This window comes from Streptomyces sp. NPDC003036, from assembly GCF_040611175.1.
Classification (GTDB): domain Bacteria; phylum Actinomycetota; class Actinomycetes; order Streptomycetales; family Streptomycetaceae; genus Streptomyces.
The window spans coordinates 1-57671 of sequence record NZ_JBEXNO010000041.1 but is presented as its reverse complement, the minus strand read 5'-3'; the positions used below and the strand labels follow the sequence as shown (position 1 = coordinate 57671).

50 protein-coding genes and 1 pseudogene (1 of these 51 running past the window's edge) are annotated in these 57671 nt (G+C 71.5%); 24 read left to right on the top strand and 27 right to left on the bottom strand.

The features are described from left to right. Positions 1–178, top strand: partial view of a DUF6069 family protein gene (locus ABZX67_RS26455; protein ID WP_355364720.1) — the end only. It extends 266 nt beyond the left edge of the window; the window shows 178 of its 444 coding nt (coding positions 267–444); the start codon falls outside the window, past its left edge; it ends in the stop codon at positions 176–178. 88 nt (positions 179–266) lie between these two features. Here the strand turns inward: ABZX67_RS26455 and ABZX67_RS26450 are convergent, their stop codons facing one another. After that, the gene (locus ABZX67_RS26450; RefSeq protein ID WP_355364717.1) at positions 267–1454 is read right to left on the bottom strand and encodes a glutamate--cysteine ligase; all 1188 of its coding nucleotides are present in this window, start codon (positions 1452–1454) and stop codon (positions 267–269) included. Positions 1455–1718: 264 nt separating this feature from the next. Here ABZX67_RS26450 and ABZX67_RS26445 point away from each other — a divergent pair, with 264 nt between their 5' ends. The 3 genes from ABZX67_RS26445 to ABZX67_RS26435 all read left to right on the top strand — a co-directional run bounded on the left by ABZX67_RS26445 (position 1719) and on the right by ABZX67_RS26435 (position 3556). Then, a complete protein-coding gene (locus tag ABZX67_RS26445) occupies positions 1719–2684 on the top strand; it encodes a YihY/virulence factor BrkB family protein (RefSeq protein ID WP_355364714.1) in 966 nt (321 codons plus the stop codon). A gap of 72 nt (positions 2685–2756) precedes the next feature. Next, positions 2757–3266, top strand: a complete 510-nt coding sequence (locus ABZX67_RS26440) for a hemerythrin domain-containing protein (RefSeq protein WP_355364711.1) — start codon at positions 2757–2759, stop codon at positions 3264–3266. Between the two features lie 47 nt (positions 3267–3313). After that, entirely contained in the window at positions 3314–3556 is a 243-nt protein-coding gene (locus tag ABZX67_RS26435; RefSeq protein WP_355364762.1) for a DUF6411 family protein, read from the top strand. Between the two features lie 17 nt (positions 3557–3573). Here ABZX67_RS26435 and ABZX67_RS26430 read toward each other — a convergent pair whose 3' ends face one another. From ABZX67_RS26430 to ABZX67_RS26410, 5 genes are all read right to left on the bottom strand, one after another. Then, the gene (locus ABZX67_RS26430; RefSeq protein ID WP_355364708.1) at positions 3574–4764 is read right to left on the bottom strand and encodes a phospholipase D-like domain-containing protein; all 1191 of its coding nucleotides are present in this window, start codon (positions 4762–4764) and stop codon (positions 3574–3576) included. A gap of 47 nt (positions 4765–4811) precedes the next feature. Further along, on the bottom strand, positions 4812–5663 hold the full coding sequence (locus ABZX67_RS26425; RefSeq protein WP_355364705.1) for an RNA polymerase sigma factor SigF: 852 nt from the start codon (positions 5661–5663) through the stop codon (positions 4812–4814). Positions 5664–5837: 174 nt separating this feature from the next. Further along, entirely contained in the window at positions 5838–7367 is a 1530-nt protein-coding gene (locus ABZX67_RS26420) for a UDP-N-acetylglucosamine 1-carboxyvinyltransferase (protein WP_355364702.1), read from the bottom strand. A 50-nt stretch (positions 7368–7417) separates the two neighbouring features. Continuing rightward, positions 7418–7774 carry a VOC family protein gene (locus tag ABZX67_RS26415; protein WP_355364699.1) on the bottom strand — a complete coding sequence of 119 codons (357 nt, stop codon included), beginning with the start codon at positions 7772–7774 and terminating at the stop codon, positions 7418–7420. Positions 7775–7947: 173 nt separating this feature from the next. Next, entirely contained in the window at positions 7948–8346 is a 399-nt protein-coding gene (locus ABZX67_RS26410) for a MerR family transcriptional regulator (protein ID WP_355364696.1), read from the bottom strand. Positions 8347–8412: 66 nt separating this feature from the next. Here ABZX67_RS26410 and ABZX67_RS26405 point away from each other — a divergent pair, with 66 nt between their 5' ends. Then, positions 8413–9513 carry an alkene reductase gene (locus ABZX67_RS26405; RefSeq protein WP_355364693.1) on the top strand — a complete coding sequence of 367 codons (1101 nt, stop codon included), beginning with the start codon at positions 8413–8415 and terminating at the stop codon, positions 9511–9513. Positions 9514–9631: 118 nt separating this feature from the next. Then, positions 9632–10507, top strand: coding sequence for an AraC family transcriptional regulator (locus tag ABZX67_RS26400; RefSeq protein WP_355364690.1), 876 nt, complete (start codon positions 9632–9634; stop codon positions 10505–10507). A 73-nt stretch (positions 10508–10580) separates the two neighbouring features. Here ABZX67_RS26400 and ABZX67_RS26395 read toward each other — a convergent pair whose 3' ends face one another. Beyond that, on the bottom strand, positions 10581–11282 hold the full coding sequence (locus ABZX67_RS26395) for a 2-phosphosulfolactate phosphatase (RefSeq protein ID WP_355364687.1): 702 nt from the start codon (positions 11280–11282) through the stop codon (positions 10581–10583). A 78-nt stretch (positions 11283–11360) separates the two neighbouring features. On the opposite strand from ABZX67_RS26395, the gene ABZX67_RS26390 reads away from it, so the two are divergent. From ABZX67_RS26390 to ABZX67_RS26380, 3 genes and pseudogenes are all read left to right on the top strand, one after another. Beyond that, positions 11361–11945, top strand: coding sequence for a hypothetical protein (locus ABZX67_RS26390; protein ID WP_355364684.1), 585 nt, complete (start codon positions 11361–11363; stop codon positions 11943–11945). A 54-nt stretch (positions 11946–11999) separates the two neighbouring features. Next, a pseudogene (locus ABZX67_RS26385) lies at positions 12000–12682 on the top strand (class I SAM-dependent methyltransferase). 210 nt (positions 12683–12892) lie between these two features. Continuing rightward, positions 12893–15685 carry an aconitate hydratase gene (locus ABZX67_RS26380; RefSeq protein ID WP_355364681.1) on the top strand — a complete coding sequence of 931 codons (2793 nt, stop codon included), beginning with the start codon at positions 12893–12895 and terminating at the stop codon, positions 15683–15685. Positions 15686–15784: 99 nt separating this feature from the next. Here the strand turns inward: ABZX67_RS26380 and ABZX67_RS26375 are convergent, their stop codons facing one another. From ABZX67_RS26375 to ABZX67_RS26365, 3 genes are all read right to left on the bottom strand, one after another. Then, entirely contained in the window at positions 15785–16711 is a 927-nt protein-coding gene (locus tag ABZX67_RS26375) for a VCBS repeat-containing protein (protein WP_355364678.1), read from the bottom strand. Between the two features lie 234 nt (positions 16712–16945). Then, positions 16946–17959: a hypothetical protein gene (locus ABZX67_RS26370; RefSeq protein ID WP_355364675.1), complete on the bottom strand. Its 1014-nt coding sequence runs from the start codon at positions 17957–17959 to the stop codon at positions 16946–16948. Between the two features lie 152 nt (positions 17960–18111). Continuing rightward, positions 18112–21948 (bottom strand): GH92 family glycosyl hydrolase, encoded by a 3837-nt coding sequence (locus ABZX67_RS26365; protein ID WP_355364672.1) that lies wholly within the window; start codon positions 21946–21948, stop codon positions 18112–18114. 386 nt (positions 21949–22334) lie between these two features. Between ABZX67_RS26365 and ngcE the strand changes: the two genes are divergently transcribed. The 9 genes from ngcE (at position 22335) to ABZX67_RS26320 (ending at position 34504) form a co-directional block, all read left to right on the top strand. Next, positions 22335–23786, top strand: coding sequence for an N-acetylglucosamine/diacetylchitobiose ABC transporter substrate-binding protein (gene ngcE / locus ABZX67_RS26360; RefSeq protein ID WP_355364669.1), 1452 nt, complete (start codon positions 22335–22337; stop codon positions 23784–23786). 49 nt (positions 23787–23835) lie between these two features. Continuing rightward, a complete protein-coding gene (locus ABZX67_RS26355; protein ID WP_355364666.1) occupies positions 23836–24759 on the top strand; it encodes a sugar ABC transporter permease in 924 nt (307 codons plus the stop codon). Between the two features lie 17 nt (positions 24760–24776). Then, on the top strand, positions 24777–25739 hold the full coding sequence (locus ABZX67_RS26350) for a carbohydrate ABC transporter permease (RefSeq protein ID WP_355364663.1): 963 nt from the start codon (positions 24777–24779) through the stop codon (positions 25737–25739). Positions 25740–26010: 271 nt separating this feature from the next. Beyond that, complete coding sequence (locus ABZX67_RS26345) at positions 26011–27210, top strand: ROK family transcriptional regulator (RefSeq protein WP_355364660.1); 1200 nt, start codon at positions 26011–26013, stop codon at positions 27208–27210. Between the two features lie 131 nt (positions 27211–27341). Then, on the top strand, positions 27342–28433 hold the full coding sequence (locus ABZX67_RS26340) for a substrate-binding domain-containing protein (RefSeq protein ID WP_355364759.1): 1092 nt from the start codon (positions 27342–27344) through the stop codon (positions 28431–28433). A gap of 203 nt (positions 28434–28636) precedes the next feature. Beyond that, positions 28637–29440 carry an ATP-binding cassette domain-containing protein gene (locus tag ABZX67_RS26335; protein WP_355364657.1) on the top strand — a complete coding sequence of 268 codons (804 nt, stop codon included), beginning with the start codon at positions 28637–28639 and terminating at the stop codon, positions 29438–29440. Then, positions 29437–30720 (top strand): sugar ABC transporter permease, encoded by a 1284-nt coding sequence (locus ABZX67_RS26330; RefSeq protein WP_355364654.1) that lies wholly within the window; start codon positions 29437–29439, stop codon positions 30718–30720. The genes ABZX67_RS26335 and ABZX67_RS26330 overlap by 4 nt, the downstream gene beginning before the upstream one ends. Before the next feature lie 175 nt (positions 30721–30895). Further along, entirely contained in the window at positions 30896–32809 is a 1914-nt protein-coding gene (gene dxs / locus ABZX67_RS26325; protein ID WP_355364651.1) for a 1-deoxy-D-xylulose-5-phosphate synthase, read from the top strand. Positions 32810–33019: 210 nt separating this feature from the next. Continuing rightward, positions 33020–34504 (top strand): amino acid permease, encoded by a 1485-nt coding sequence (locus tag ABZX67_RS26320; protein ID WP_355364648.1) that lies wholly within the window; start codon positions 33020–33022, stop codon positions 34502–34504. Positions 34505–34510: 6 nt separating this feature from the next. Here the strand turns inward: ABZX67_RS26320 and ABZX67_RS26315 are convergent, their stop codons facing one another. The 6 genes from ABZX67_RS26315 to ABZX67_RS26290 all read right to left on the bottom strand — a co-directional run bounded on the left by ABZX67_RS26315 (position 34511) and on the right by ABZX67_RS26290 (position 41543). Beyond that, complete coding sequence (locus ABZX67_RS26315; protein WP_355364645.1) at positions 34511–34897, bottom strand: NTP pyrophosphohydrolase; 387 nt, start codon at positions 34895–34897, stop codon at positions 34511–34513. An 88-nt stretch (positions 34898–34985) separates the two neighbouring features. Continuing rightward, positions 34986–37115, bottom strand: a complete 2130-nt coding sequence (locus ABZX67_RS26310; RefSeq protein WP_355364642.1) for a 3-hydroxyacyl-CoA dehydrogenase NAD-binding domain-containing protein — start codon at positions 37113–37115, stop codon at positions 34986–34988. After that, positions 37112–38338: an acetyl-CoA C-acyltransferase gene (locus ABZX67_RS26305; RefSeq protein ID WP_355364639.1), complete on the bottom strand. Its 1227-nt coding sequence runs from the start codon at positions 38336–38338 to the stop codon at positions 37112–37114. The genes ABZX67_RS26310 and ABZX67_RS26305 overlap by 4 nt, the downstream gene beginning before the upstream one ends. 205 nt (positions 38339–38543) lie before the next feature. Further along, positions 38544–39839: a ribonuclease D gene (locus ABZX67_RS26300; RefSeq protein WP_355364636.1), complete on the bottom strand. Its 1296-nt coding sequence runs from the start codon at positions 39837–39839 to the stop codon at positions 38544–38546. Positions 39840–39917: 78 nt separating this feature from the next. Then, positions 39918–40577 carry a response regulator transcription factor gene (locus ABZX67_RS26295; protein WP_355364634.1) on the bottom strand — a complete coding sequence of 220 codons (660 nt, stop codon included), beginning with the start codon at positions 40575–40577 and terminating at the stop codon, positions 39918–39920. Positions 40578–40871: 294 nt separating this feature from the next. Then, complete coding sequence (locus ABZX67_RS26290) at positions 40872–41543, bottom strand: DUF3000 domain-containing protein (RefSeq protein ID WP_355364631.1); 672 nt, start codon at positions 41541–41543, stop codon at positions 40872–40874. A gap of 91 nt (positions 41544–41634) precedes the next feature. On the opposite strand from ABZX67_RS26290, the gene hemE reads away from it, so the two are divergent. Further along, positions 41635–42699 (top strand): uroporphyrinogen decarboxylase, encoded by a 1065-nt coding sequence (gene hemE / locus ABZX67_RS26285; protein ID WP_355364628.1) that lies wholly within the window; start codon positions 41635–41637, stop codon positions 42697–42699. Positions 42700–42728: 29 nt separating this feature from the next. Here the strand turns inward: hemE and ABZX67_RS26280 are convergent, their stop codons facing one another. After that, on the bottom strand, positions 42729–44117 hold the full coding sequence (locus ABZX67_RS26280; RefSeq protein ID WP_355364625.1) for an FAD-dependent oxidoreductase: 1389 nt from the start codon (positions 44115–44117) through the stop codon (positions 42729–42731). 9 nt (positions 44118–44126) lie between these two features. Further along, positions 44127–45035, bottom strand: a complete 909-nt coding sequence (locus ABZX67_RS26275; protein ID WP_355364622.1) for a DUF4349 domain-containing protein — start codon at positions 45033–45035, stop codon at positions 44127–44129. A 137-nt stretch (positions 45036–45172) separates the two neighbouring features. Here ABZX67_RS26275 and hemG point away from each other — a divergent pair, with 137 nt between their 5' ends. Further along, the gene (gene hemG / locus ABZX67_RS26270) at positions 45173–46645 is read left to right on the top strand and encodes a protoporphyrinogen oxidase (protein ID WP_355364619.1); all 1473 of its coding nucleotides are present in this window, start codon (positions 45173–45175) and stop codon (positions 46643–46645) included. A gap of 4 nt (positions 46646–46649) precedes the next feature. After that, positions 46650–47363, top strand: coding sequence for a hydrogen peroxide-dependent heme synthase (hemQ, locus tag ABZX67_RS26265; RefSeq protein WP_355364616.1), 714 nt, complete (start codon positions 46650–46652; stop codon positions 47361–47363). Between the two features lie 123 nt (positions 47364–47486). On the opposite strand, the gene ABZX67_RS26260 is transcribed toward hemQ, so the two are convergent. The 4 genes from ABZX67_RS26260 to ABZX67_RS26245 form a co-directional block, all read right to left on the bottom strand. Further along, positions 47487–48455: a TIGR04222 domain-containing membrane protein gene (locus ABZX67_RS26260; RefSeq protein ID WP_355364613.1), complete on the bottom strand. Its 969-nt coding sequence runs from the start codon at positions 48453–48455 to the stop codon at positions 47487–47489. A 5-nt stretch (positions 48456–48460) separates the two neighbouring features. Continuing rightward, complete coding sequence (locus ABZX67_RS26255; protein WP_355364610.1) at positions 48461–49867, bottom strand: DUF692 domain-containing protein; 1407 nt, start codon at positions 49865–49867, stop codon at positions 48461–48463. A gap of 112 nt (positions 49868–49979) precedes the next feature. After that, entirely contained in the window at positions 49980–50741 is a 762-nt protein-coding gene (locus tag ABZX67_RS26250) for a DUF4142 domain-containing protein (RefSeq protein WP_355364756.1), read from the bottom strand. A 66-nt stretch (positions 50742–50807) separates the two neighbouring features. Next, positions 50808–51494 (bottom strand): peptidyl-tRNA hydrolase, encoded by a 687-nt coding sequence (locus ABZX67_RS26245; protein ID WP_355364607.1) that lies wholly within the window; start codon positions 51492–51494, stop codon positions 50808–50810. A 141-nt stretch (positions 51495–51635) separates the two neighbouring features. Between ABZX67_RS26245 and ABZX67_RS26240 the strand changes: the two genes are divergently transcribed. The 3 genes from ABZX67_RS26240 to ABZX67_RS26230 are packed head-to-tail and all read left to right on the top strand — an operon-like array spanning position 51636 to position 53388. Next, positions 51636–52517, top strand: a complete 882-nt coding sequence (locus tag ABZX67_RS26240; protein ID WP_355364604.1) for an ATP-binding cassette domain-containing protein — start codon at positions 51636–51638, stop codon at positions 52515–52517. Then, the gene (locus ABZX67_RS26235; RefSeq protein ID WP_355364601.1) at positions 52514–53182 is read left to right on the top strand and encodes an ABC transporter; all 669 of its coding nucleotides are present in this window, start codon (positions 52514–52516) and stop codon (positions 53180–53182) included. Before ABZX67_RS26240 ends, ABZX67_RS26235 begins: the two co-directional genes overlap by 4 nt. 14 nt (positions 53183–53196) lie before the next feature. Beyond that, positions 53197–53388, top strand: coding sequence for a hypothetical protein (locus ABZX67_RS26230; protein WP_355364598.1), 192 nt, complete (start codon positions 53197–53199; stop codon positions 53386–53388). Between the two features lie 28 nt (positions 53389–53416). Here ABZX67_RS26230 and ABZX67_RS26225 read toward each other — a convergent pair whose 3' ends face one another. The 5 genes from ABZX67_RS26225 to zapE all read right to left on the bottom strand — a co-directional run. Continuing rightward, positions 53417–53686: a DUF2087 domain-containing protein gene (locus ABZX67_RS26225; protein WP_355364595.1), complete on the bottom strand. Its 270-nt coding sequence runs from the start codon at positions 53684–53686 to the stop codon at positions 53417–53419. Between the two features lie 89 nt (positions 53687–53775). Further along, positions 53776–54663: a polysaccharide deacetylase family protein gene (locus tag ABZX67_RS26220; RefSeq protein ID WP_355364753.1), complete on the bottom strand. Its 888-nt coding sequence runs from the start codon at positions 54661–54663 to the stop codon at positions 53776–53778. Between the two features lie 55 nt (positions 54664–54718). Further along, positions 54719–56074 (bottom strand): alkaline phosphatase PhoX, encoded by a 1356-nt coding sequence (locus ABZX67_RS26215; protein WP_355364592.1) that lies wholly within the window; start codon positions 56072–56074, stop codon positions 54719–54721. Positions 56075–56263: 189 nt separating this feature from the next. Next, the gene (locus tag ABZX67_RS26210; protein ID WP_355364589.1) at positions 56264–56689 is read right to left on the bottom strand and encodes an OsmC family protein; all 426 of its coding nucleotides are present in this window, start codon (positions 56687–56689) and stop codon (positions 56264–56266) included. A gap of 103 nt (positions 56690–56792) precedes the next feature. Then, the coding region (gene zapE / locus ABZX67_RS26205) for a cell division protein ZapE (RefSeq protein WP_355364586.1) at positions 56793–57671 on the bottom strand (879 nt) is incomplete at its 5' end.

Below are 57671 nucleotides of genomic sequence, written 5' to 3'. Positions count from 1 at the left end.
CGTGGTCGGCGGCCTGACCCTGCTCTCCTGCGCCGGTCCGCTGACGTCCGGCGCCGGCGGCGGCACGGTCGCCGCGCTCACGGCGATGCACCTGCTGACCGGCGGCCTCATCGGCTACGGCGTGTCCCGCGCCCTGCCCACGGCGGACCAACGAGCGACCCAGACCACCCCCGCCTGACCCCGCACACGCCGACCTTTCACACGACCGCGCCCCCTGCCCGGACCTCGGGCAGGGGGCGTCGGCGTTACTCCAGCGCATGAATCCCCTATGCCGCCAAGGACGTGTCCTCAGGGGCCGGGGCCGGGGCGCCGACCGAGCCTCCGGCGCGGGGGGCCACGTGGGCAGAGCGACGCCGACCGGGCGCGCGTTCGCCGCGCGTTTCGGCGATCATCATGTCGACGCACGCCCGTATGTCGTCGTCCTGGGCCACTCGGCGAAGGCGGTGCGCGGCGCTGCCCTCGGCCAGGGCCGCCTCGGCCAGGTCGTTGACCGTCTCCCAGTCTCCGAGCTCCTCCAGCCAGGGGCGCAGCCGGCACAGCATGGAGCGCACCACGTAAGACGCGGGCGCAGCGAGATGGGTGACCGGATCGACCAGGTCTCCTTCGAGGCCCGATCGTGCCGCGCGCCATCCAGCTGCCCGCAGCCACTCCTGCCTGCCGCCGCACGCGCACTCCTCACGCGTTCCCGCCGGGCGAGCGCAGGCGTCGAGGACGAGTGCGCGGAAGAGCCCGGCGATCAGCACCACCGTCTCGGCCCGCGGGCAGGCATCACTGATGCGCAGCTCCAGGGTCTGCTGGTGGCTGGAGGGGCGTACGTCGTAATAGACCATGCCCGCGTCGCTGATCACCCCGGAGCGCACCAGCTCTTCGACCGTGGCGTCGTAGTCGGCGGCGTCGGCGAAGCAGCCCGCCGGCCCGGCGGTGGGCCAGCGCTGCCACAGCATCGTCCGCCAGCTGGCGTATCCCGTATCGGCACCCAGCCAGAAGGGGGAGCTGGCCGACAGCGCCAGCAGTGTCGGCAGCCAGGGGGCGATGGCGCACATGGCCCGTACGGCCGTGTCGCGGTCGGGGACGTCGACATGGACCTGCGCACCGCAGATGAGCTGCTCGTCGGCGACCAGGCGGTACGCGTCGACCATGCGCTCGTACCGCGCGTCCGCGGTGGTGTCCCCGCGGGTCACCCGGGCCAACGGCACCGTTCCCGCCGCCACGACGGCCAAGCCCTGGGAAGAGGCGGCTTCATCCAGCGCACGGCGGGACCGGGTCAGGTCCGCGTGCAGCGCCTCCAGCGACGCGTGCACGCCACTGTTGGACTCCACGACGGACTGCTTCAGCTCGGTCGTGAAACCCTCTCCCGGCACCTGCCCGAGCAGCGCGTTCGCCCGTGGGACCGACATCCGGCTCTCCACATCCACCACGTGGAACTCCTCCTCGACACCCACACGGACGGTCATGGCCACTCCTCACCGATTCTTCGCGCGCACGCGTCAGCGGTCGCCGGGTTCTCGGTCGGCGGCGCGGCGGCGCGGGGCGTGCTGGGAGGTCCGGTTTCCCCGTGACGCCGTTGATACGCCCGGCACTTCCTGGGGTTCTGGTGCGCGGTGATGACATGCCTGACATGCCCGGCGACCCGCAAGAGCGCGTATACGCTCTCTCGGCCGGGCACACGGCAGACGTCGCGCGTCAGGCAGGACGCGCCGCTGGCCGGGAAGGACGTCATGGGCACGGTGGTGCACGTTCCGCAGACGCGGGACATGGTCGGCGAGGAACTCTCCGGTGACGAGGCGTTCACCGCGCTGCGGCGCTACGGCGGTCGCACGCTGCTCGTCGACTCCTTCGCCCGCTTCCGGTACGCGGACGGATTCAGCTTCGCCCGGTCGCTCGGCTACCAAGTGGTGCTCGGCATCGTCCCCTTCACCATCGCCCTGGTCGGCGTGACGACGACCATGCACACCGAGGGTCTGGGACAGGCCATCGAGCTGTCCCTGGCGCGCATCGTGCCGGGCGCCAGCGCGGACCTGGTGCGGCAGGCGCTCGCCGACACCCGGCAGAGCGCGGGCGCGGACAGGGCCGGGGCCGTGGCCATGTGGCTGGGCCTCGCCTTCGCGGTCCTGAACCTCGCCTCCGCCATGGGCCAGATCGAGCGGGGCTGCAACCGCATCTACGGCATCGAGCGGGACCGGCCCTTCGCCGCCAAGTACGGCAGGGGCGTCCTGCTCGCCGTCGGCGCGGGACTTCCCCTGGGGATCGGCTTCCTCGTCATCGTCGCCGGTCCCGAGATCGGCGAGTCGGTGACGCGGGCACTGCACTGGCCGCCGCACCTGCTCACCTGGTGGCGGCCGTTCCACCTGCCGCTCGGGACGCTGCTCGCGGCACTCGCCTCCGCCGTGATCTTCCGCTGGGCTCCCCGCCGGGACCAGCCCGGCTACACCTGGCTCGTGTTCGGGTCCGGCATCCATCTCCTCTTGTGGGTCGTCGCCACCTGGCTCCTGGGCCTCTACATCGGCGGCAGCGGATCCTTCGGAGCGGTGTACGGCCCCTTGACCGCGTTCGTCGCGCTGCTGCTGTGGGCGAATGTGACGGGCATCGCCCTCTTCCTCGGCGTCGCCTTCGCCGCCCAGCTCGAAGCGGCACGGGCGGGGATCACGGAACCGGTCCACCCGGACCCCGGCCCGGGCGCCTGACGCCGGTGTCTGACCTGTGGGAACCGGGGTATCCGCAGGACCTGACCATCGCCTCCGGATTGAGGAGTGAGTATGCAGACCGGTGACGTGCAGACCGGTGACGTCGTCGAGCTCATCCTGCGGGACCACCGCCGCATGGAGGAGCTCTTCCGCACGCTGCGCAACGTCGAAGCCGACCGTGCCGCCGCCCTGGAGGAGTTCGCCCACCTTCTCATCGCCCATGCCTCTGCGGAGGAGGACAAGGTCTACCCCGCGCTGCGGCGGTACAAGAACGTGGACGACGACGACGTCGAGCACAGCGTGCACGAACACACGGAGGCCAACGAGGCCTTGCTCGCCCTGCTCGAAGTGAAGGACGTCACGTCCCAGGAATGGGAGGACAAGCTCGAACAGCTCGTCACGGCGGTCAACCACCACGCGGACGAGGAGGAGCGGACGCTCCTCAACGACGCGCGCGAGAACGTCGGCGACGATCGCCGTGCGGAGCTCGGCACGGCCTTCAGCGAAGCGCGTGCGCAGTATCTGGAGGCCGCCTGCGGCAGCGTCGAGAACGTACGCAAACTGGTGGATTCGCGCAGTTGACCCTCTATGTCGACCGTCCGACCGACCGGCCGAACGAAGGAAGAATCATGGTCATAGCAGTAGTTGTCGTGGTGTGCGCACTGCTTCTCGTTCTGGGGTTCCTGGTGCCGAAGCTGTCCCATGGCCCGCAGAAAGGGACGCAGAAGTCCCTCGGCCTGGGAGCGCGAGGCGCCAACAAGGCGCCCGGGTTTCTCGGCCGCTGGCTGAGCAAGCCCTTCCACAGCAGTAACCGCGCGGTCGGGCGCAGCGCTCGCGCCGGCCGCAAGGGACGTTCCCGCCTGCCGTTCTGACCCCTGGTGGACCCGAGCTACAGGAAGCGGCGCATCGGCAGTACGGCCGCTTCCCTGGCTCGCTGTACGAGGGAGCGCTTCTTCCAGCGGCCGCCGCTGATCCTTTCACTTGCCTTGAGGTCCTGGTCGAAGTGCTCGTCCAGGGTGGCGGTGAAGGCCTCGTCCAGGACGGCGAGCATGACCTCTTCGTCGTGGTCGAGGGAGCGCCGGTTGAAGTTCGTCGAGCCGATCAGTGCGGCGGTCCGGTCCACAGTGATGATCTTGGCGTGCATCATCGTCGGCTGGTACTGGTAGATCCGCACGCCGCATGCCGTCAGGTCTTCGTAGTACCGCTGCCCGGCCAGCCGGCAGACCCGCTTGTCGGTGTGCGGACCCGGCAGCAGGATCTCCACCTCGACCCCGCGCCGGGCTGTCGCGCACAGCAACTCGACGAAGTGGGCGTCAGGGGCGAAATAGGCGGTCGCCAGGCGAACCCGCTCCTCGGCGGATTCGAGCACCACCCGGATCAGCGTCTGCATGTCCTGCCAGCCGATGCTGGCCGACCCGCGCACCACCTGCACCACCGCATCACCCTGCGGCTCGTGCTCGATGAAGCGGTCGCGCTCGTCGAAGAGTTCGTCGTGGCACTCGGCCCAGTTCTGCGCGAACGCCGCGGCGATGCCGTCCACGGCCGGACCGCGTACTTCGACGTGGGTGTCCCGCCATTCGTTCTCGTTGCGGGCGTCGCCGCACCACTCCTGGGCGATCCCGACGCCGCCGGTGAAGGCCACGTGCTCGTCCACGACGAGGACCTTGCGGTGGCAGCGGTGGTTCTGCTTGAACGGCGAGAGGTAGAGCGGCTTGCGGAACCAGGACACCTGGACGCCGGCCCGCTCCATCGCCGCCAGTTGGTCCTTCTCGATCAGCCGGCTGCCGAACCCGTCCAGCAGCAGACGTACCCGTACGCCCGCGCGGGCACGGTCGGCCAGGGCCCGGGCGAACGCGCGGGCTATGTCGCCGCGCCAGTAGACGAAGGTCATCATGTCCACCGTGTGCTCGGCGGAGCGGATGGACGCCAGCATGGCCTCGAAGATCTCGTCCCCGTTGCGCAGGGCCACCAGTGCGTTGCCCTCCGTGGCGGCGATGCCGATGAGGCGCTCCAGGCGTCGCCGAAGGCGGTGCTTCCGTTCGCTGGAGAAAGGTTCCGGCATCGTGTGCGTGCTCGTCATCTGTTCGGCGTCTACGGCGTGGGCGGGACAAGCCGGCGCGGTCCTGCCTACTGAGTGGTGAGCATGCCTTCGCGAAGCCGCTTCAACGTACGGGACAGCAGGCGGGAGACGTGCATCTGCGAGCAGCCGAGGCGTTCGCCGATCTGCGACTGGGTGAGTTCCTCGACGAAGCGCATGTGGAGGATCTGCCGGTCGCGGTCGTCGAGCTCGGCGATGAGAGGCGCGAGGGCGTTGAAGTCCTCGACGAGTTCCATGGCGGGGTCTTCGGCGCCGATGAAGTTGGCGAGGGCGGCTTCCCCTTCCTCGTTGTCGCCGGTGATCGCGGCGTCGAGGGAGCTGGAGTTGTACCCGTTGGAGGCCAGACGGGCTTCGATGACCTCTTCCTCCGTCAGGCTCATCAGCTCGGCCAGCTCCTTGACCGTGGGGGTGCGGCCGAGCCGGGTGCGCAGCTCCTCGGTGGCGCGGGCCAGCTCGACCCGGGCCTCCTGGAGGCGGCGCGGGACGTGGACGGCCCAGGAGGTGTCGCGGAAGAAGCGCTTGATCTCACCGACGATGTAGGGGACGGCGAAGGTGGTGAACTCCACCTCACGGGACAGCTCGAAGCGGTCGATCGCCTTGATCAGACCGATCATGCCGACCTGGACGATGTCCTCCATCTCGTCGGCGCCGCGGCTGCGGAAGCGGCCGGCCGCGTAGCGGACGAGGGACATGTTCATCTCGATGAGGGTGTTGCGCGCGTCCTGGTACTCGTGCGTGCCCTCCTCCAGTGCCGCCAACCGCTCGAAGAACAGCTTCGACAGGGTGCGGGCATCCTTCGGAGCCACCTTGAGCGGGTCGTCAACCGTCGGCAGGCCCGTCGCACCGTTGTCCACCAGCGTCTTCGTAGCCGTCGTCAGCATTCTCGGGCCCTCCCTCATCCACCAGCACTCGTCTCGACCCCCGTAAGGCCGCGCCTACCCGAAGCGGAGCCGGGTATGCGGGCCAAATTTCCCAGTGCCGCGCCACGCCTGCCGCCGCACCCCTTCCGGCCCGCTGCACCACAGGCGGGGGAGGGGTGCGACGGCATGCGCACATCAGATGTCGCGGAAGATCTCGATCTGCGCGCCCACCGAGTTGAGCCGCTCCGCCAGGTCCTCGTAACCGCGGTTGATGACGTAGACGTTGCGCAGGACCGACGTGCCCTCCGCCGCCATCATCGCCAGCAGCACCACCACCGCGGGGCGCAGGGCGGGCGGGCACATCATCTCGGCCGCGCGCCAGCGGGTGGGGCCCTCGACGAGGACGCGGTGCGGGTCGAGGAGCTGGAGGCGGCCGCCGAGGCGGTTCAGGTCCGTGAGGTAGATGGCGCGGTTGTCGTAGACCCAGTCGTGGATGAGGGTCTGGCCCTGGGCCGTCGCCGCGATGGCCGCGAAGAACGGCACGTTGTCGATGTTCAGGCCCGGGAACGGCATCGGGTGGATCTTGTCGATCGGCGCCTCCAGCTTGGAGGGCCGTACGGTCAGGTCCACCAGCCGCGTGCGGCCGTTGTCCGCGGTGTACTCCGCCGAGCGGTCGTGGTCGAGGCCCATCTCCTCCAGCACCGCGAGCTCGATCTCCAGGAACTCGATCGGTACGCGACGGATCGTCAGCTCCGACTCGGTGACGACCGCGGCGGCCAGCAGGCTCATCGCCTCGACCGGGTCCTCGGAGGGGGAGTAGTCGACGTCCACGTCGATGGCCGGCACGCCGTGCACGGTCAGGGTGGTCGTGCCGATGCCGTCGACCCGTACGCCCAGTGCCTCCAGGAAGAAGCACAGGTCCTGGACCATGTAGTTGGAGGAGGCGTTGCGGATGACGGTCACGCCGTCGTGGCGGGCGGCGGCCAGCAGCGCGTTCTCGGTCACCGTGTCGCCGCGCTCGGTCAGCACGATCGGACGGTCCGGCGCGATGGAGCGGTCCACCTGCGCGTGGTAGAGGCCCTCGGTGGCGGTGATGTCCAGGCCGAAGCGGCGCAGCGCGATCATGTGCGGCTCGATGGTGCGCGTACCGAGGTCGCAGCCGCCGGCGTACGGGAGCTTGAACTGCCGCAGCCGGTGCAGCAGCGGGCCCAGGAACATGATGATGGAGCGGGTGCGGCGCGCGGCGTCCGCGTCGATGGCCTCCATGTCGAGGTGCGCGGGCGGGGCGATCTCCAGGTCCATCCCGTCATTGATCCACCGGGTGCGTACGCCGATGGAGTTCAGCACCTCCAGGAGGCGGTACACCTCCTCGATGCGGGCGACGCGCCGCAGCACCGTGCGGCCCTTGTTGAGGAGGGAGGCGCACAGCAGCGCCACGCAGGCGTTTTTGGAGGTCTTGACGTCGATGGAACCGGACAGCCGGCGCCCGCCGACCACCCTCAGGTGCATGGGCCCGGAGTAACCGAGCGACACGATCTCGCTGTCGAGTGCCTCGCCGATGCGGGCAATCATCTCAAGGCTGATGTTCTGGTTGCCGCGCTCGATCCGATTGACCGCGCTCTGGCTGGTGGCCAGGGCCTCGGCGAGCTGTGTCTGCGTCCAGCCACGGTGCTGACGGGCGTCACGGATGAGCTTGCCGATGCGTACGAGGTAGTCGTCTGCCATGACCGCAGGCTATCTCAGATATGAGATGGTGCTCGCGGTGGGGTACGCCATTAGGGTGACACGCTGTGAGCTGTCGGGTGGCGCGGCTCGTACAGCGGCAGTTCGGCCCCGCTCGGCAGCCGCACCGCCGAGAGCAGCCCCCATCCCTGGTCGCTGACCGGCCGTGCGAGCTCCGCCCCACGTTCCGTCAGCTTGCGCAGCAGGCTCTCGATGTCGTCGCACATCAAGTAGAACTCCTGCCGGGGCTCGCCCGACGACGGGTGTACGGCGACCTCGGCGGGCGGCAGCTTGAAGATGAGCCACCCGCGCCCCGCGTCGACATGCGGAAACCCCAGCACGTCGCGGACGAAGGCCCGGTCCGCGTCGGCGTCGTGGGTGTACATGATGACGTGCGCGCCGCTGAACATACTTCGATGCTCGATACGGTACGAAACCGCCGCAAGCGGGGCGCGGCTATGCGGGTGAATGGCCGGAAAAGCCGGGCATGTCGGATAGGCCGGTGGTGGAGCGCCGTTACGCCGACCGGGCCGCCTCCGCGCGCCTACCGCCCCCCGCGTGTGTACCGCCCTCCGCGCGTCGCCTACCGCTCTCCGCCGGCCGGCCGGCTTCCGCTGCAGACGGCGGCCGCCGACGCCGCGTCGATCACCTCGTCCAGCACCTCCCGCGAGCGCAGCAGATCGCCGATCATCCGGTCGATGCGCTCCCGCTCCTCCGTGAGCTCGGCGACCAGCCGCGCGGTGGCGACCTCGGACGGGCCGCCGTCCGCGTCCCGCATGCACGGCAGCAGGCGTGCGATCTTCGTGCTGTGCAGGCCAGCGGCGTAGAGCGCCTGGATGCGGATGACCCGGTCGACCGCCCAGTCGCCGTACTCGCGGTGGCCGCCGGGCGTGCGCGCGGACGTCAGGAGGCCCTGCTTCTCGTAGTAGCGCAGCGACCGCTCGCTCACTCCCGTGCGCCGGGCCAGTTCACCGATCCGCATGCCTCACCCCGTCCGCGTACCAAGCGACTTGAATCTGACACCGGTGTCAACTTCTACCGTACCGGCATGACGCAGACACCCGCGGCCTCGCCGCTCCTCGAACCCGCCCGCCTCGGCCCCCTCCACCTGCCGAACCGGCTGGTCATGGCCCCGCTGACGCGCAACCGCGCGGGCGCCGACGGCGTCCCCGGGCCGATGATGGCCACGTACTACGCGCAGCGCGCCTCCGCCGGGCTGATCATCGCCGAGGCGACCACACCCAACCCCGTCGGGCAGACCTACCCCCACATCCCCGCGATCCACAACGAGGCCCAAGTCGCCGGATGGCGACGCGTCACCGACGCGGTCGGGGCCCGGGGCGGCCGGATGTTCCTCCAGCTCCAGCACGGCGGCCGGGTCGGCCACCCCGACACCAGCGGACTGGTGCCGGTCGCCCCCTCGCCGATCCCGCTCCCGGAGACCATCCACACCCCCGGCGGACGGAAGGACGCCGTCGTGCCGCGCGAGATGACCCACGACGACATCCGCTCCACGGTGGCCGACTTCGCCACCGCCGCCCGCAACGCCGTCGACGCCGGCTTCGCCGGAGTCGAGGTGCACGCCGCCAACGGCCACCTCCTGCACCAGTTCATGGCGCGGAACACCAACCACCGCACCGACGCCTACGGAGGCCCGGCCACCGCCCGGGTCCGGTTCGCCGCCGAGGTGGTCCGGGCCGTCGCCGCCGCCGTCGGCCCGGAGCGCGTGGGCGTCCGCATCTCCCCGGGTGTCACGGTCAACGGCATCGACGAGGGCGACACCGAGGCCCTCTACCCCGCACTCATCGAAGCCCTGGCCCCCATGGACCTGGCCTATCTGCACGTGGTCTTCGCCGACCCCGACCAGCCCCTCTTCCGCACCCTCCGCGGCGCCTGGCCGGGCACGCTGATCGCCAACCCCGCCCTGCCGTACCCGGGCCCCCTCCCCGCCGACGGCGGCCGCCACGAGGGCGAGCGCCTGCTCGCCGCCGGAGCGGACCTGATCTCCCTCGGCCGGGCCTTCCTGGCCAACCCCGACCTCGTGGCACGCCTGCGCCTCGGCGCCCCGCTCAACCCGGTCCGCGACGACGGCCTGATGTACGTGGGTGGGGAGGAGGGCTACACCGACTACCCGGTGCTCGCCGCGTGAGGACCGGCGTCACGCCGCGTTTCGCGACGCAGGACCCGACTCGATCGGGCACAGGATGTCGGGTCCGGCAGGGGCGGCGCTGCCTAGCGTGGTGATCGTCAAGAGGAAGGAACCGGGCATGCTGGAGCGGCTGAACCAGGCCATGGAGCACATCGAGCGCCGTCTCGACCAGGACATCGAGGTGGAGGAGCTGGCACGCGTCGCGGCCACCTCGGAGTACCACCTGCGCCGGATGTTCTCCGCGCTCGCCGGCATACCGCTGTCGGAGTACATCCGGCGCAGGCGGCTCACGCTCGCGGGCGCCGAGGTGCTCGCGGGGCGGGAGACGCTGCTGGAGATCGCGGTGCGCTACGGCTACGGCTCCGGCGAGGCGTTCGCGCGGGCGTTCCGTGCCATGCACGGCGTCGGACCGCGCGAGGCCCGGCGCACCGGCGCCGCGCTCAGCTCCCAGCCCCGGATGGCCTTCCGCCTCACCATCGAGGGGAGAAGCAGCATGCGATACCGCGTTGTGGACAAGGCGGACTTCACCGTCGTCGGGCTCAAGGCCCGGGTACCGCTGGTGCACGCGGGGCCGAACCAAGCGATCGTGGACTTCGTCCGCGGGATCGACCCGCGGATGACGGAGCGCCTGGAGAAGCTGTCGGACCAGGAGCCGCACGGCATCGTCTCGGTCTGCGACGACCTGGACCCCAGCCGCGCCGAGGGCACCGAACTGGACTACTACCACGGCGTGATCACCTCCGCGGCCGCACCCGAGGGCACGGCCACGTTGGCCGTCCCGGCCGGAACCTGGGCGGTCTTCACCACCTCCGGGCCGGCGCCGCAAGCCATCCAGGAGCTGTGGCGGGACGTCTTCACCGAGTGGTTCCCGTCGAACCCGTACCGCAGCCGCACCGGCCCCGAGATCCTGCGCACCCGGCTGTCACCGGGCACGACGGAGGCCGACGCGGAGCTGTGGCTCCCCGTGGAACCCGAGCGCGACCGGCGCGGCTGACAGGGCGGCGAGCCACCGCGTTCCCGCCCGGATGCCGGCTCCCGGAGGGCGAGGGCCGGCATCCGGCGGCGTGTCAGACCGAAGCCGCGCCGGGCGGTGACGGCACGGCGTGCGGACGGAGGACCATGAGCGAGTCCTCCGCGGTCGCCACCATGGCGAAGGGGAACCGGTCGAGCTCCAGACAGAGCGCGACGTCATCGGGGTGGACTCCTTGGCGCACACCCTGCGCCAGCTCGGCGGCGGCACGCGACGCGGCGGCGCGGCGGAGGAACTCGGCCGCGTCCGTCCCGGCCCCGGTGGCCCTCCGGGCGATGTACTGCGCGCACGCCAGGTCTTCGTCGGCCTGCCCGTCCTCGCCCGTGACCACGAACGTGACCTCGTCGCACCCGCGGGTCCGCAGGAGCCGAGCCGTCGCCTCCGCCACCACGAAGCTCGCGCACAGCACGAGCGACGCCTCCTTGACCGCGAGGGCGCCGACCGTCCCCGCCGTGGTCTTCTGCACCACGGTCCGTCCGCCGAGGTCGAGGGAGCGCAGCAGGCCCGGCGAGTTGACGGTGTCGAAGCCCGGCGCGGCCGGGCCGTCCTTGAGCGCCACCCACTCCGGGTGGCGCGCCTTGAGCGCCAGGGCCTCGTCCAGCGAACCGGCGAGGACGATCCTCTCCGCTCCCCGGGCGAAGGCCCAGGCGGCCACCGTGAAAGCACGCATGACGTCGACGACGACCGCCACGGGCGGGGTTTCGGCCAGCTCGGCGATGCCGAGGAAACGAGCGTCCATCCGGTCATGATCGCGCAGGGCCGCCCCCGAAGTCCCGGGCTTTTCCGAGACCTGCGCGGCGGCGGATAGCGTGCGGCCATGACGATGACGAGCAAGCGGCGGGTCCTTTACCGGCAGGGCACCGGGTTCTGGCGGATGACGGCGAAGTGGGTTCTTTTCTTCGGAGCCGTGTACCTGGTGGACGGCGGGCTGATCCGATCGTGGGGCGACGCCGTGTCCTGGCCGTTCATCGGGCTCGTGCTGTACGTGCCGTTCGGGATCGGCATCGTCTGGTACGAGAAGAAGGACCACAAGGTCACGCTGACGACACATGAACTGCGGATACGGCGCAGGCGGCTGCCGATGGAACAGGTGAATCTGCTGCACGTGGCGCGGCTGTGGCTGGAGGGGCGGTCGACCGCGGACGACCAGCCCGTGCTGGAGTGGCCACGGCGGAACCGGACGGTGTGGGTGCCGCTGCTGGACGGCCGGGCGTACGGCGTGGAGTTCCGCGACCCGGCCGCGTTCGCCAAGGTGTTCGGCGCCTTCGCCGTCGCGGCGTGCGGCGGGCCGGACGTCGTCCGCGCGAGGGCCGCAACGGCGACCTACCCGGAGCCGCGCCCGATGGTGGCCCGCCCCGCCCGCGGCACCTCCGGGGCGGACTTCCTGGACATCTTCGGCTGAGAGCCGGACTGAATCGCTCGGCATACCCCTCGGGAGGATCTAGCGTCTGCCCCCATGACATCTTCCGAGCTTCCCCCGCGCCTCGGTAGCCTGACCTTCCACGGCCCGCTGTCCGAAGACCGCGCCAGGCGCATCGTCGCGCGGCTCGCCGCCGTCTCGCCCGCCACCGTCCTCGACATCGGGTGCGGCTGGGGCGAACTGCTGCTGCGGGTGGTGGAGTCCGTCCCCGGGGCGACGGGCGTGGGCCTCGACATCAACGCCGAGGACCTCGCCAGGGGCAGGCACCTCGCGAAGGAGCGCGGCCTCTCCGAGCGGGTCGAGTTCGCGGAGGAGTCGGCCCTCGGCACGTCGCGCGGACCCGTGGACGCGGTGCTCTGCCTGGGGTCCGGCCAGGCGCTGTGCGACCCCGGGCAGCCGTACGATGCCGGTGTCGTTTTGCGCGAGCTGCGCCGCTTGGTGCGCCCGGGTGGCACCTGCGGCTCGGACCGCTGGCCGACCTCGCCGTCGAGGCGGGCTTCCGACCGGCCTGGATCGAATCGGCGAGCCGAGAGGAGTGGGAGGAGTTCGCGTCGGGCTACCGCCATGACACGGAGCTCTGGCTCGCGAGCCACCCGGACCACCCCCTCGCCGCCGAGACCCACGAACGGGTCGACCGCCAGCGGTCGTCCTGGGTCGACGGCTACCGCGACATCCTCGGCATCGCGTATCCGACGCTCGTGCCGGTCGGCGGAGTCTGAGCACTGCGCGACAGGTCACCGCGGTGCGCGCATGACCCGGCAGCCCTCATGTACTAGAGTTATCTCGACATCGAGATATCTGCCGAAAAGACGCACCGCAGCCGCGCCAGCCGGTAAGGGTTACCTAACTAAGTCTTACCTTAACGGATCGGCGAGGAGCCATCACGGCAGGATGCGGTTAGAACGCGCACATTGATGAAGGAGACTGTCGTGTCGGCGAACAGCTTCGACGCCCGCAGCACGCTGCGCGTGGGCGACGAGTCGTACGAGATCTTCAGGCTGGACAAGGTCGAGGGCTCCGCGCGCCTCCCCTACAGCCTCAAGGTGCTCCTGGAGAACCTCCTCCGCACCGAGGACGGCGCGAACATCACCGCCGACCACATCCGAGCCCTCGGCGGCTGGGACTCCCAGGCGCAGCCCAGCCAGGAGATCCAGTTCACGCCGGCCCGCGTGATCATGCAGGACTTCACCGGTGTGCCGTGCGTCGTCGACCTCGCCACCATGCGCGAGGCCGTCAAGGAGCTCGGCGGCGACCCGGCGAAGATCAACCCGCTCGCGCCGGCCGAGCTGGTCATCGACCACTCCGTCATCGCCGACAAGTTCGGCACCAAAGACGCCTTCAAGCAGAACGTCGAGCTGGAGTACGGCCGCAACAAGGAGCGCTACCAGTTCCTGCGCTGGGGCCAGACCGCCTTCGACGAGTTCAAGGTCGTCCCGCCCGGCACCGGCATCGTCCACCAGGTCAACATCGAGCACCTGGCCCGCACCGTCATGGTCCGCGACGGCCAGGCGTACCCCGACACCCTCGTCGGCACCGACTCGCACACCACCATGGTCAACGGCCTCGGCGTGCTCGGCTGGGGCGTCGGCGGCATCGAGGCCGAGGCCGCCATGCTCGGCCAGCCGGTCTCCATGCTGATCCCGCGCGTCGTCGGCTTCAAGCTCACCGGCGAGCTGCCCACCGGCACCACCGCCACCGACCTGGTCCTCACCATCACCGAGATGCTGCGCAAGCACGGCGTCGTCGGCAAGTTCGTCGAGTTCTACGGCGAGGGCGTCGCGGCGACGAGCCTCGCGAACCGCGCCACCATCGGCAACATGTCGCCGGAGTTCGGCTCCACCGCCGCGATCTTCCCGATCGACGACGAGACCATCAAGTACCTGAAGCTCACCGGCCGCTCCGAGCAGCAGCTCGCGCTCGTCGAGGCGTACGCCAAGGAGCAGGGCCTCTGGCTGGACCCGGCCGCCGAGCCGGACTTCTCCGAGAAGCTGGAGCTCGACCTCTCCACGGTCGTCCCCTCCATCGCCGGCCCGAAGCGCCCGCAGGACCGCATCGTCCTCGCCCAGGCCGCCCAGCAGTTCAACAGCGACGTCCTCACCTACGTCCCGGCCGGCCAGGGCGGGCAGGACCTGACCTCCCCGGTCGACGAGGCGAGCGACGAGTCCTTCCCGGCCTCCGACGCCCCGGCCTACGGCCACGAGGACAACGGCGCCGGCGCCCCGCAGCACTCCGCCGTCGTGCCCGGCCCCGGCCCGTCCAACCCGGTCACCGTCACCGGCGCCGACGGCGTCTCGTACGAGCTGGACCACGGCGCCGTCACCGTCGCCGCCATCACCTCCTGCACCAACACCTCGAACCCGTACGTCATGGTCGCCGCCGCGCTGGTGGCCAAGAAGGCGGTCGAGAAGGGCCTCACCCGCAAGCCGTGGGTGAAGACCACCCTCGCCCCGGGCTCCAAGGTCGTCACCGACTACTTCGACAAGGCGGGCCTGACCCCGTACCTCGACAAGGTCGGCTTCAACCTCGTCGGCTACGGCTGCACCACCTGCATCGGCAACTCCGGCCCGCTGCCGGAGGAGGTCTCCAAGGCCGTCAACGACAACGACCTCGCCGTCGTCTCGGTGCTCTCCGGCAACCGCAACTTCGAGGGCCGGATCAACCCCGACGTCAAGATGAACTACCTGGCGTCCCCGCCGCTGGTCGTCGCGTACGCCCTCGCCGGCTCCATGAAGGTGGACATCACCAAGGACGCCCTGGGCACCGACCAGGACGGCAACCCGGTCTTCCTGAAGGACATCTGGCCGTCGGAGGCCGAGGTCAACGACGTCGTCGCCAACGCCATCGGCGAGGACATGTTCTCCAAGTCCTACAGCGACGTCTTCGCGGGCGACGCCCAGTGGCAGGCGCTGCCGATCCCGACCGGCAACACCTTCGAGTGGGACCCGCAGTCCACCTACGTCCGCAAGCCCCCGTACTTCGAGGGCATGACGATGGAGACGACGCCGGTCACCGACATCACCGGTGCCCGCGTCCTCGCCAAGCTGGGCGACTCGGTCACCACCGACCACATCTCCCCGGCCGGCGCCATCAAGGCCGACACCCCGGCCGGCAAGTACCTCACGGAGCACGGCGTCGACCGCCGCGACTTCAACAGCTACGGCTCGCGCCGCGGCAACCACGAGGTCATGATCCGCGGTACGTTCGCCAACATCCGCCTGCGCAACCAGATCGCGCCGGGCACCGAGGGCGGCTACACCCGCGACTTCACCCAGCCCGACGCGCCGGTGTCGTTCATCTACGACGCCTCCCGCAACTACATCGAGCAGGGCATCCCGCTGGTCGTCCTCGCGGGCAAGGAGTACGGCTCCGGCTCGTCCCGCGACTGGGCCGCCAAGGGCACCGCGCTGCTCGGCGTCAAGGCCGTCATCGCCGAGTCGTACGAGCGCATCCACCGCTCGAACCTCATCGGCATGGGCGTCCTGCCGCTGCAGTTCCCGGAGGGCCAGTCGGCCGAGTCCCTCGGCCTGACCGGTGAGGAGACCTTCTCCATCGCCGGCGTGACCGAGCTCAACGAGGGCCGTACGCCGCGCACGGTCAAGGTCACCACCGACACGGGCGTCGAGTTCGACGCGGTCGTCCGCATCGACACCCCCGGTGAGGCCGACTACTACCGCAACGGCGGCATCATGCAGTACGTGCTGCGCTCGCTGATCCGCAAGTAAGCGGATCCCGGCCCGCGCGGCCGGTACGCGGACGTACGCGAAAGGGCCGCACCCCTCGGGGTGCGGCCCTCTTCGTGCACCGGTCAGAACAAGCACCGGTCAGAACATCAGCGTGTAGCCGTTCCAGCCGGAGGTCCCGATCTTGGTCGGCTTCGCGAACGGGGCGGCGGCGTTGCCCGTCCCGTTGTAGCGCCACAGCGCGCCCGCGGAGTCGCGTGCGATCAGGTCGGTACGGCCGTCCATGGTGAGGTCGCCCGTCGACACCAGGTAGTTGAAGGCGCCCCAGCCTCCGCCGACCTTGGTGCCCTTCGCGAACGGGGCGGCGGCGTTGCCGGTGCCCTTGTAGAGCCACAGGACACCGGACTTGTCGCGGGTCACGACGTCGGCCCGGCCGTCGCCGGACAGGTCGCCCTGGCCCAGGATCTGGTTGAAGGCCTGCCAGCCCGAGCCGACCTTCGTCCGCGCGGACAGGGTGCCGTCGGCCTTGCCCTTGTAGAACCAGAGCACGCCGGCCTTGTCGCGGGCCAGCACGTCGGCCGGAGTGGTCCCGCCCAGGTTGCCCGCGACGACGATCTTGTCGTAGGCGTCCCAGCCGCGGCCCAGAGTGAGGGTCTCCCCTTCGCCGGTGTAGTACAGGTAGCCCTGCTTGTCCCAGGTGTACAGGCCGTCGGCGGTGCCGTCACCGTCGTGGTCGGCCTGGGCGGAGCCCCGGAAGACGTCCCAGCCGCTCGTGACGTACTCGCGGGCGGTGAGCCCGCCCCGGCCGTTGGGCCCGTACGCGTAGAGGTCGCCGTACTTGTCCATCGCGAACAGCGCGTTGACCGGGGCCGACGCGCTGGCGGCGAGCGTGCCGTTCTGCGGAACCGCCTGGGAGAAGCCGTCCTGGTCGACGCTCTTGAGCGGTGCGGGGGCCGGGGTGTCCGCCACCGCGGAACCGGCGGTGGCGCCGACCAGGGCGGCGGCTATGGCCGCTACGGCGAGACGCGACAGCGCGCGTCCGCGCTTGGGGCCGGAGGATTTGGCCACGTATGTTCTCCATGAGGAAGGGAATGCGACGGCCACGGACGGTCGTCGCGGGATCATGGAGATCCTTGCACAACACCTTTACGAGGCAACTGGTTTAAGCCTGAGGTGCGGCCCCGCGAATCAGCTCCTTTCGGGGCGAAACGAACGGCGCGCCAGGCCGTGTGCGCCAGCGCGCCGGTCATCTGTGACAAACCGGTGACGATTCCGCGGCCGCCACCGGAGCAAGGGCCCGACTCACGCCCACGGGGCCATCGGATACCAGATCAGGTCCCGCCGGGCCAGGATCCGTACGTCCCAGTACAGGATCATGAACACACCCGCGGCGATGAACGCCGCCGCCGTCACGGCGGACGCCCGCCGGGGATCGGCGGCGAACCACGTGCCCAGCCGCTCCCCGGCCACCAGGGCCATCACGACGAACAGCACCGCCATGATCAGCACGTTCCCGAGGGCCTGGAGGCTGAACGCCACCGCCCCGTACAGGACGTTGTGGCTCTCGGCCGCGTCCCGGAACAGCTGCCGGAACAGCGGGAAGGGCCGCCCTATGAGGAACGCGCCGATGAGCGCGCCCATCACGAACATCGGAGCTCCGGGAAAGCGTGCCGACACCCGCGCCAGCGGGTCGCGGACCAGCCCCAGCGCGGCCAGCCCGAACACCACCATGACCAGCCCGATGAGGCCGAACACCACCATGGCCTGGATCGTCCGGGGCGACAGGCCGGCCGACACCCCGCCCGGCGCGCTCTCCTGGAACTGCGGCATCCCGGTGCCGACCAGCGCGACCACCACGCCGTAGGCCGCCGACACCACGACCGCACCGGCGGCCAGCGGCCCCAGCGGCCGCAGCACCCGAGCCATCCGGCCGCGCCTCGTGGGTACGGTCCCCGCGCCCGCCAGCGGCGCGATGGCGCTGAACGCGGCGACGTTGCACGCGGTGAAGGTGCCCGCCACCCCGGTCGCGAGCGCGAAGGCGACACCGGCCAGGGCGCCGCCGATCGGCGCGTCGTGCGCCTCGTGGCCGAGGAGGGCGGCGGCGACGTTCCCGCCGATGGTCCGGTCGACGAACTCCGCCGACCACACCACGGTCAGGGCGAAGCCGAACAGGGCGCTGACGAGGATGACGAGGGCCCTGCGCCGCGGGAAGTGGCCGTTGACGAAGAGGGAGGCCGTCGGCGTGGAGGTCGTGGTCGTCTCGGTGGAGGAGGTGGAGGAGGTGGAGGAGGTGGAGGTCTTCGAGGTGTACGTCATGAGGCGTCCTTTCGTGAGGGCGTCCCGTGCCGGTCCGTCAACGTACCCGCGCGGCTCCACCCCGGATATCCGGCGCGTAGGGGCGCGCAGCCGCACGCGAAAGGCCGGTCCGGAGCGCGGACCGGCCTCCGTGCGCCGCTCGTTCCTCCTGCTCAGCCCAGCAGTTCCACCTCCGCCAACACGCCACCGGAACCGGAACCGGCCGACGGGACCAGCCGGTAGTGCCGGTACGAGCCCGGCCGGGCCACCGTGAACACCCGCGTCTGCCGGTCCCAGGCGAAGCTCTCGCCCGTACGCCGGTCCAGCTCCGTCCACGTCGCCCCGTCCGCCGACCCCTGGAGCACCCAGTCCGCCGGGGCCGAGGCCCGGTCCGACGACGTCAGCGTGTACTGCACCGCCCGCGCCGGGCCCGGAACGCGCAGCTCCAGCGGCGCCGTGAGCCCCGCCGCCGTGGCCGACGTGTCGTCGAGGAGCGCGCCCTCACCGCTGGCCAGGTCGCGGCGCGGCGACGGCACCTTGTCGTCCCGGGTGATCGAGACCGGCGCCGCGCCCGGCCCGGTGCCCCACGCCGACGGCTTCGGCCCCATGGCGAACTCCAGCGTGCCGCCCCGCGCGAGGAGCTCGTGCGGCAGCGCCGTCGACGTCCAGGACCGGCCGTTGACCCGCACCCCCTGCACGTAGACGTTCCGGGCGCTGTTCTCCGGGGCCTTGACCACCAGCGTGCGGCCGTTGTCCATCCGTACCGTCGCCTTCTCGAACAGCGGCGAACCGATCGTGTACTCCCCGCTGCCCATCACCAGCGGATAGAAGCCGAGCGCCGAGAACAGCCACCAGGCGGACTGCTCGCCGTTGTCCTCGTCGCCGTGGTAGCCCTGGCCGATCTCGCTGCCCGTGTAGAGCCGCGACAGCACCTCGCGCACCTTCTCCTGCGTCTTCCAGGGCTGCCCGGCCGCGTTGTACATGTACGTGACGTGGTGCGCGACCTGGTTGGAGTGCCCGTACATGCCCATCCGCACATCGCGCGCCTCCGTCATCTCGTGGATGACGGAGCCGTACGAGCCGGTGAACTCCGGCGACGCCGTCTCGGGCGTCGAGAAGTAGGTGTCGAGCTTCTTCGCCAGGCCCGCCCGCCCGCCGTACAGGTTCGCCAGGCCCCGGCTGTCCTGGGGCGCGGTGAAGGCGTAACCCCAGCCGTTCGTCTCGGTGTAGTCGTAGCCCCAGACCCTCGGGTCGTACGCCTCCGACGGCACGCGCCACTCGCCCTTGAGATTCCGGCCCTGGAAGAAACCGGCCCGGGAGTCGAAGAGCGTGACGTAATTGCGGGCCCGGCCCAGGAAGTACGCAGCCTCGTCCTTGTACCGCGCCTTGCCGGTCTTCTCGAAGAGGGCCTCCGCCATCCTCGCCAGACCGTAGTCGTTGAGGTAGCCCTCCAAGGACCAGGACAGGCCCTCGTGGGTCTCGGTCGAGGCGTAACCGAGGAAGGGCGACGTCTCCATGCCCTTGCGGCCCACGCCCTTGCCGGGCGGCACGACGGTCGCGTTCTTCAGCGCCGCCTCGTACGCCGCCTCCGCGTCGAAGTCCACGCCCTTGACATAGGCGTCGGCGAAGGCGACGTCCGACGACGTGCCGGTCATCAGGTCGGCGTAGCCGGGGGACGACCAGCGGGAGATCCAGCCGCCGTCCTTGTACTGCTGCACGAAGCCGTCCACCAGCTCGCCCGCCTTGCGCGGGGTGAGGAAGGAGTACGCGGGCCAGGTGGTGCGGTAGGTGTCCCAGAAGCCGTTGTTGACGTAGACCCTGCCGTCGACGATCTTGGCGCCGGTGTGGGTCGGGGTGTCGGGGCCGGTCTGCGGCGAGAAGGGGCTGGCGTAGCGGTCCTTGCCGTCGACCCGCTCGAAGCCCGAGTTGGGGTAGAGGTACAGCCGGTAGAGATTGGAGTACAGCGTGACCAGCTGGTCGTGGGTCGCGCCCTCCACGCGGACGCGCCCGAGGATCCGGTCCCAGGCGGCCTGCGCCCGCTCCCGGACCCGCTCGAAGCCCGTGCCCGCCGGGATCTCGGCGGCGAGGTTCCGCTTCGCCTGCTCCACGCTGATGAGGGAGGTCGCCATGCGCAGCGTCACCGTGCGGTCCGCGCCCGCGTCGAAGCGCAGGTGGCCCGTGACCCCCGCCGACGCGGAGTCCGTGACCGGCGCGTCGAAGACGCCGTACACGAACATGCGCGTGGCACCGGTCGACAGGCCGCTCTTGACGTCGGAGAAACCGGTGAAGGAGCCGCTCGCCGGGTCCAGTGTCAGCCCGCCCTCGTCCGTCACGTTGTCGAAGACGACGGACGCGTCCGCACCCGGATAGGTGAACCGCATCATCGCGGCGTGGTCGGCCGGGGCGATCTCGGCCCTCAGGCCGTTCTCGAACGTCACGGCGTAGTGGTGCGGCCTGGCCGTCTCCCGCTCGTGGCGGAAGGGGAGGGCCCGTGCGGTACGGGCGGTGGGCGGCGCGCCGGGCGCGGCCGACGGCATCAGCTGGAAGGTCTGCCGGTCGCCCATCCAGGGGCTCGGCTCATGGCTGGCGCTGAACGCCTGCACGGTGGGCAGGTTGTCGGCGTTGTTGCCGCGCGCGTACTCGTACAGCCAGCTCTTGGAGGCGGCGTTGGTCACCGGCGTCCAGAAGTTGAAGCCGTGCGGGACGGCCGTCGCCGGGAAGGTGTTGCCGCGCGAGAAGGAGGAGCTGGAGTTGGTGCCGCGTACGGTCGAGGCGTAGTCGGACACGCGGGGGAGCGGCTTCACGGGCGCCGCGCGCCCGAGGGTGATGTCGTCGATCCAGCCCTGGAACTTCGCCGGGCCCTTCGGCGCGTCGTACGCCACCAGGATCCGGTCCACCGTCTTGCCCGCGGCCACCGTGCCGACGGACGCCCGCACCTGGTTCCACTGGTTGACGTAGAGCCGCTTGGCCGCGCCCTGGCCCTGCGGGCTGAGGCGCCCGCCGTGGCCGTCGACCGCGCCGAGCTCGCTCAGGTGGGTGCCGTCGGTGAAGGCGAGGTCGACGGAGACGTTCGTCGCCGGGTAGCTCAGGTCCGTCTCCGGCATGGAGGGGAAGATCCGGTACGACAGCTCGGTGTCGCGGACCACGCGCGTGTCGACGTCGAAGACCTTGTTGTACGCGTACGCGCGCCCGGCCGGATGGTGCGTACCGGCGTAGCGCAGCGCCCGCTTGCCGGTGAACCCGGCGTTCGCCTTGGCCGTGGGGGAGCCGCCCGGGCCCCGGTCGACATGGCTGCGCATGTCGGGCGGGACGGGCGCGGAGGTGTCGCCGTTCGAGAACTGGACGTCGGCGAGCTGGGTGATGCCGGTGGCGCCGTTGTTCCGGCCGATCTCCAGCCGGTAGTGCGCGTACGGCGCCGCGCGGCTCGCGTCGACGTCGTACGTCCGCGTCTCGAAGCGCCGGGCGAACGTCTCGCCCTCGCGGGTGTCCAGGACCGTCCACTCCCTGCCGTCCGCCGAGCCCTTGAGCGTCCAGTCCCGGGGGTCGCGCGGTGCGGCGTCGTTGGCGGACGTCAGGGCGTACGTCACGACCTTGACCGGTTCGTCGAGGTCGAACTCGACCCAGGCGGTGGGGGCGAAGGTGAGCCACTTGGTGCCGGGCTGGAGGTCGACCAAATTCTCCTTGGTCTCCCCGGCTCCGGTGTTCTCGCCGCTGGCGCGCAGCTCCGTCACCTTCTCGGTGACATTGCCCGGTATCCCGGCGGAGAAGCCCCCGTCGACGCCGGCCGACCGCTTGCGGCCCTCGGCGTCCAGGTCGACGGTGTCGCGCCAGGTGGGCGGCGGTTCATCAGCCTCGAAAGACGTGCCGAACTCCGTGGCGGCGGCCGGTGCTTGGCGCGGAAGCGCCGAGGCGGCCGACGGACCGGCCGTCACGGCCAGGGAAGCGGTCACGGTGGCGGCCGCCACGAGGGCGGCCGTACGTCGCTTGAGAGATCCTGGTCTGGGCTGCATCCCGCGTCGTGCCTCCTGCTCCCGCCGAAGCGCGTCGAACGTCGGACAGTAGAACGTCGGACAACGTTGTCAGATGAGCTGCGCAGCAACCAGTAGGAAGTAAGTGGCGTGTGGTGTCAAGGCTGTTGACGCGGCCAGAAGGCTGAAATCCCGCCGTGTGCCGCCCTCTTCACACCAGGTCTCAACTCGGGAAAGACTGCGACCCAAAGTGCGCTTCGATCTTGCTCAGTCGACGAGAAGTGGACTATACCTGTCGGCAACCCAGCACTGTAACACCGACCCACCTGCACAAGACCGCGCGGTGGCGGGGGCCCTTCGCCTGAGGCGAGAGCGGTTCGGGGCGACCGGTACACCGCCTGAGTCCTGGAGAAGGCGAGTACTTGAGCATGGGATCCACCTCCGCCCGACACGACCACGAGGGCCCCGGCCGCCGCGAGCTGATCAAGCGGTCCGCCGCACTCGGGCTGATCAGCGTGCCGACGATGAGCTTCCTGTCCGCCTGCGCCACCGCTGGCGGTGGCGGCAGTGAGAAGGAGACGAAGGCGCCCGCCGGCGAGAAGTCCGCCAAGAACCCGCTCGGCGTCGCCCAGGGCGCTCCGCTGGAGGCGTTCATCTTCAAGGGCGGCCTGGGCGACCAGTACGCCAAGGACGCGGAGGCCGACTACAAGGCGACCTACGGCGCCGAGGTCAAGCACACCGGCACCCAGCAGGTGGGGCCCAAGCTCACCCCGCGCTTCGCGGGCGGCAACCCGCCGGACGTCATCGACAACTCCGGCGCCGACCACCTCGACATGAACAAGCTGTCCACCCAGGGCCAGCTCCAGGACCTGGCCCCGCTGCTGGACGCGCCCTCGCTGGACGACCCGGCCAAGAAGGTCCGCGACACCCTCCACCCCAGCACCCTGGAGAAGGGCAAGCACGGCGACAAGGTCGACGTGCTGTACTACGCCTTCACCATCTACGGCACCTGGTACTCCGAGAAGCTCCTCGCCGACCGCGGCTGGACGTACCCCAAGACCCTCTCCGAGATGGTCGGCCTCTGCGGCGAGATCAAGAAGGCGGGCATCGCCCCCTGGACGTACGCCGGGAAGTATCCGTACTACGTCCACTTCAACCTCTTCGCCCAGATCGCCAAGATCGGCGGCATGGAGAAGTGGATCGCGATCGACAATCTGGAGCCCAACGCCTGGACCTCGAACGACGCGGTCAAGGAGGTCGTCGAGCACTACGAGGAGCTCGCCGCCAAGAAGTACTTCCTCGAAGGCAGCCAGGGCCTCACCCACATCCAGTCCCAGACCGCCTGGAACCGGGGCAAGGCCGTCTTCATCCCCAACGGCTCCTGGGTCGAGAACGAAGCCGCCCCCACCACGCCGAAGGACTTCGGCATGGCGGTCGGCGCCCTCTTCGACGGCACCGGCGACAAGATGCCGCACGGCACCCTGCGCGGCGAGCCCAGCGAGCCGTACATCGTCGCGAGCAAGGGGAAGAACCCGGCGGGCGGCATGGAGCTGCTGCGCATCATGCTCTCCAAGAAGCACGCCCAGAACTTCGCCACGAAGGTGAAGTCGCTGACCTGCGTCATGGACGCCACCGAGGGCATGACCCTCTCGCCCGGTCTCGCCTCCGCCAGCAAGGTCTTCAAGGAGGCGGGCGAGAACCTGATCAGCCTTCAGCTGCAGGAGTGGTACCCGGCCCTCACCGACGAGAAGATCGGCGGCCTGACCGGTCAACTGCTCACGGGCGAGCTGAAAGCAGCCGAATGGATCAAGAAGACCCAGCAGGAGTGCGACCGGGTCGCGAAGGACGACTCCGTGACCAAGTTCAAGCGCACCGCCTGACGCTTCGGCAGCCGATTCGACCGCAAGAGGGGAAGGGCCGGGGAGCACCATGCAACACGGCAAATACCGATTCATCGTGGGCTTCCTGGCCCTGCCTCTGCTCATTTACGGCGTCTTCGTGATCTCGCCCTTCGTCCAGGCCTTCCAGATCTCGATGACGGACTGGTCCGGCCTCGTCGGCTCCGCGAAGTTCGTCGGACTCGACAATTTCCAGAAGCTCTGGGCAAACGACGACTTCTGGAACGCCCTGCGCCACAACGTCTACATGCTGGCCCTGGTCCCGGTCGTCACGCTCGCTCTCGGGCTGTTCTTCGCCTTCATGCTCAACGTGGGCGGCCGCCGCCGGAAGAACGAGGTCGTCGCCGGGGTCGCCGGGTCCCGCTTCTACAAGTTCGTCTTCTTCTTCCCGCAGGTCATCTCGGTCACCATCGTCGCGGTCATCTGGTTCAACATCTACAACCCCGACCCGGACGACGGCATGCTCAACTCCCTCCTCGGCGCGGTCGGCCTGGACGCGCTGCAGAACTCCTGGCTGGGGGAGAAAAGCCTCGCCCTGTGGTGCATCAGCGCGGTCATGGTGTGGAGCCACGTCGGTTTCTACGTGGTGCTGTTCTCCGCCGCCATGGCCTCCATCCCCCGGGACATCTACGAGGCGGCGCTGCTCGACGGGGCCGGCCGTTTCCACACCTTCTTCAGGATCACCCTCCCGCTGCTGTGGGACACCGTCCAGACGGGCTGGGTGTACATGGGCATCATCGCCCTGGACGCCTTCGCGCTCGTCCAGATCATGTCGGTGAACATGGGCGGCCCGGACGGCGCCACGGACGTCATGCCGCTGAGGCTGTACCTGACGGCCTTCCGCGACAGCCAGTTCGGCTACGCCGCCGCCATGGGCGTCGCGATGCTCATCGTCACCATGACGTTCGCCGTGCTCACGATGCGCTTCGCGCGCCGTGAGCGGATCGAGTACTAGGGGGAGGGCTACGCCGGATGACGACCGACGAGATCCAGGACGAGCCGGCAGCGGTGACCAAGCAGGGGTCGCCGACGCCCGCCGAAACCACCCGGCGGCCCGGCGCGGCGGCCGGCCGCACGGGCGGCCGGTCCGGCCGCGCTGCCGAGGGCGGCGTACTGAACGTCTTCTCGCACGGCATCCTCGTCGTGTGGGCCCTGATGGTCGGTGTGCCGCTGCTGTGGGTGCTGTGGAGCGCCTTCAAGGACAGCAACGGCATCCTCACCGACCCGTGGGGCCTGCCGACCGTGCTGCACTGGGAGAACTGGTCCAACGCGTGGGACGACGCGAACATGGGGCAGTACTTCGTCAACACCGCGATCGTGGTGGGCGGCTCGGTCGTGGGCACGATGGTGCTCGGCTCGATGGCGGCGTACGTCCTGGCCCGCTTCACCTTCCCCGGCAACCGGTTCATCTACTACCTCTTCGTGGCCGGCATGTCCTTCCCGGTCTTCATGCTGGTCATCCCGCTCTTCTTCGTCCTGCGGGACTTCCCGGGCAGCTCGCTGCTGGCCACGTACCACGGGCTGATCCTGGTCTACATCGCCTACTCGCTGCCCTTCACCGTCTTCTTCATGACGGCGTTCTTCCGTACGCTGCCGGCTTCGGTGGCGGAGGCGGCGATGATCGACGGGGCCTCGCACACCCGGACCTTCTTCCAGGTCATGCTGCCGATGGCGAAGCCGGGCCTGATCAGCATCGGGATCTTCAACTTCCTGGGGCAGTGGAACCAGTACCTGCTGCCGATGGTGCTCAACCAGCAGGAGGACAAGTACGTCCTCACCCAGGGCCTGGCGATGATCGCGCTCCAGCAGGGGTACGAGAACGACTGGGGCGCCCTGATGGCCGGCATGATGATCGCGATGCTGCCCGTGCTGGTCGTCTACTCGATCTTCCAGCGGCAGGTCCAGTCCGGCCTCACGGCGGGCGCGCTGAAGTAGCGGCCTGAAGGAGCCGCCTGAAGGAGTGGCCTGAAGCAGTCGCAACCGCAGCCGGGGCCCGTCCCTCCGCTTCATTCCACCGAACCGCCCGTCCGCAGCTCACCCGCTGCCGACGGGCGGTTTTCGCGCCGCCTGAGGCTTTCCGCCCGCTTTCTCCGCATCTCATTCGCTCATCAGAGGCCCTGAACGCTCAAGGTCTTGACGGGGAGCAACCCAAAAGGCTCAGCTTAGAGTTCACATGTTGGAGAAAACGGCAGGAGTGAGAGAGTCGATGGAGACTCCGGGGTCGCAGACATCTCTGCATCGGGCCAATCTCGAGCGCGTGGTACGCGCCGTCCGCATGGCCGGGTCGCTGACCCAGGCGGAGATCGCCAGGACCACCGGCCTCTCCGCCGCCACGGTCTCCAACATCGTCCGGGAGCTCAAGGAAGGCGGCACCGTCGAGGTCACCCCCACCTCGGCGGGCGGCCGGCGGGCCCGCAGCGTCTCGCTCAGCGGGGACGCCGGCATCGTCATCGGCGTCGACTTCGGCCACACCCACCTGCGGGTCGCCGTGGGCAACCTCGCCCACCAGGTGCTCGCCGAGGAGTCCGAGCCGCTGGACGTCGACGCCTCCTCGGCCGAGGGCTTCGACCGGGCGGAACGGCTGGTCAAGCGGCTGATCGCGGCGACCGGCATCGGTCAGGACAAGGTGATCGGCGTCGGCCTCGGCGTCCCGGGACCCATCGACGTCTCCTCCGGAACCCTCGGCTCCACGTCGATCCTGCCGGGCTGGACCGGCATCAACCCCAGCCAGGAGCTCTCCGGCCGCCTCGGCGTCCCGGTGTACGTCGACAACGACGCCAACCTCGGCGCCCTCGGCGAGCTCGTCTGGGGCGGCGGCCGCGGGGTCAAGGACCTCGCGTACATCAAGGTCGCCAGCGGGGTGGGCGCGGGACTTGTGATCGACGGCCAGATCTACCGGGGCCCCGGCGGCACTGCCGGCGAGATCGGCCACATCACGCTCGACGAGTCGGGTCCGGTCTGCCGCTGCGGCAACCGCGGCTGCCTGGAGACCTTCACCGCCGCGCGCTACGTCCTGCCGCTGCTCCAGCCCAGCCACGGCGCGGACCTGACCATGGAGCGGGTCGTGCAGCTGGCGCGCGAGGGCGACCCCGGCTGCCGCCGGGTCATCGGGGACGTCGGGCGCCACATCGGCAGCGGTGTCGCCAACCTCTGCAACCTGCTCAACCCCAGCCGCGTGGTGCTGGGCGGCGACCTCGCGGAGGCCGGCGAGCTGGTCCTCGGCCCCATCCGGGAGTCGGTCTCGCGGTACGCGATCCCCAGCGCCGCGCGGCACTTGTCGGTCGCTCCGGGAGCCCTGGGGGGCCGCGCGGAGGTGCTCGGCGCCCTCGCCCTCGTACTGAGTGAGATGGGTGATTCGACCCTTCTGCAGAGCGCGTTGCCCGGGTCCGCGCCTGCGTTCACTTAGATAACGAATGGCACCGTTGTCATCTCGTTGTCAATTTACTCCTTGACGACGGCGTGGCGGCCGAGTTGACTTCCAGCCACCTCGGCCGCAACGTCGCGGCCTCGTCAGGGAGGCAACCCCACATGAACGCAATGACGCGACGCCTTGTCATAGGCACCGCCGCGGTGTCCATGGCCGCGACCCTCGCCGCCTGTGGCAAGGCCGGCGACGGTGACGCCGCGGGTGGAAGCGGCGGCGACGGCAAGACCATCGGTCTGCTGCTGCCCGAGAACAAGACGACCCGGTACGAGACGTTCGACCGCCCGATCATCGAGGCGAAGATCAAGCAGCTGTGCGACGACTGCACGGTCAAGTACAACAACGCCGCGCAGGACACCGAGACGCAGAAGAAGCAGTTCGACGCGCTCGTCACGCAGGGCGTCAAGGTGATCATCCTGGACGCGGTCGACTACAAGGCCACCAAGTCCTGGGTGACGAGCGCCGAGAAGCAGGGCGTCAAGGTCGTCGCGTACGACCGCCTCGCCGAGGGCCCGATCTCCGCCTACGTCAGCTACGACAACGAGAAGATCGGCCGCCTCCAGGGCGAGGCCCTGGTCAAGGCGCTCGGCGCCAAGGCCAAGGACGCCAACGTCGTCATGATCAACGGCTCGCCGACCGACCCGAACGCCCCGCTCTTCAAGAAGGGCGCCCACAGCGTCCTCGACAAGCAGGTCAAGAAGGTCGTCTACGAGCAGGACATCCCGGACTGGTCGCCGGACGAGGCCAACAAGAAGATGGGCGCCGCCATCGACTCCCTGGGCAAGGACGGTTTCCAGGGCGTCTACTCCGCCAACGACGGCATGGCCGGCGGCATCATCACCGCGCTCGGCAAGCAGGGCATCAAGGTCCCGGTCGGCGGCCAGGACGCCGAGCTCGCCGGTCTGCAGCGCATCCTGAAGGGCGACCAGGCCTTCACGATCTACAAGCAGATCAAGCCGGAGGCCGAGACCACCGCCGCGATCGCGGTCCGCCTGCTCAAGGGCGACAAGATCGACGACCTGGTGAGCGCCAAGGTCACCAGCCTGACCGGTGAGTTCAAGGACATCCCGGCCAAGCTGTACGACGCCGAGATCGTCACCAAGGAGAACATCGCCTCCACGATCCTCGCCGACAAGGTCTACACCGCCGCGGACATCTGCACCGCCGAGTACAAGGCGGCCTGCGAGGCGGCCGGCATCAAGTAACCGCCGGCACCCCCCACACGCGAAGCACCCCACCCCCCACGCGCGAAGGCCGCGCACGACACGCGGCCTCCCCACGCCGGTCCGGCGCCCCGCCCCGTCCATGCCCCGCAAGCACCACGGGCGGGCGCCGGACCCGCTCTCGCACCCCTCGCAACCTCCTTGCTCCAAGCACCACCATCCCCGCCGGACAGGCGGCGAAGGAGATGATTCACGTGTTCGCTACGCCAGTGCTGGCGTTGCGCGGAGTCTCCAAGCGGTTCGGCGCCGTCCAGGCGCTCACCGACGTAGACCTGGAGATCCACGCCGGTGAAGTGGTCGCCCTGGTCGGCGACAACGGCGCCGGAAAGTCGACGCTCGTCAAGACGATCTCGGGCGTCCACCCCATCGATGAAGGCGCCATCGAGTGGGAGGGCCGGCCGGTCCGCATCACCAAGCCGAACGAGGCCTCCGACCTCGGAGTCGCCACCGTCTACCAGGACCTGGCGCTCTGCGACAACCTCGACGTCGTCGCCAACCTCTTCCTCGGCAACGAGCTGCGCCGCGGCTCCGTCCTCGACGAGATCGCGATGGAGAAGCGCGCCAAGGAGCTGCTGGACACCCTGTCCATCCGCATCCCCAGCGTCCGCATCCCCGTCGCCGCCCTCTCCGGCGGCCAGCGCCAGGTCGTGGCCATCGCCCGCGCCCTGATCGGCGACCCCAAGATCGTCATCCTGGACGAGCCGACCGCCGCCCTCGGCGTCGAGCAGACCGCCCAGGTCCTCGACCTCGTCGAGCGGCTGCGCGAGCGCGGCCACGGCGTCATCCTCATCAGCCACAACATGGCCGACGTCCGCGCCGTCGCCGACAAGGTCGCCGTCCTGCGCCTGGGCCGCAACAACGGTGTCTTCAACGTCAAGGACACCACGCACGAAGAGATCATCGCCGCCATCACCGGCGCCACGGACAACGCCGTGACCCGCCGCCAGGCGCGTACGGCCACGAAGGCCACGAAGGAGGACGCGAAGTGAGCGACCTCACCAAGACCCCCGCCGGCGAGAACGCGGAGTCCGCCGCCCCCGTCCCCGCCGTCGACCCGCGGCTGCTCGTCCGTGAAGAGGGCCTCAAGGGCTACTGGACCGAGTTCACCCGCAAGGTGCGCGGCGGTGAGCTGGGCTCCCTCCCGGTCTTCATCGGCCTGATCGTCATCGCGATCGTCTTCCAGTCGCAGAACGCCAACTTCCTCTCCGCGAGCTCCGTCGCCAACATCGCGGTCTACACCTCCGGCCTCGGCATCATGGCCGTCGGGATCGTCTTCGTCCTGATCCTGGGCGAGATCGACCTGTCGGTCGGCTCGGTCGCGGGCGTCGGCGCCGCCGTGTGGGCCGTGCTCAACGTGAGCAACGGCATGAACGACTGGCTCGCCGTCGGCATCGCCGTCCTGTGCGGCCTCGCGCTCGGCCTGCTGCACGGCTTCTTCTTCGCCAAAATCGGCGTCCCGGCCTTCGTCGTCACCCTCGCCGGCTTCCTCGGCTGGAGCGGCCTGCAGATCTGGCTGATGGGCAAGGAAGGCTCCATCAACGCGCCGAGCGGCTCCGTCGTCGAGCACCTGACCGGCTACTACTTCGAGGACAAGGCCGCCGCGTACGGCCTCGCCCTGGTCGCCGTCCTCGCGTACGCCGCCTCGCTCCTCCTGGACCGGCAGCGCCGCAAGGCCGCCGGCCTGCTCGCCCGCCCCACCAGCGAGGTCGTCCTGCGCACGGCCGTCGTCGCGGTCCTGTGCTTCGTCGTCGCGTACGTGCTCAACGAGCCCGCCGGCGCCCGCGGCCTGCCGCTCGCGCTGGTGCTGTTCCTGGTCGTCCTGGTCGTCGCCGACTTCGTCGCCCGCCGCACCACCTTCGGCCGCCAGGTCTTCGCGGTCGGCGGCAACGCCGAGGCCGCGCGCCGCGCCGGCATCAACGTCGACCGGATCCGGATCACCGTCTTCGGCCTCTCCGGCCTGCTCGCCGCCTTCGGCGGCCTCTTCGTGGCCAGCCTCTCCGGCGGCGCCACCAAGAGCCTCGGCGGCGGCAACACGCTGATGCTCGTCATCGCGGCGGCCGTCATCGGCGGCACCAGCCTCTTCGGCGGCCGCGGCAAGGTCTGGTCCGCGCTGCTCGGCATGATCGTCATCCAGGCGATCCAGCAGGGCCTGAACATGCTCGGCATGGCCTCCGAGATCCAGTACATGATCACCGGCGCGGTGCTCCTCGCCGCCGTCGTGATCGACTCGGTCTCCCGCCGTACGCAGAAGACCGCGGGCCGCGCGTAACCCCGTACGTGAGCAATACCGCAGTGCCCGGCACCACTGAACCGGTGCCGGGCACCGCTGCGTCTGCGCCAATGTGATGACCTAGGGGGACCCGCCCGATGATGATGATCAGGAGCGGAACATTAGACTCGACAAAATCGGCAGCTCGACCAGCTCAACACGCAAGGAGGCACGGGTGGCTCTGCTGACCCGTATCACGGGCCCGCGCGATCTCGACCGGCTCTCCCCGGAGCAGCTGGAGCAGCTGGCCGCGGAGATCCGGTCCTTCCTCGTGGACGCCGTGTCCAAGACAGGCGGCCACCTCGGTCCCAACCTCGGTGTGGTCGAGCTGACCATCGCCCTGCACCGGGTCTTCGAGTCCCCCAAGGACAAGATCCTGTGGGACACCGGCCACCAGTCCTACGTCCACAAGCTGCTCACCGGCCGGCAGGACTTCTCGCGGCTGAAGATGAAGGGCGGCCTGTCCGGCTACCCGGCCCGGGCCGAGTCCGAGCACGACGTCATCGAGAACAGCCACGCCTCCACGGTCCTCGGCTGGGCCGACGGCCTCGCCAAGGCCAACGAGGTGCTGAAGAAGGACGACCACGTCGTCGCCGTCATCGGCGACGGCGCGCTCACCGGCGGCATGGCCTGGGAGGCCCTGAACAACATCGCCGAGGCCAAGGACCGCCCGCTCGTCATCGTCGTCAACGACAACGAGCGCTCCTACGCCCCGACCATCGGCGGCCTCGCCAACCACCTCGCCACGCTGCGCACCACGGACGGCTACGAGCGCTTCCTCGCCCGTACGAAGGAGATCCTCGACCGCACGCCGGTCGTGGGCAAGCCGCTGTACGAGACGCTGCACGGCGCCAAGAAGGGCCTGAAGGACTTCATCGCCCCGCAGGGCATGTTCGAGGACCTCGGCCTGAAGTACGTCGGCCCCATCGACGGCCACGACATCGAGGCGCTGGAGTCCGCCCTCTCCCGCGCCAAGCGGTTCGGCGGCCCGGTCATCGTGCACTGCCTCACCGAGAAGGGCCGCGGCTACCAGCCCGCCCTGGCGGACGAGGCCGACCGCTTCCACGCCGTCGGCAAGATCCACCCGGACACCGGCCTGCCGATCTCCTCCTCCGGCGCCGACTGGACCGGCGTCTTCGCCGACGAGATGGTCAAGCTCGGCCACGAGCGCGAGGACATCGTCGCCATCACCGCCGCCATGCTCCAGCCGGTCGGCCTCGACAAGTTCGCCAAGGCCTTCCCGGACCGGGTGTACGACGTCGGCATCGCCGAGCAGCACGCCGCCGTCTCCGCGGCCGGCCTCGCCACCGGCGGCCTCCACCCGGTCGTCGCCGTGTACGCGACCTTCCTCAACCGCGCCTTCGACCAGGTCCTGATGGACGTCGCCCTGCACAACTGCGGCGTGACCTTCGTCCTGGACCGGGCGGGCGTCACCGGCACCGACGGCGCCTCCCACAACGGCATGTGGGACATGTCGATCCTCCAGGTCGTCCCGGGCCTGAGGATCGCCGCCCCGCGCGACGCCGACCAGGTCCGCGCCCAGCTGCGCGAGGCCGTCGAGGTCAAGGACGCGGCGACCGTCGTGCGCTACTCCAAGGGCGCGGTCGGCCCGGCCGTGCAGGCCGTGGGCCGCGTCGGCGGCATGGACGTGCTGCGCGAGGCCGGCACCGACACCCCGGACGTGCTGCTGGTGTCGGTCGGCGCGCTGGCGCCGATGTGCCTGGAGATCGCGGGTCTGCTCGACCGGCAGGGCATCTCCACGACCGTCGTCGACCCCCGCTGGGTCAAGCCGGTCGACGAGGCCATGGCGCCGCTCGCCGCCCGGCACCGCGTCGTCGTCACCGTCGAGGACAACGGCCGGGTCGGCGGCGTCGGCTGCGCGGTCGCCCAGGCGCTGCGCGACGCGGGCGTCGACGTACCGCTGCGCGACTTCGGCATCCCGCCGCGCTTCCTGGACCACGCCTCGCGCGCGGAGATCCTGGCCGAGATCGGCCTGACGGCGCCGGACATCGCCCGCCAGGTCACCGGCCTGGTCTCCACGCTGGACGGCCGGTACGACGAGGCCGAGATCGAGGCCGCGCGCGACTGACACCGCCGCCGCGCGGTCCAGGCGGCTGAGTGGCCACCGCGTCCCGCATTGGACCGGTCGGAGTACCCGAGGGGTTTCCGGCCGGTCCATTGGTGTGAAACGCCCCCTCACGGCGGGCGCCGCCCGGTACCCCTCCCAATCATGGCCTTAGGGGCCGATGGGTACGGAGGTACGCCGGTGAGCACAGGCCAGCAGTCACGCGATACCGGGATGTTCCGGACGAAAAGCGTCGAGCAGTCGATCCGGGACACCGAGGAGCCGGAGCACGCGCTCAAGAAGTCCCTCTCCGCCTGGGACCTGACCGTCTTCGGCGTCGGCGTCATCATCGGCACCGGCATCTTCGTCCTCACCGGCAAGGTGGCCAAGGAGACCGCCGGACCCGCCACCGCGCTGGCGTTCGTCACCGCGGGCATCGTCTGCGCCCTCGCCGCCCTCTGCTACGCCGAGTTCGCCTCCACGGTCCCCGTGGCGGGATCGGCGTACACCTTCGCGTACGCCTCCCTCGGCGAGCTGCCCGCGTGGATCATCGGCTGGGACCTGGTCCTCGAGTTCGCGCTCGGCACGGCCGTGGTCGCCGTCGGCTGGTCCGGTTACGTGCGCTCGCTGATGGACAACGTGGACTGGCACCTGCCCGCCGCGCTGCAAGGGCCCGACGTGGCGGGCGGCACCTTCGACCTCCTCGCCTTCCTGCTGGTCCTGGTCCTGACCGTGATCCTCGTCCTCGGCATGAAGCTGTCCGCCAACATCACGGCCCTCGTCGTGGCCATCAAGGTGACGGTGGTCATGATCGTGATCATCGCGGGCCTGTTCTTCATCGTCGGCGACAACTACTCGCCGTTCATCCCCGACGCGGTGACCCCGCCCGCCTCCTCCGGCTGGGACGCGCCGCTCGTCCAGACGATCTTCGGCTACGAACCGACGAACTTCGGCGTCATGGGCATCTTCACCGCCGCGTCCGTCGTCTTCTTCGCCTTCATCGGCTTCGACGTGGTGGCGACCGCCGCCGAGGAGACCAAGCTCCCGCAGCGCGACATGCCGCGCGGCATCCTCGGCTCGCTCCTCATCTGCACCGTGCTGTACGTCGCCGTCTCGCTCGTCGTGACCGGCATGCAGCACTACAGCGAGCTGTCCGTGAGCGCCCCGCTGGCCGACGCCTTCAAGGCGACCGGCCACCCCTTCTACGCCGGTGTGATCAGCTTCGGCGCCGCCGTCGGCCTCACCACCGTGTGCCTGATCCTGCTCCTCGGCCAGACCCGGGTCTTCTTCGCGATGAGCCGCGACGGACTGCTGCCGCGCTTCTTCTCCGTCACGCACCCCAAGTTCCGCACCCCGTACCGCCCGACCATCCTCCTCGGCGTGCTCATCGCGATCATCGCCGGTTTCACCAGCATCAACGAGCTGGCGACCCTGGTGAACATCGGCACGCTCTTCGCCTTCGTCATCGTCGCGCTCGGCGTGATCATCCTGCGCCGCACCCGGCCCGACCTGCACCGCGCGTTCCGCACGCCGCTGGTCCCGCTCGTCCCGATCCTGTCGGTGGCCGCGTCGGTGTGGCTGATGCTCAACCTGCCGGGCGAGACGTGGTTCCGGTTCGCCGTGTGGATGGCGGTCGGCATCGTCGTGTACTTCCTCTACGGGCGCTCCCACAGCCGGCTCGGCGGCCGCCGGGTCCCGCTGGGCACCCGCGACACGTAGGGCCGCTCAGGAGGGCGGGCCGTGCACCGCCCGCGGCCCGGCGCACTCGGCGCCGTACTCCTCCACCCGCCGCCGCAGCTCCCGGTCGGCCGTGACCACCAGGCACGGCCGACCGGCCGCGTCCCGCGCCTCGCGCGCCAGCTCGGCGATCAGGTCGTCCCCGCTGCCGGGCGCCGACTCCACCCGCACCCCCGGTACGGACTCCACGCCGCGCGCCCGGCCCTCCACGACCAGCACGACCTCGACGGGCCCCGGACGCCCGGCCACGCCCTCCGCCGCGTACGACACGAGCCGGTCCCGCAGCCGCTCGGCGGCGCCGCGCCGGTCGCGCCACCAGCCGTCCGGGACGGACCCGACCACATTGGCCGCGTCGACGACCACCAAGACGCTCATGCTTCAGCCTCCCACCCGCCGCCGACAACGCACTGCCCCGGTACCGCTTCCGCGGTACCGGGGCAGGTCATGTGCGTACGCCGGAGCGTTACGCCGGGACGCTCGCCACGCCCTGCGGCAGGAACCGCTTGCCGTTGACGCGCTCCGAGACGCCCTCACGGTCCAGGTACGGCGTGATGCCGCCCAGGTGGAAGGGCCAGCCGGCGCCGGTGATCAGGCACAGGTCGATGTCCTGCGCCTCGGCGACGACACCCTCCTCCAGCATCAGGCCGATCTCCTGCGCCACCGCGTCCAGGACGCGGGCGCGGACCTGCTCCTCGGTCAGGACGACATCGCCCTGCTTGAGGAGCGCGGCGACCTCGGGGTCCAGCTCCGGCTTGCCGGAGTCGTAGACGTAGAAGCCGCGCTTGCCGGCCTCGACGACCGCCTTGAGGTTCGGGGAGACCTTGAAGCGGTCCGGGAAGGCGCGGTTGAGCGTCTCCGAGACGTGCAGACCGATCGCGGGGCCGACCAGCTCCAGCAGCACCAGCGGGGACATCGGCAGACCGAGCGGCTCGATGGCCTTCTCGGCGGTGGCGACCGGGGTGCCCTCGTCGATGACGTTCTGGATCTCGCCCATGAAGCGGGTCAGGATGCGGTTGACGACGAACGCCGGGGCGTCCTTCGTCAGCACGGCCGTCTTCTTCAGCTTCTTCGCGACGCCGAAGGCGGTGGCCAGCGACGCGTCGTCCGTCTTCTCGCCGCGCACGATCTCCAGCAGCGGGAGGATCGCGACCGGGTTGAAGAAGTGGAAGCCGACGACGCGCTCCGGGTGCTGGAGCTTCGACGCCATCTCCGAGACGGAGAGCGAGGAGGTGTTGGTGGCGAGGATCGCGTGCGCCGGGGCGACCGCCTCGACCTCCGCGAACACCTTCTGCTTGACCGACATCTCCTCGAACACGGCCTCGATGATGAAGTCCGCGTCCGCGAAGCCCTCGGCCTTGTCCAGCACGCCCGAGACCAGGCCCTTGAGGCGGTTGGCCTTGTCCTGGTTGATGCGGCCCTTGCCGAGCAGCTTGTCGATCTCGCCGTGGACGTAGCCCACGCCCTTGTCGACGCGCTCCTGGTCGATGTCGGTCAGCACGACCGGCACCTCCAGGCGGCGCAGGAAGAGCAGGGCCAGCTGCGAGGCCATCAGACCGGCGCCGACGACGCCGACCTTGGTGACCGGGCGGGCCAGGCTCTTGTCCGGCGCGCCGGCCGGGCGCTTGGCGCGCTTCTGCACCAGGTTGAAGGCGTAGATGCCGGAGCGCAGCTCGCCGCCCATGATGAGGTCGGCCAGCGCCGTGTCCTCGGCGTCGAAGCCCTTCTGGAGGTCGCCGTCCTTGGCCGCCTCGATGATGTCCAGGGCGCGGTACGCGGCCGGGGCCGCGCCGTGCACCTTGGAGTCGGCGATGAACCGGCCGCGGGCGACGGCCTGGTCCCAGCCCTCGCCGCGGTCGACGTCCGCGCGCTCGACGACGATCTCGCCCTTGAGGACGGAGGCCGTCCACAGCAGGGACTGCTCCAGGAAGTCGGCGCCCTCGAAGATCGCGTCGGCGATGCCGAGCTCGTAGACCTGCGCGCCCTTGAGCTGCTTGTTCTGGTTGAGCGAGTTCTCGATGATGACCGAGACCGCGCGGTCCGCGCCGATCAGGTTCGGCAGGATGGTGCAGCCGCCCCAGCCCGGGACCAGGCCCAGGAAGACCTCGGGCAGCGAGAAGGCCGGGACGGCCTTCGACACGGTCCGGTAGGTGCAGTGCAGACCGACCTCGACACCGCCGCCCATCGCCGCGCCGTTGTAGTACGCGAACGTCGGCACAGCCAGGCCGGACAGCCGCTTGAAGACGTCGTGGCCGCCCTTGCCGATGGCGAGCGCGTCCTCGTGGCGCTTCAGCAGCTCCACGCCCTTGAGGTCGGCGCCGACGGCGAAGATGAAGGGCTTGCCGGTGATGCCGACGCCGACGATGGCGCCCTCGGACGCCTCCTTCTCGACCTGGTCGATCGCGGTGTTGAGGTGGGCGAGCGACTGCGGGCCGAAGGTGGTCGGCTTGGTGTGGTCGAACCCGTTGTCCAGCGTGATCAGCGCGAACTTGCCCGCGCCGAACGGCAGGTCGAAGTGGCGTACGTGCGCCTGCGTGACGACCTCGTCCGGGAACAGCTCGGCCGCACCCTTCAAAAGCTCAGCGGTGGTGCTCACTTGCTGCCTCCGGCGTCCTTGTGGTTCGGGTTCTCCCAGATGACCGTGGCGCCCATGCCGAAGCCGACGCACATGGTGGTGAGGCCGTAACGGACCTCCGGCTGCTCCTCGAACTGCCGCGCCAGCTGCGTCATCAGGCGTACGCCGGAGGAGGCGAGCGGGTGGCCGAACGCGATGGCGCCGCCGTACTGGTTGACGCGGGCGTCGTCGTCGGCGATGCCGTAGTGGTCGAGGAAGGCCAGGACCTGGACGGCGAAGGCCTCGTTGATCTCGAACAGGCCGATGTCACCGATGGTTAGACCGGCCTTGGCCAGCGCCTTCTCGGTGGCCGGGATCGGGCCGTAGCCCATGACCTCCGGCTCCACGCCGGCGAAGGCGTACGAGACGAGGCGCATCTTGACCGGCAGGCCGTTCTCGCGGGCGAAGTCCTCGGACGCGATGATCGACGCGGTGGCGCCGTCGTTGAGCCCCGCGGCGTTCCCGGCGGTGACGCGGCCGTGCGTACGGAACGGCGTCTTCAGACCGGCGAGGTTCTCCAGCGTGGTGCCCGGGCGCATCGGCTCGTCGGCGGTGACCAGGCCCCAGCCGGTCTCGCCGGCCTCGGCGTTGGTGCGGCGCACCGAGATCGGCACCAGGTCGGCCTGGATCTTGCCGTTGGCGTACGCCTTGGCGGCCTTCTCCTGCGAGCGCACGGCGTACTCGTCGGCGCGCAGCTTGGTGATGTGCGGGTACCGGTCGTGCAGGTTCTCCGCGGTCATGCCCATGAAGAGGGCCGACTCGTCGACCAGCTTCTCGCTGACGAACCGCGGGTTCGGGTCGACGCCCTCGCCCATCGGGTGGCGGCCCATGTGCTCGACGCCACCGGCGATGGCGACGTCGTACGCGCCGAAGGCCACGCTGCCCGCGACCGAGGTCACGGCGGTCAGGGCGCCCGCGCACATGCGGTCGATGGAGTAGCCGGGCACCGACTGCGGCAGACCCGCCAGGATGCCGGCCGTGCGGCCGATGGTCAGGCCCTGGTCACCGATCTGGGTGGTCGCGGCGATGGCGACCTCGTCGATCTTCGCGGGGTCGAGGTCCGGGTTGCGGCGCAGCAGCTCCCGGATCGCCTTCACGACGAGATCGTCGGCACGGGTCTCGTGGTAGATGCCCTTCGGGCCCGCCTTGCCGAACGGGGTGCGGACGCCGTCGACGAAGACGACGTCCCTGACGGTACGAGGCACGATGGCTCTCCTCCAGGGTGCGGGGTGGCACTGCACTGCTGCGGGCACGCGGCTAAGCGTGCGCTTGCAGGCCCCATGCTACTTACGAGTAACCAGGCTGCACAGTCCCCCCGCCCGGAGCGGTGAACGTCACACTGCGTGGTCACAACGAAAGGGTGCCCCCTCCGCCGGAGGGGGCACCCTTTTCCGCTCTTTTCCGCTGTTCCTACGCCTTCGCGCCCGACAGCGCCGCGACGAGGACCGGCGTCACCTGTTCGATCTGCCAGGCCCGCGCGCCGTACGCGGCGAGCGCGTCCGCGACCGCCTCCGGGGTGGGCTCCTGCGGCGGCTCCCAGCAGACCCGGCGGACCGTGTCCGGGGTGATCAGGTTCTCCGGGGGCAGGTTCAGCTCCTCCGCGAGCGCCGAGACCGCCGCGCGGGCGGCCGAGAGGCGGGCCGCGGCCGCGGGGTCCTTCTCCGCCCAGGCGCGCGGGGGAGGCGGCCCCGTCACCGGCTGGCCGGGCTGCGGGAGCTCGGCGTCCGGCAGGGCCTTGGCCCGGTCGACGGCCGCCTGCCACTGCTCCAGCTGGCGGCGGCCCATGCGGTGGCCGAAGCCGCTCAGCGCCGTGAGTGCCTGCACGTTCGGCGGCAGGGCGAGGGCGGCCTCCACGATCGCGGCGTCGCTGAGCACCTTGCCCGGCGACACGTCACGCCGCTGGGCGATCCGGTCGCGGGCCGTCCACAGCTCCCGTACGACCGCCATCTGGCGGCGCCGGCGCACCTTGTGCATCCCGGACGTACGCCGCCAGGGGTCCTTGCGCGGCGGGGGCGGCGGGGCCGAGGCGATCGCGTGGAACTCCTGGTGCGCCCAGTCCAGCTTGCCCTGCCGGTCCAGCTCCTTCTCCAGTGCGTCACGCAGGTCGACGAGGAGCTCGACGTCCAGCGCGGCGTACCGGAGCCAGGGGTCGGGCAGCGGGCGGGTGGACCAGTCCACCGCCGAGTGCCCCTTCTCCAGGGCGTAGCCCAGCACCGACTCGACCATCGCGCCGAGGCCGACGCGCGGGAAGCCCGCGAGCCGCCCGGCCAGCTCGGTGTCGAAGAGCCGGGTCGGGACCATGCCTATTTCCCGCAGGCACGGCAGGTCCTGCGTGGCGGCGTGCAGGATCCACTCGGCGTCGGCGAGCGCCTCGCCCAGCGCGGACAGGTCCGGGCAGCCGACCGGGTCGATCAGCGCGGTGCCCGCGCCCTCGCGACGCAGCTGCACCAGATAGGCGCGCTGCCCGTAGCGGTAGCCGGAGGCGCGCTCCGCGTCCACGGCCACGGGTCCGGTGCCCTCGGCGAAGGCGGCGATCACCTGCGCGAGGGCATGCTCGTCGGCCACCACGGGGGGCACCCCTTCGCGGGGCACCAGCAAGGGGATCGGCGTCCCGTCGACTGCGCCGTCCGCGACGCCGTCGACCGGAGGGCCGCCCCCGGTGGTGCGCAGTACGGTCTCTGCTGCGGTCTCTTGGGCGTCGGTCACCTGTCAAGGGTATCTGTGAACGGCAAGCGCCCGCCGACGGAACGTTCCGTCGACGGGCGTGGATGTGGTGCGAACCGGTCAGTGGATGATTCCCGTACGAAGTGCCACGGCGACCATCCCGGCCCGGTCGCCGGTGCCGAGCTTGCGGGCGATGCGGGCGAGGTGACTCTTGACGGTCAGTGCGGACAGGCCCATCGAGACGCCGATGGCCTTGTTGGACTGCCCCTCCGCCACGAGGCGGAGCACCTCCACCTCACGGCCGGAGAGCTCGCGGTAGCCGCCCGGATGGCTCGGGGCGCCGGGGGGACGGCGGTGCATCCGGGCGGCGGCGCCGATGGGGGCGGCGCCGGGTCGGGTGGGGTGGCCGATGTTGGTGCGCGTACCGGTGACGACGTAGCCCTTGACGCCGCCCGCGAGGGCGTTGCGCACGGCGCCGATGTCGTCCGCCGCCGAGAGGGCCAGGCCGTTGGGCCAGCCGGCGGCGCGGGTCTCGGACAGCAGGGTCAGCCCGGAACCGTCGGGCAGGTGGACGTCGGCAACGCAGATGTCACGCGGGTTGCCGATACGGGGACGGGCCTCCGCGATGGACGACGCCTCGATGACGTCTCGCACTCCGAGTGCCCACAAGTGGCGGGTCACGGTGGAGCGGACGCGCGGGTCGGCCACGACGACCATGGCCGTCGGCTTGTTCGGGCGGTAGGCGACCAGGCTTGCGGGCTGCTCGAGGAGAACGGACACCAGGCCTCCTGGGAAGGTGCGGGACACAGCCGGCTCGGGGAAAAGCCGGGGCGAACCGTGTTTGAAGGGTCACAGACCTCTTCGGCAGCCCACCCGTCCGCCTTTAGGGGAAGATCACGATTTGGTGAGTAACAATTGGGGCAATTCGGACGGGCGATCGATCATCCTACGAGCGCCCCCCTGCGATCGGGGTCACGCGCCCCCGCACTCCGGCGCCGCCGGACCGGCACGCGGCCGTCGGATCGTACGGCGCCCACGAAGGCTCTCAGGTACGGCTGCGGACGCCCCGGACGGCTACGGGTGCTGCGGACCGCGCCGCTGCGGCAGCGACACCACACCCGCCGACTGCGAGCCCGCGCCCCCGTCCAGCGGTCCCGGAACCGACGGCGGCAGCCCCGCGATCTGGCACAGCAGGTCGCACCAGGCCGCCAGGTGCCCCGCCGCGTCCGGCGCGCCCCCAGGCCCCTCGCGCGGCGTCCAGGAGGCGCGGATCTCGATCTGCGTCGCCGGGCGGCGGTCCGCGAGTCCACCGAAGTAGTGAGACCCCGCACGGGTGACGGTGCCGCTCGGCTCCCCGTACGCGAGCCCCCGCGCCTCCAGCGCACCCGTCAGCCACGACCAGCACACCTCCGGCAGCAGCGGATCGGCGGCCATCTCCGGCTCCAGCTCGGCGCGCACCAGCGTCACCAGCCGGAAGGCGCCCTGCCAGGCGTCGTGCCCCGCCGGGTCGTGCAGTAGCACCAGCCGCCCGTCCGCCAGGTCCTCCTCGCCCTCGACGACGGCCGCCTCCAGGGCGTACGCGTACGGGGCCAGCCGCTGCGGCGGGCGCGTCGGCTCGGCCTCGACCTCCGGCCGGACGCGCGCCGTGCGCAGGGCGTCGACCGCCAGCGCGAAGGCGGGCGGCACGCCCTCGGGGCCCTCGGAGTGAGCGGGGTGATCGGAGAACTGTCCCTGAGCCGCAGCCATGCGGGGAAGAGTAGGCGGAAGGAGCCCTTCGCGCAGGGAGGGACACCCTCACCGGCGAAGCGGCTTGCGCGCGCGTGCGAAGATTCTGGGCGTGAGTGCCATCGACAGCCCCTCGGGCCAGCAGCCGCAGACCTACGATTCCGCCTTCCTCAAGGCGTGCAGGCGCGAACCCGTGCCGCACACGCCGGTGTGGTTCATGCGCCAGGCGGGTCGCTCGCTGCCCGAGTACCTGAAGGTGCGCGAGGGCATCCCGATGCTCGAGTCCTGCATGCGGCCCGAGCTCGTCACCGAGATCACCCTCCAGCCGGTCCGCCGCCACAAGGTCGACGCCGCGATCTACTTCAGCGACATCGTCGTCCCCCTCAAGGCCATCGGCATCGACCTCGACATCAAGCCCGGCGTCGGCCCGGTCGTCGCAGAACCGATCCGCCGCCGCGAGGACCTCGCCCGGCTGCGCGACCTCACCCCGGACGACGTCGCGTACGTCACCGAGGCCATCTCCATGCTCACCGGCGAGCTCGGCGCCACCCCGCTGATCGGCTTCGCGGGCGCGCCCTTCACCCTCGCGAGCTACCTCGTCGAGGGCGGCCCCTCGCGCAACCACGAGCACACCAAGGCGCTCATGTACGGCGACCCCGAGCTGTGGGCCGACCTGCTGGACCGGCTCGCCGACATCACCGCAGCCTTCCTCAAGGTCCAGATCGAGGCCGGTGCCTCCGCCGTCCAGCTCTTCGACTCCTGGGTCGGCGCCCTCGCCCCCGCCGACTACCGCCGCTCGGTCATGCCGGCCTCCACCAAGGTCTTCGACGCCGTCGCGTCGTACGGCGTGCCGCGCATCCACTTCGGCGTCGGCACCGGCGAGCTCCTCGGCCTCATGGGCGAGGCGGGCGCCGACGTCGTCGGCGTCGACTGGCGCGTCCCGCTGGACGAGGCGGCCCGCCGCGTCGGCCCGGGCAAGGCGCTCCAGGGCAACCTCGACCCGGCGGTCCTCTTCTCCACTCCCGAGGCGGTGGAGGCGAAGACCCGCGAGGTGCTGGACGCCGCCGCCGGCCTGGAGGGCCACGTCTTCAACCTCGGCCACGGCGTCCTGCCCACCACCGACCCGGACGCCCTGACGCGCCTGGTCGACTACGTCCACACGCAGACCGCGCGCTGACTCCAGCCCGCCGACTCGGGCCCGCTGACTCAGCCCGCCGCCCGCACCGCCGCCACGGCCTTGCGGGCGGCGACCTGGACCGGGTCCCACACCGGGGAGAACGGCGGGGCGTACCCCAGGTCCAGGGCGGCGACCTGCTCCACCGTCATGCGGGCGGTCAGCGCCACCGCCGCGATGTCCACGCGCTTCGCGGCGCCCTCGCGGCCGACGATCTGGACGCCGAGGAGCCGGCCCGTGCGGCGCTCGGCGAGCATCTTCACCGTCATCGGGGCCGCGCCGGGGTAGTACCCCGCGCGGCTCGTCGACTCGACCGTCACCGTGACGAACCGCAGCCCCACCGCCTCCGCGTCCCGCTCGCGCAGGCCCGTGCGGGCGATCTCCAGCGAGCACACCTTGCTCACCGCCGTACCGACGACCCCGGGGAAGGTGCCGTAGCCGCCCGCCACGTTCGCGCCGATGACCTGGCCGTGCTTGTTGGCGTGGGTGCCGAGCGCGATGTGCCGCTCGCGGCCGGAGACCAGGTCCAGCACCTCCACGCAGTCGCCGCCCGCCCAGATGTTCCCCCGGCCACGCACCCGCATCGACAGGTCGGTCAGCAGCCCGCCGTACGCGCCGAGCGGCAGGCCCGCCGCCCGCGCGAGGGCCGTCTCCGGCTCCACGCCCATGCCGAGCACGACGACGTCCGCCGGGTACTCGGCGTCCTCGGTCGCCACCGCCCGGACCCTCCCGTCATCGCCGGTGAGGATCTTGGTGACCTCCGCGCCGCCGACGGTGGTGATGCCGAGGCCGTCCATCGCCTCGTGCACCAGCCGCCCCATGTCGGGGTCGAGCGTCGACATCGGCTGCTCGCCCCGGTTGAGCACCGTCACCTCGTAGCCCCGGTTGAGCAGCGCCTCCGCCATCTCCACGCCGATGTACCCGGCGCCGACGACGACGGCCCGCCGCCCCGGCGTGCCGTTCAGCGCCGTCAGCGTGTCGAGGAGCGCCTGCCCGTCGTCGAGGGTCTGCACGCCGTGCACGCCCGGAGCGTCGACACCCGGCAGCGGGGGCCGCACCGGGCGGGCGCCGGTCGCGATCACCAGCTTGTCGTACCCCTCCCACGCCTCGGTGCCCGACTCCAGGTCCCGCACCCGTACGCGCCCGCCGTCGACGTCCAGCTCGGTCACCTCGCGGCGCAGCCGCACGTCGATGCCGCGCGCCCGGTGCTCCTCGGGGCCGCGCGCGATGAGCCGGTCGCGGTCGTCGACGTCGCCGCCGACCCAGTACGGAATGCCGCACGCCGAGTACGAGGTGAAGTGGCCGCGTTCGAAGGCGACGATCTCCAGCTCGTCCGGGTCCTTGAGCCTGCGGGCCTGCGACGCGGCGGACATGCCCGCCGCGTCGCCGCCGATGATGACCAGTCGCTCGCGTCGTCCCATGCGGACACGCTACGACGCCGAGGTGTCCGGCTCCTCGCGCTTCGGCACCTTCCGCAGCCTCGGCCGCACCAGCCACCGCCACACCGCGTACGCCACCAGGAGCAGCGCGAGCCACGGCGCCACCGCCGCCAGCACGATCACCGCCCACGTCAGCGCCGTCACCAACGCGTTCCAGCCCCCGCTCAGCGCGTCCAGGAAACCGGGGCCGCCGTCGTCCTTCTCCCGCGCCGGGGCCTCGCGCTCGGTGAGCTCCAGCGTGATCGTGGCCATGGTCGTCCGGTCCTTCAGCGACGCCTGCTGGGACAGCAGCGACTCCAGGTCCGCCTGACGGCGGCTCAACTCGCTCTCCAGCGTGACGACGTCCGCCAGCTCGGTCGCCTCGTCCATGAGCGCGCGCACCCGCGCGACGCTCGCCCGCTGCGTGGCGATCCGGCTCTCCACGTCGACCACCTGCTCGGTGACGTCCTTGGCCTCGGCCTTGCGGGACAGCAGCTTTCCGCCGCCCGCCAGCTCCGCGAGGACGGAGTCGTACGCGGCCTGCGGGACGCGCAGCACGATCCTGGAGGTCACGTGGTCGTCGTCGACGCGCTCGGTCGTCTCGTTCGCCACGTGCCCGCCCGCCTCGGACGCGGCGGTACGGGTCTTGGCCAGCGCCTTGCCCGCGTCCGCGACCTCCACGGTCAGCTCGGCGGTGCGGATGACGTGCTGCTGCGGGGCCGGCCGGGTGCCCGGCTTCTGTGGGGCCTTGGCGCCCGACTCCGCGGGCTTGTCGGCCGTATAACCCTGGCCCCCCTCGTCGCGGGCCACGCCCTTGGGCGCGGCGCCCCCACTGTCTTCGCCTCCGGCGCCGCAGCCGGCCAGCGCGAGCGAGGCGCAGATCAGCACCGCGACCGCGACGGAGTGTCGTCGTGTACGCAAGGTCCCCCCAGGGTTGCGTGATGAGTGGTGTCCCTTCGACGTACGGGACGCCTGCGCCGGTTGCCTCCACGGCGCACGAAACGGCTTACGAACCGGTCACGGTCGGGACTCGGAACGGCGTTTGACATAGTTGAACCATGAACGCGGACACACTTCACGGTGGCTCCGGCGGCCCTGGCGGCGCCCACGTGGTCGTCATCGGCGGTGGCATCGCCGGTCTCGCCGCCGCCCACCGGCTGGCCCGCGCCGGCCGGCGCGTGACCCTGCTGGAGGCCACCGGCCGGCTCGGCGGCAAGCTCCACGCGGGCGAGGTCGCGGGCGCCCCCGTCGACCTGGGCGCCGAGTCGATGCTGGCCCGCCGTCCCGAGGCGATCGACCTCGCCCGCGCCGTCGGCCTCGGCGACCGGCTCCAGCCGCCCGCCACCGCCACCGCCGCCGTGTGGACCCGCGACGCCCTGCGCCCCATGCCCAAGGGCCACGTCATGGGCGTCCCCGGCGACGCCGCCGCCCTCGCCGGGCTGCTGTCCCCCGAGGGCCTCGCCCGCATCGAGCACGAGCGCGACCTGCCGCCCGCCGACCCCGACACGCTCGGCGACGACGTCGCCGTCGGCGCGTACGTCGCCGAACGCCTCGGCCGCGAGGTCGTCGACCGGCTCGTCGAACCGCTCCTCGGCGGGGTGTACGCGGGCGACGCGTACCGCATCTCCCTGCGCGCCGCCGTCCCGAAGCTCTTCGAGGCCGCGCGCGCCCACCGCACCCTCACCGAGGCCGTACGCGCCGTCCAGAGCGCCGCACAGCAGCAGACAGGCCCCGCGTTCATGGGCATCGCGGGCGGCATCGGCACGCTCCCCGGCGCCGTGGCCGCCGCGATCACCGCCCACGGCGGCGAGATCCTCACCGACACCCCGGTGCACGCCCTGACCCGCGCGGCCGCCGGGGGCTGGCGCGTCCGCACCGACCGGCGCGTCCTCGACGCCGACGCCGTCGTCCTGGCCACCCCCGCCTGGTCCGCCTCCGCGCTGCTCGCCGCCGAGTCGCCGGCCGCCGCGGCCGAGCTCGCCACCGTCGAGTACGCGTCGATGGCCCTGGTCACCCTCGCCTTCCGGCGTACCGAAGCGGAAGCCGCCCTGCCCGCCGGCTCCGGCTTCCTCGTACCGCCCGTCGACGGGCGCACCATCAAGGCGTCCACCTTCTCCACCCGGAAGTGGAAGTGGACCGACGAGGGCGCCGGCGACCTGGTCGTGCTGCGCACCTCCGTCGGCCGCTACGGCGAGGAGGAGCACCTGGAGCGCGACGACGCCGACCTCGTCTCCGCGTCGCTGAGCGACCTCGCCGCCGCCACCGGGCTGGCCGCGAAACCCGTCGCCACCGAGGTCACCCGCTGGATCGGCGGCCTGCCGCAGTACCCCGTCGGCCACCTCGCCCGGGTCGCGCGCATCCGCGACGCCGTCGCCAAGCTGCCCGCCCTGCGCGTCTGCGGAGCGGTGTACGACGGCGTCGGCATCCCCGCGACCATCGCGAGCGCGCACCGCGCGGCGGACGAGATCCTCGCCGCGACCCCCGCCACGCCGACCCTGGCGCAGGGCACCCTGAGTGACGAGCGAGAATAGCCGTATGAGTGCGCCCGAAAAGATCCCGAACGCCGGTAAGAAGGCGAAGGACCTCAACGAGGTCATCCGCTACACCCTGTGGTCCGTCTTCAAGCTGCGCGATGTGCTGCCCGAGAACAGGGCCGGCTACGCCGACGAGGTCCAGGAGCTGTTCGACCAGCTCGCCGCCAAGGACGTCACCGTGCGCGGCACGTACGACGTCTCCGGTCTGCGCGCCGACGCCGACCTGATGATCTGGTGGCACGCCGAGACCTCGGACGCGCTCCAGGAGGCGTACAACCTCTTCCGCCGCACCAGGCTGGGCCGCGCCCTGGAGCCGGTCTGGTCCAACATGGCGCTGCACCGCCCCGCCGAGTTCAACCGCTCGCACATCCCGGCGTTCCTCGCCGACGAGACCCCGCGCGACTACGTCTCGGTGTACCCCTTCGTCCGCTCGTACGACTGGTACCTGCTGCCCGACGAGGACCGGCGGCGCATGCTCGCCGACCACGGCAAGATGGCCCGCGGCTTCCCCGACGTGCGCGCCAACACCGTCGCCTCCTTCTCGCTCGGCGACTACGAGTGGATCCTGGCCTTCGAGGCCGACGAGCTGTACCGCATCGTCGACCTGATGCGCCACCTGCGCGGCTCCGAGGCGCGGATGCACGTCCGCGAGGAGGTCCCGTTCTACACCGGCCGCCGCAAGTCGGTGGCGGACCTGGTGGCGGGGCTCGCATAAGCCCCGCGCCCCACAGACCCGGAAGATCAGACGGCGGGCGGTCGCGCCCGACGCTCCAGCGACACCGGGTCCGGCTCCCGGTGCGGCGCGCATGACGCGCGCCGCACCGGTGTCCTTTCACCCCTAGGAACTCGACCCGCCACCGCAGCTCGACCCGCCGCTGCTTCCGCAGCTGGCACCGCCGCTGCTTCCGCAGCTGGAGCTGCTGCCGCCGCCGCAGCTCGATCCGGTGGAGGAGCCACAGCTCGAACGCCCGGGGTCGGAGCCTCCGCACCAGACTCCGCCCGGCGTACCGTCGGCGACCAGTGCGGCCGAGGACGAGCCGCCGCCCGAGCCACCGCTCCCGTACATCCGGCCCGCAGCGGCCAACTGCCCCCGGAAGCCCGGGTCCGGGATCGCCCGCGCCCCGCGCAGCGCCACCAGATGCGCCGGATCGCCGAGGTGGGCGTGCGCCCTGCCGTACGCGGTGAGGGCCGCGCGGCCTTCACGCGTGCCCCGCGCGGCGGCGAGGCGCCCGCACCAGAGGGCGACGACACCGCCGACGGCGAGGGCCGGGCCCACCGTGACGATGAGCGGCAACGGCGGGTCGTCGTCCACCAGGCGCCACATCAGCTGCACCAGGGTCACGGGAATGCCCGCGAGGAGCAGCAGCAGACAGACCATCCCCTGGGCGACGCTCCAACTGCGCCACAGGCGCCCGCTGCCCGGCGGCATGAGCAGGCCCCGGGCGGCCAGATCGTCCCCCACCTCCTGCACCACCGGGTGGCGCATGGCGGCCGACCGCACGAGGTACAGCGCGCCGCTGGGCGCCGCCTGGTAGGCGTCGATCACGGCGCGCTCGATCGCGTCGCGCGGCACCGGACGCGGTACGGCGACGACGCCGGGCCCGGCGACGACGAGGCGCCCGTCCGCGTGGAGCGCGGCGATCGCGGCGTCCACGACACGCGCGGGCCCGCCGCCCAGGAAGGCGGCCTCCACCCAGTCGTGGACGTCTCCCGTGGAGCCGCGCGGCCGGGAGGCGAGGGTGCCCCACAGAAGCACCGCGGAGGAGACCAGGACGCTCGCGACGATCACGAGGGCGAGTGTGTCCACGGCGCTCACCGCCGGGCCAGCAGGGACCGGACGAGACGGGTGACGCGCCCCGGTGGCCGCGCCCCGGCGCGCTCCTTCCACCACAGGGTCAGCCGCCGCCGCTCGACGGGGTCGGCGGGCTCGCCGGCCGCGAGCAGGTGCTCGACGAAGTCGAGCGCGTCGCGCCGGTAGCCCCCGCGCATCGGCCGGGCCAGGGCGTACGCGACGAAGGAGGCGCGGTAGCCGTCACCGAGGATCTCCGGCACCTCCGGCGCGATCTTGGCCACCACCCGGGCCCGCTTGGCCGCCAGCGCCCGGCTCTGCACCCGCACCCGCGCCCGGTCGAACCCCTCGGGCACGGGCGTCCCGGCGACGAGCGCGGACAGCAGGGCGGTCTGCGCGACCCACAGCCGCTCGCGCGCGCCGGCCGTGGAACCGCCCGCGCGGGGGCGGGGCACGGCGGCGGCGGGGACGCCGAGCCCCCGATCCGGGCCCGCGCCGGCGCCCGCGCCCACGCCCGCACCGGCGCCTGCGCCGACGTGCGCACCCGGGCCCGCACCCGCGCCGGCGCCCGCGCCCACGGGTATCGCCGCCCGCCGCGGCACCGCGCTCGCCGCGAGGCTCACCGTCTCCCGTATCGCCGTCAGTTCCGCGGCCAGCTCCGCCGCCGGTGGGAAGTCGTCGTCGCGTTCCAGCAGCACGCCCGGTGGCGAGACCCGGGAGGACAGGTCCGCGAGGATGTCGAGGACCGGGCGGGGTACCGGGTGGGCGTGGGTGTCGTGCCAGACGCCGTCCTGTTCGACGCCGCCCGCGACGTGGACGTACGCGATCGCCTCGACCGGGAGCTCGTCCAGCGCCTTCGCGGGGTCCTCGCCGCGGTTGACGTGGTTCGTGTGGAGGTTGGCCACGTCGATCAGGAGCCGCACCCCCGTGCGGGCGACCAGCTCCGCGAGGAACTGGCCCTCCGTCAGCTCCTCGCCGGGCCAGGAGACGAGCGCCGCGATGTTCTCCAGCGCCAGCGGCACCGGCAGCGCGTCCTGCGCGATGCGGACGTTCTCGCACAGCACGTCCAGCGCGTCCCAGGTGCGGGGCACCGGCAGCAGGTGCCCCGCCTCCAGCGGCCCGGCGGGGCCCCCGGCCCGTACGAAGGCGATGTGCTCCGTGACCAGCGGCGCGCCCAGCGCCTCCGCCGTGGCGGCGAGGGCCGCCAGCCGCCCCGGGTCCGGGCGGTCCGCGCCGCCCAGGCCGAGGGACACGCCGTGCGGGACGACCGTGACGCCGCGCTCGCGCAGCCGCAGCAGCGGGTCGGGGAGGTGGTCGGCGCAGACGTTCTCGGCGACCACCTCCACCCAGTCCACACCGGGCAGCCCCGCCACCGCGTCCGCGATCTCCGGACGCCAGCCGATGCCCGTACCCAGCCTCGGTTCCGTCATGTCCCGTGTCCCCCTCCGTCACGTCGTGGAGGGGTGATGGCCCCGGCGCACAGTGATCAATCCACCTCGGGGGACGTTCAGAGGTTGATTTGAGCTTCGGCCCCCGAGGTCATCAGGGGCGGTTGGTGTTGATCGCCGTCGGCGGCCCGGGCTGCGTCGAGGGCCGGGAGGTGAACCGCTGGTCGCCCGAGGGCACGGCGGGCGACGGCGCCGGCGGCAGGTTGCCGTTGGGCGCCGGGGGACCGGACGGGCTCGCGGTCGCCCGCCCCGCCGCCTCGTTGGCGATCGCGTCGAAGTCCACCATGCCGGTCGCCTCCAGCATGGTGATGTGGTCCAGCACCGTCTGGTTGGCGTCGGTCGCCAGCTGCCGTATCAGCGTGTTGCGGGTGGTGTGCCGCACCTGGGCCACCAGGGCGAAGACCTTGCCGTGCGCGTTGCGCAGCAGGTTGGCGAACTTCCGCTCGTACTCCTCGCCGCTCGCCGCCGACAGCTCCCGCAGCCACCCCTGCTGCTGCTCCGTGGGCTGGTTCGGCAGCTCCACGCCCAGCTTCGCCGCGACGTCCCGGGCGCGCTGGTCCAGATCCGTGTGGCCGACGACGAGATGGTCGCCGGCGTCCTTGATGGCCTCGCTGGGGGCGCGCTCGATCGCCTGCTGGCCGGCCGGCAGCTCCCACAGCCCGGCCAGCCGCACCTTCACCAGGAAGTCGCGGTCGGTCGCCGACAGCGGGCCCCACTGAGTGGCCACGGTCGACGCGTTGAGATTGGCCTCACCGGTGCCGGAGCGGTCGGCGTACGACCAGACCGGGAACGCCAGCGCGCCGACCGTGGCGACCAGTGCCGCGATGATGAGTGCCGTGCCGTTGATGCGTCGCAACAACAAGGTGGAGCCTCCCGAACCGAATGGCATTACTGGGAGGTACGTATACCGGTGGTGCGACGTTCAGTTGACCCGTACGGAAAAGTCGGCGACGACCGTACAGGAGCCGGGAGCCACCTCCGTGAAACCGGCGTCCCGCACCACGGGCCGCCCGCTCGCGGTCAGTTCCGCCCACCGGGCGGGCTCAGCGGTCCGTACCGCGAGCGGGAAACCGGCCTCCCGCCACGCCTTGCGCTCCGCGTCGCCCAGGGCCCACCACAGCAGCTGTGCGCCGTGCCCCACCTGGGCCATCTCCTTGCCGGTCGACATGCGCAGTTCGGGGTTGAGCCAGAGCACCGCCTGCCCCGGCCGGACGTCCGGCAACGCGCCGCCGTCGTCCAGTTCGGTGCCGGAGACCTGGAGCTTGGCCAGCTCCTTGGGCCAGCCGTCCACCGGTACGGGTGGGAAGACCCGCACCTCCGCGGTACCACCGGTGACCGTGATGCCCGGCAGCTGCGACGCCTTGCGCCACTCCGCGCCGCGCGCCCGGCGCACCACCTTGCGGATCCGCGCGTCCTCCCAGTCCCGGACGGCCTGCGCCCATACGCCGTCGCCGAGGGACCGGTCGTCGGAGAGCATCACGACCACCGCGCGCGCCGCTGTCTCCAGGGCGTCGGTACGGGCCGGCGGGTCGTCCCGCTCGACGCGTACGACGAGGGGAAGGGCGAACTCGCGGGCTTCGGGGACTTCGGGGGCTTCAGCGCTGCTCACCCGGACAGTCTGCCAGCCGGGCCTGAGGCGTTTCTTGGCGGAAGGGGCAATTCCGGGACAGGATGACCGAATGAAGAGCGATCTTCTCGCGTCCGCTGACCGCGCCTCGGGAGAGGTGGCACAGCGCTGAACCTCCACGGAGTGGGCCGTCGTTACGGCCGCCCCGGCGGGCCCTGGGTGCTGCGCGGTGTCGAGCTCGCGCTGGAGCCGGGCGCCCTGGTACGCGTCGAGGGCACCAACGGCAGCGGCAAGTCGACCCTGCTGCGGCTGATCGCCGGTATCGACGCCCCGACCGAGGGCCGCGTCACCGGCCGCCCCCGGCGGACCGCGTACGTCCCCGAACGCTTCCCGGCCGCACTGCCGTTCACGGCGACCGGCTACCTCGTCCACCTCGGGCGCGTCCAGGGGCTCCGCCGGGCCGTGGCCGAGGCGCGGGCCGCCGCGTGGCTGGACCGCTTCGGCGCCGCGGCGCACGCCTGCACCCCGCTGCGCGACCTGTCCAAGGGCACCAGCCAGAAGGTCGCCGTGGCCCAGGCGCTGCTCGCCGAGCCCGGCCTGCTGGTCCTGGACGAGGCGTGGACCGGTCTCGACGCGGCGGCCCGCACGGAGCTGGACCGCGCGGTGGGGGAGCGGGTCGCCGCGGGCGCGGCCGTGGTCTTCGTGGACCACGACCCGCGCCGCCTCGCGGGCCGGCCGGACGCGGTGTACGCCGTGCGGGACGGCCGCCTCATCCGGCCGACGGCCGTCCCGGCCGTCCCGGCCGTCCCGGACGCGCGGGAGCCATTGGTCCGGATCACCGCCTCGGGCGGGCGCCTGCCCGACCCCGCACTGCCGTGCTCACCGGCGTACGGCAGCGACGGCGACGCGGGCGGCCGCGTGACGTTCACCGTCCCCGCCGCGCACTCCGACGCCCTGCTGCTGGAGCTGCTGAGGGCCCGTCCGCCGTGGCACATCCACGCGGTGGCCCCCGCGCCCGCAGACGCGACCATCCCCGAGACCACCACCGGAACCGCCGCGCCATGACCGCACTCGTCCGCTACCACGCCGTCCTCCTGCTGCGCTCGCAGCGCTGGTTGCCGCCGGTCCTGCTGTACGCCGTCGTCACGGGCATCGGCGTCCGCGCCGGTGAGCCGGTGCTCGGCTCGCTCGGGTACGCGGCCGCGTGCCTGCTTCCGGTCACCGCCTGGCTGGTGAGGGTCTGCCTGAACCAGGAGCCCCCGGCCGCGCGGCACGTCACCGCCGCGGCGGCGGGCCGGGAGCGGGTCCACCTGGCCGCCCTCCTCGCCGCCACGGCGTGCGCGGGCCTGCTCGGCGCGGCCGGCACCCTGGTCGTGACCGCGATCAGCGCGCCGGTCAACGCCGGTCGGGAGGTCGCGGTGGACCGCCTCCCCGCCGCCTTGGCGGGCCTGCTCACGGCGGCGGTGTGCGTCCTGCTCGGCGCGGCCGCCGGCGCCCTCACCACCCGGCCGCTGATCCCGGCCCGGGCCTGGTCGATCGCCGCGGCGTCCCTCACCGCGCTGCTCGCCCTGGTCGCCGTCGGCTCCCCTGCCCGGTACGCCGTCACGGGCCTGGTCACGGGCTCCCTCAGCGGCACGGTCGCGTACCCCTGGCTGCCCCTCGCGGGCGCGGCGGCCCTGGCGGCGGCGGCAGCCGCCCTGGCGTGCCGGCTCACCGCGTGGCGCGAGTGAGTACGCTCGTATACATGGACGATCCGTACGACGACGCGTACTGCGAGACGGAGACCAAGCCGGCTTCCCCGGCCGAGGGCGACGGACCGTACGCCGCCTGCGTCCAGTGCCAGGAGCCGACCGAGTACCCGGAGTCGACCAAGGGCATCACGCTGTGCCCGGTCTGCGAGTGGCGCGAGGCCGAGCGCACCGCCTGCTCCGGCTAGTCGCCGGCCGCGTCCCGCGCCCCGGGGGCTACGCGGCGGCGCGGTGGTAGCTGCCGCCGTCCTTGGCGCGGGTCAGCAGACCCGCCACCACCAGGTAGCGGCGCAGGGCGGAGAAGTCCTCGTGGACGGTCAGCAGCGCGTCGTTGACCTCGCGCTCGCTGTAGCCGCGGTCCCGCTCGAACAGCGTTTCCGTGAGGTGGGTGAGCAGCTGCTCGCGGCGGGCCGCCTTGCGCGGGATGGCGGTCAGCCGGCCGCGCGAGAAGAGGGCGGCCACGTCGCCGTGTGTGGTGTCGGACATGGCCGGAAGCCTCGCAGTCGCCCCTGCGGCCGGGCAACGCCTTTTCGAGCGGGCCCTTTTCGAGCGAGGCCTGTTCGGGCGACGGGTGTTCACCTGCCCATCAGCTCGGAAACTTTCACGAAGCGGTAGCCGCGCTTGCGCAGCTCCGGCACGATCGTGCGGACCGCCTCCTCGGTCGCGGGCGCCGCGCTGCGCGTGCAGTGCAGCACCACCAGGGACCCCGGCCGCACACCGGCGAGGACCTGCTCGGCGATCGCGTCCGGGTCGGTCGCGAAGGCGTCGCCGCCGACCACGTCCCACTGCACGGCCGTCACCCGCGCGGGCGCGAGGGCGCGCAGCGCGGCGTCGTCGTAGCAGCCGCCGGGGAAGCGGAAGTACGGCACGACGTTGCGCACGCCCGCCGCGCGGAAGGCGTCGAAGGCGCGGCGTACGTCGGCGGCCATGGCCCGCTCGTCACCGGAGTCCAGGGCGGGGAGCCCGTAGCAGGGCGCCTTGAAGGCGTAGTGGCTGTAGGAGTGGTTGGCGACCTCGAAGCGCGGGTCGCCGCCGATGGCCTTCGCTTGGTCGGGGTACTGCTCGGCCCAGCGGCCCGTCATGAAGATCGTCGCGTCGACCTCCAGCCGCTTGAGCGTGGCGATCAGCTCCGGGTTGTCGAACCGCTCGCCGCGCGCGGCCCGCGGCCCCTGGCCGGCCGTCATGTCGGCGTCGAAGGTCAGGGCGACCGTCTTCCCGGCCCTCGCGAGGCCCCGGGTGAACACGGGCGTGAGGCCGCCGGGCCCGGGCGCCATCGTCGGCGGCGTACGGGGGGCGACGCGCGTGGGGGAGAGGGAGGGGCTCGGTGAGGCGGTGACCCGTGCGGGGGTGTGTGCGGCGCCGGAGCCGCCGCTCTCGCCGCAGCCGGTCAGGGCGGCGGCGAGGGCGGCGGCGAGAGCGGTCAGCCGCGGCGGCTTCCGGACAGCACACGGTGCAGATCTGATCACACAGTGAAACTATATGATTATTGTGCGTACGCGGCGGAGCCCTGCGGCCGTGTCACCGCCACGGCCCGGTCACGGCGAACGTCGTCCCCGGCGAGTAGCAGTTCACGTACATCGTCCCGCCGTCCGGCGAGAAGGTGACGCCCGCGAACTCACCCCACTCCGGCGCCTCCGGCGTACCGATGTTCTGCGCGTTGCGCGCCATCGGGTACACCTCGCCGTGCTTGGTCAGCCCGTACACGTGCTGCCCGCCGTCGCCGTCCTCGCACACCATCAGCCCTCCGCTCGGCGCCAGGCAGATGTTGTCGGGCGACTCGCCCGGCAGCTGGAGGTCGGTGCTCGGCCCGAAGACGACGACCAGCGTGAGCCGGCGCCGGTGGGGCTCGTACTTCCACACCTGGCCGTAGTGGTCGGCAGCCGACCCCTGCGAGGCGCGCGCGAAGCTGGACACGAAGTACACGGACCGGCCGCCCCAGTAACACCCCTCCAGCTTCTGGGCGTGCGTGATGCCCGCGCGCCCGAAGTCCTGGATCCGGATGGGCGTCTCGCGCGCCTGCGGGTCCGGTACGGGCACCCACTCGATGCCCTCGAACACCGCCCCGGTCTCCTGGATCGCGGACAGGTCCGGCACGCCCGGCACTCGCATCGCCTCCAGCTCGCCGCCCGCGCGCAGCGAACCGGTGCCGCCGAGCGGCTTGTCGGGCAGAAAGCGGTAGAAGAGTCCGAACGGCTGCTGGAAGGCGTCCTCCGTCTCGTACACGATCCCGCTGTACGGGTCGACGGCGATCGCCTCGTGCTGGAAGCGGCCCATGGCGGTCAGCGGGACGGCCCCGGTGCGCCGGGGGTCGACGGGGTCGACCTCGAAGATGAAGCCGTGGTCCTTGGTGTAGCCGTTGGTGCCCGCCTTGCTCTCGTTCTCCTCGCAGGTGAGCCAGGTGTTCCAGGGGGTGGGGCCGCCCGCGCAGTTGACGGCGGTGCCGGCGACGCCGACGCGCTCGCCGAGGACGTTGTTGCGCGCGTCCAGCTCTATGACCGTGCAGCCGCCCCGCGCCCCGGGGTCGTAGGTCAGTCCTCCTATCGTCGGCACCGGGGCCCTGCCGCTGTGGCTGTTCTCGTGGTTGCGGACGAGGAGGACCCGGCCGCGCGGGCCGCGGAAGGCGCCCATGCCGTCGGGGTTGCTCGGCACCCGGCCCTCGGAGCCGAGGGGGCCGCCCTCGCGGGAGAGGACCTTGTAGCGGAAGCCCTTCGGCAGGTCGAGGAGGCCGGCGGGATCGGGGACGAGCGGGCCGTATCCGGCGTGGCCGCGGGCGGCGGCCGTGCCCGCGAACAGCTCGGAGAGGGCGCCGGTGAAGGCGATACCGGCGACGGAGGCGCCGGTGCGGGCGAGGATCTGACGTCGTGTCGCGGACATGAGGCAACAACTCCCTGCTGGCGTCAGGGGAATCCCTGCTGGAGAGGGGATGTGACGTGACCCGCACGTGTGTATCACGCGGTCTGGTGACACGTGAACACTCTCGACGGCTCGGACTGTGCCGACCGCGCCGACCATGCGGGCCACGTTGCCTCGTTCGTACGACGAGCGAGGGACGGAGGCGAGGCGTCAGGCGAGCTTCGCCGTGAGGGTGATCTCCGTACCCGTGAGCGCCTGGCTGACCGGGCAGCCCGCCTTGGCGTCCTCGGCGGCCTTGGCGAACCCGGCCTCGTCCAGGCCCGGCACCTCGCCCTCCACGGTGAGGTGGATGCCCGTGATGCCCTTGCCGGGCTGGAAGGTCACGTCGGCCTGGGTGTTCAGGCGGGTGGGAGGGTTGCCCGCCTTGGTGAGGGCGCCGGAGAGGAACATCGAGAAGCAGCTGGAGTGGGCGGCGGCGATGAGCTCCTCCGGGCTCGTCTTGCCGTTCGGCTCCTCGGCGCGGGCCGGCCACGAGACCGGGTAGCTGCCGATGCCGGACGAGTCGAGGGACACGGTACCCGTGCCCTCGGTGAGGTTGCCTTCCCAGACGGTGTGCGCGTGACGCGTGGTGGCCATGTGGGTTCCCTTCGGAAGGACGGTCCCGACGAGGGCCTGCCTTCCGGATCTCGCCGGGCACGCGAGCCCGGCAAGATCCGAAAGACAGGCCCTTGCCCCAAACCTACTGCTCCACCAGCCGCTTCGCGTCGCGCGCCAGCGCGGTGAGCCGCGAGATCGCCCGGAAGTACTTCTTGCGGTACCCGCCGTTCAGCATCTCGTCACTGAACAGCTTGTCGAACGGCATCCCGGAGGCGAGGACCGGCACCTCCCGGTCGTACAGCCGGTCGGCCAGGACGACCAGGCGCAGCGCCGTCGACTGGTCCGGCACCGGCTCCACGCCGGTCAGGCAGACCGCCGCGACGCCGTCGGTCAGCGCCCCGTACCGGCTCGGGTGGACCCGGGCCAGGTGCTCCAGCAGCCGCGGGAAGGAGTCGAGCGACGCGCCGGGCGTGGCGTGCGCCGCCTTCGCCACCTGCTCGTCGGCGTACGGCGGCGGGGCCTCGGGCAGCCCGCGGTGGCGGTAGTCCTCACCGTCGATGCGCAGCGGGCGGAAGTGGGCGGACAGGCCCTGGATCTCGCGCAGGAAGTCGGCGGCCGCGAACCGGCCCTCGCCGAGCTTGCCCGGCAGCGTGTTGGACGTGGCGGCCAGCGCCACGCCCGCGTCCACCAGCTTGCCGAGGAGCGTCGACACGAGCACGGTGTCGCCCGGGTCGTCCAGTTCGAACTCGTCGATGCACAGCAGCCGGTGCCCGCTGAGTGTGGCGACGGTCTGCTGGAAGCCCAGCGCGCCCACCAGGTTGGTCAGCTCCACGAACGTGCCGAACGCCTTGAGCGACGGCTCCGCCGGGGTGGCGTGCCACAGCGAGGCCAGCAGGTGCGTCTTGCCGACGCCGTACCCGCCGTCCAGATACACCCCGCGCGGCGCGGCGGGGGCGGCCGGCTTCCGCTGGAACCAGCGGCGCCGGCCGGCGCCGGACGCATGCGCGCCGCCGAGCCCGGC

Bases quoted from the DNA above. Each gene is read 5' to 3' on its own strand.
- ABZX67_RS26450 (WP_355364717.1), bottom strand. From the start codon at position 1,454: ATGACCGTCCGTGTGGGTGTCGAGGAGGAGTTCCACGTGGTGGATGTG.
- ABZX67_RS26445 (WP_355364714.1), top strand. From the start codon at position 1,719: ATGGGCACGGTGGTGCACGTTCCGCAGACGCGGGACATGGTCGGCGAG.
- ABZX67_RS26440 (WP_355364711.1), top strand. From the start codon at position 2,757: ATGCAGACCGGTGACGTGCAGACCGGTGACGTCGTCGAGCTCATCCTG.
- ABZX67_RS26435 (WP_355364762.1), top strand. From the start codon at position 3,314: ATGGTCATAGCAGTAGTTGTCGTGGTGTGCGCACTGCTTCTCGTTCTG.
- ABZX67_RS26430 (WP_355364708.1), bottom strand. From the start codon at position 4,764: ATGACGAGCACGCACACGATGCCGGAACCTTTCTCCAGCGAACGGAAG.
- ABZX67_RS26425 (WP_355364705.1), bottom strand. From the start codon at position 5,663: ATGCTGACGACGGCTACGAAGACGCTGGTGGACAACGGTGCGACGGGC.
- ABZX67_RS26420 (WP_355364702.1), bottom strand. From the start codon at position 7,367: ATGGCAGACGACTACCTCGTACGCATCGGCAAGCTCATCCGTGACGCC.
- ABZX67_RS26415 (WP_355364699.1), bottom strand. From the start codon at position 7,774: ATGTTCAGCGGCGCGCACGTCATCATGTACACCCACGACGCCGACGCG.
- ABZX67_RS26410 (WP_355364696.1), bottom strand. From the start codon at position 8,346: ATGCGGATCGGTGAACTGGCCCGGCGCACGGGAGTGAGCGAGCGGTCG.
- ABZX67_RS26405 (WP_355364693.1), top strand. From the start codon at position 8,413: ATGACGCAGACACCCGCGGCCTCGCCGCTCCTCGAACCCGCCCGCCTC.
- ABZX67_RS26400 (WP_355364690.1), top strand. From the start codon at position 9,632: ATGCTGGAGCGGCTGAACCAGGCCATGGAGCACATCGAGCGCCGTCTC.
- ABZX67_RS26395 (WP_355364687.1), bottom strand. From the start codon at position 11,282: ATGGACGCTCGTTTCCTCGGCATCGCCGAGCTGGCCGAAACCCCGCCC.
- ABZX67_RS26390 (WP_355364684.1), top strand. From the start codon at position 11,361: ATGACGATGACGAGCAAGCGGCGGGTCCTTTACCGGCAGGGCACCGGG.
- ABZX67_RS26370 (WP_355364675.1), bottom strand. From the start codon at position 17,959: ATGACGTACACCTCGAAGACCTCCACCTCCTCCACCTCCTCCACCTCC.
- ABZX67_RS26365 (WP_355364672.1), bottom strand. From the start codon at position 21,948: ATGCAGCCCAGACCAGGATCTCTCAAGCGACGTACGGCCGCCCTCGTG.
- ngcE (WP_355364669.1), top strand. From the start codon at position 22,335: ATGGGATCCACCTCCGCCCGACACGACCACGAGGGCCCCGGCCGCCGC.
- ABZX67_RS26355 (WP_355364666.1), top strand. From the start codon at position 23,836: ATGCAACACGGCAAATACCGATTCATCGTGGGCTTCCTGGCCCTGCCT.
- ABZX67_RS26350 (WP_355364663.1), top strand. From the start codon at position 24,777: ATGACGACCGACGAGATCCAGGACGAGCCGGCAGCGGTGACCAAGCAG.
- ABZX67_RS26345 (WP_355364660.1), top strand. From the start codon at position 26,011: ATGGAGACTCCGGGGTCGCAGACATCTCTGCATCGGGCCAATCTCGAG.
- ABZX67_RS26340 (WP_355364759.1), top strand. From the start codon at position 27,342: ATGACGCGACGCCTTGTCATAGGCACCGCCGCGGTGTCCATGGCCGCG.
- ABZX67_RS26335 (WP_355364657.1), top strand. From the start codon at position 28,637: ATGATTCACGTGTTCGCTACGCCAGTGCTGGCGTTGCGCGGAGTCTCC.
- ABZX67_RS26320 (WP_355364648.1), top strand. From the start codon at position 33,020: ATGTTCCGGACGAAAAGCGTCGAGCAGTCGATCCGGGACACCGAGGAG.
- ABZX67_RS26315 (WP_355364645.1), bottom strand. From the start codon at position 34,897: ATGAGCGTCTTGGTGGTCGTCGACGCGGCCAATGTGGTCGGGTCCGTC.
- ABZX67_RS26290 (WP_355364631.1), bottom strand. From the start codon at position 41,543: ATGGCTGCGGCTCAGGGACAGTTCTCCGATCACCCCGCTCACTCCGAG.
- ABZX67_RS26280 (WP_355364625.1), bottom strand. From the start codon at position 44,117: ATGGGACGACGCGAGCGACTGGTCATCATCGGCGGCGACGCGGCGGGC.
- hemG (WP_355364619.1), top strand. From the start codon at position 45,173: ATGAACGCGGACACACTTCACGGTGGCTCCGGCGGCCCTGGCGGCGCC.
- hemQ (WP_355364616.1), top strand. From the start codon at position 46,650: ATGAGTGCGCCCGAAAAGATCCCGAACGCCGGTAAGAAGGCGAAGGAC.
- ABZX67_RS26255 (WP_355364610.1), bottom strand. From the start codon at position 49,867: ATGACGGAACCGAGGCTGGGTACGGGCATCGGCTGGCGTCCGGAGATC.
- ABZX67_RS26235 (WP_355364601.1), top strand. From the start codon at position 52,514: ATGACCGCACTCGTCCGCTACCACGCCGTCCTCCTGCTGCGCTCGCAG.
- ABZX67_RS26230 (WP_355364598.1), top strand. From the start codon at position 53,197: ATGGACGATCCGTACGACGACGCGTACTGCGAGACGGAGACCAAGCCG.
- ABZX67_RS26225 (WP_355364595.1), bottom strand. From the start codon at position 53,686: ATGTCCGACACCACACACGGCGACGTGGCCGCCCTCTTCTCGCGCGGC.
- ABZX67_RS26215 (WP_355364592.1), bottom strand. From the start codon at position 56,074: ATGTCCGCGACACGACGTCAGATCCTCGCCCGCACCGGCGCCTCCGTC.
- ABZX67_RS26210 (WP_355364589.1), bottom strand. From the start codon at position 56,689: ATGGCCACCACGCGTCACGCGCACACCGTCTGGGAAGGCAACCTCACC.